The 48,619-nt window shown below is 51.2% G+C and carries 44 protein-coding genes (1 of these 44 running past the window's edge); 11 read left to right on the top strand and 33 right to left on the bottom strand.

Going from position 1 to position 48,619, the window contains the following annotated elements:
• Positions 1 to 1,061: 1,061 nt before the first annotated feature.
• The 4 genes from EKN00_RS02040 to EKN00_RS02025 form a co-directional block, all read right to left on the bottom strand.
• Positions 1,062 to 2,372 (bottom strand): pyrimidine-nucleoside phosphorylase, encoded by a 1,311-nt coding sequence (locus EKN00_RS02040; protein ID WP_127848479.1) that lies wholly within the window; start codon positions 2,370 to 2,372, stop codon positions 1,062 to 1,064.
• Between the two features lie 235 nt (positions 2,373 to 2,607).
• The gene (locus tag EKN00_RS02035; RefSeq protein WP_127848478.1) at positions 2,608 to 3,102 is read right to left on the bottom strand and encodes a hypothetical protein; all 495 of its coding nucleotides are present in this window, start codon (positions 3,100 to 3,102) and stop codon (positions 2,608 to 2,610) included.
• A gap of 154 nt (positions 3,103 to 3,256) precedes the next feature.
• Positions 3,257 to 3,820, bottom strand: coding sequence for a DNA-3-methyladenine glycosylase I (locus tag EKN00_RS02030; RefSeq protein WP_127848477.1), 564 nt, complete (start codon positions 3,818 to 3,820; stop codon positions 3,257 to 3,259).
• Between the two features lie 124 nt (positions 3,821 to 3,944).
• A complete protein-coding gene (locus EKN00_RS02025; protein ID WP_127848476.1) occupies positions 3,945 to 4,391 on the bottom strand; it encodes a universal stress protein in 447 nt (148 codons plus the stop codon).
• A gap of 329 nt (positions 4,392 to 4,720) precedes the next feature.
• Between EKN00_RS02025 and EKN00_RS02020 the strand changes: the two genes are divergently transcribed.
• The 4 genes from EKN00_RS02020 to EKN00_RS02005 all read left to right on the top strand — a co-directional run bounded on the left by EKN00_RS02020 (position 4,721) and on the right by EKN00_RS02005 (position 7,069).
• Positions 4,721 to 5,110 (top strand): helix-turn-helix domain-containing protein, encoded by a 390-nt coding sequence (locus EKN00_RS02020; RefSeq protein ID WP_127848475.1) that lies wholly within the window; start codon positions 4,721 to 4,723, stop codon positions 5,108 to 5,110.
• Positions 5,111 to 5,319: 209 nt separating this feature from the next.
• A complete protein-coding gene (locus tag EKN00_RS02015; RefSeq protein WP_127848474.1) occupies positions 5,320 to 6,108 on the top strand; it encodes a tyrosine-protein phosphatase in 789 nt (262 codons plus the stop codon).
• 22 nt (positions 6,109 to 6,130) lie between these two features.
• Positions 6,131 to 6,496, top strand: a complete 366-nt coding sequence (locus tag EKN00_RS02010) for a hypothetical protein (RefSeq protein ID WP_127848473.1) — start codon at positions 6,131 to 6,133, stop codon at positions 6,494 to 6,496.
• An 18-nt stretch (positions 6,497 to 6,514) separates the two neighbouring features.
• Complete coding sequence (locus tag EKN00_RS02005) at positions 6,515 to 7,069, top strand: class I SAM-dependent methyltransferase (protein ID WP_127848472.1); 555 nt, start codon at positions 6,515 to 6,517, stop codon at positions 7,067 to 7,069.
• 919 nt (positions 7,070 to 7,988) lie between these two features.
• On the opposite strand, the gene EKN00_RS02000 is transcribed toward EKN00_RS02005, so the two are convergent.
• On the bottom strand, positions 7,989 to 8,612 hold the full coding sequence (locus tag EKN00_RS02000; protein WP_127848471.1) for a type 1 glutamine amidotransferase: 624 nt from the start codon (positions 8,610 to 8,612) through the stop codon (positions 7,989 to 7,991).
• A 200-nt stretch (positions 8,613 to 8,812) separates the two neighbouring features.
• On the opposite strand from EKN00_RS02000, the gene EKN00_RS01995 reads away from it, so the two are divergent.
• A complete protein-coding gene (locus tag EKN00_RS01995; RefSeq protein ID WP_127848470.1) occupies positions 8,813 to 10,180 on the top strand; it encodes a hemolysin family protein in 1,368 nt (455 codons plus the stop codon).
• Between the two features lie 80 nt (positions 10,181 to 10,260).
• Here the strand turns inward: EKN00_RS01995 and EKN00_RS01990 are convergent, their stop codons facing one another.
• Positions 10,261 to 11,127, bottom strand: a complete 867-nt coding sequence (locus tag EKN00_RS01990; protein ID WP_127848469.1) for a DegV family protein — start codon at positions 11,125 to 11,127, stop codon at positions 10,261 to 10,263.
• Positions 11,128 to 12,324: 1,197 nt separating this feature from the next.
• Positions 12,325 to 13,266, bottom strand: coding sequence for an alpha/beta hydrolase (locus EKN00_RS01985; protein WP_127848468.1), 942 nt, complete (start codon positions 13,264 to 13,266; stop codon positions 12,325 to 12,327).
• Positions 13,267 to 13,396: 130 nt separating this feature from the next.
• Here EKN00_RS01985 and EKN00_RS01980 point away from each other — a divergent pair, with 130 nt between their 5' ends.
• The gene (locus EKN00_RS01980) at positions 13,397 to 13,855 is read left to right on the top strand and encodes a MarR family winged helix-turn-helix transcriptional regulator (RefSeq protein ID WP_127848467.1); all 459 of its coding nucleotides are present in this window, start codon (positions 13,397 to 13,399) and stop codon (positions 13,853 to 13,855) included.
• 160 nt (positions 13,856 to 14,015) lie between these two features.
• Here the strand turns inward: EKN00_RS01980 and EKN00_RS01975 are convergent, their stop codons facing one another.
• On the bottom strand, positions 14,016 to 14,534 hold the full coding sequence (locus tag EKN00_RS01975; RefSeq protein WP_127848466.1) for a GNAT family N-acetyltransferase: 519 nt from the start codon (positions 14,532 to 14,534) through the stop codon (positions 14,016 to 14,018).
• A gap of 13 nt (positions 14,535 to 14,547) precedes the next feature.
• A complete protein-coding gene (locus tag EKN00_RS01970) occupies positions 14,548 to 15,462 on the bottom strand; it encodes a proline iminopeptidase-family hydrolase (RefSeq protein WP_127848465.1) in 915 nt (304 codons plus the stop codon).
• A gap of 184 nt (positions 15,463 to 15,646) precedes the next feature.
• On the opposite strand from EKN00_RS01970, the gene EKN00_RS01965 reads away from it, so the two are divergent.
• The gene (locus EKN00_RS01965; RefSeq protein WP_421825367.1) at positions 15,647 to 17,989 is read left to right on the top strand and encodes a cation-translocating P-type ATPase; all 2,343 of its coding nucleotides are present in this window, start codon (positions 15,647 to 15,649) and stop codon (positions 17,987 to 17,989) included.
• 94 nt (positions 17,990 to 18,083) lie between these two features.
• On the opposite strand, the gene EKN00_RS01960 is transcribed toward EKN00_RS01965, so the two are convergent.
• The 10 genes from EKN00_RS01960 to EKN00_RS01910 all read right to left on the bottom strand — a co-directional run bounded on the left by EKN00_RS01960 (position 18,084) and on the right by EKN00_RS01910 (position 30,497).
• Positions 18,084 to 18,437, bottom strand: a complete 354-nt coding sequence (locus EKN00_RS01960) for a hypothetical protein (RefSeq protein ID WP_127848463.1) — start codon at positions 18,435 to 18,437, stop codon at positions 18,084 to 18,086.
• A gap of 457 nt (positions 18,438 to 18,894) precedes the next feature.
• On the bottom strand, positions 18,895 to 20,454 hold the full coding sequence (cshA, locus tag EKN00_RS01955; protein WP_127848462.1) for a degradosome RNA helicase CshA: 1,560 nt from the start codon (positions 20,452 to 20,454) through the stop codon (positions 18,895 to 18,897).
• A gap of 1,236 nt (positions 20,455 to 21,690) precedes the next feature.
• Positions 21,691 to 23,076 (bottom strand): UDP-N-acetylmuramoyl-tripeptide--D-alanyl-D-alanine ligase, encoded by a 1,386-nt coding sequence (locus EKN00_RS01945; RefSeq protein ID WP_127848460.1) that lies wholly within the window; start codon positions 23,074 to 23,076, stop codon positions 21,691 to 21,693.
• Between the two features lie 77 nt (positions 23,077 to 23,153).
• Positions 23,154 to 23,900 carry a hypothetical protein gene (locus EKN00_RS01940; protein ID WP_127848459.1) on the bottom strand — a complete coding sequence of 249 codons (747 nt, stop codon included), beginning with the start codon at positions 23,898 to 23,900 and terminating at the stop codon, positions 23,154 to 23,156.
• A 115-nt stretch (positions 23,901 to 24,015) separates the two neighbouring features.
• Positions 24,016 to 24,675, bottom strand: coding sequence for a DUF2238 domain-containing protein (locus EKN00_RS01935; RefSeq protein ID WP_241559440.1), 660 nt, complete (start codon positions 24,673 to 24,675; stop codon positions 24,016 to 24,018).
• A gap of 910 nt (positions 24,676 to 25,585) precedes the next feature.
• Positions 25,586 to 25,834, bottom strand: coding sequence for a type B 50S ribosomal protein L31 (locus EKN00_RS01930; protein ID WP_127848458.1), 249 nt, complete (start codon positions 25,832 to 25,834; stop codon positions 25,586 to 25,588).
• Positions 25,835 to 26,055: 221 nt separating this feature from the next.
• Entirely contained in the window at positions 26,056 to 27,321 is a 1,266-nt protein-coding gene (locus EKN00_RS01925) for a UDP-N-acetylglucosamine 1-carboxyvinyltransferase (protein ID WP_127848457.1), read from the bottom strand.
• Positions 27,322 to 27,452: 131 nt separating this feature from the next.
• Complete coding sequence (locus EKN00_RS01920; RefSeq protein ID WP_127848456.1) at positions 27,453 to 29,054, bottom strand: CTP synthase; 1,602 nt, start codon at positions 29,052 to 29,054, stop codon at positions 27,453 to 27,455.
• 396 nt (positions 29,055 to 29,450) lie between these two features.
• Positions 29,451 to 30,008: a DNA-directed RNA polymerase subunit delta gene (rpoE, locus tag EKN00_RS01915; protein ID WP_127848455.1), complete on the bottom strand. Its 558-nt coding sequence runs from the start codon at positions 30,006 to 30,008 to the stop codon at positions 29,451 to 29,453.
• A 51-nt stretch (positions 30,009 to 30,059) separates the two neighbouring features.
• Complete coding sequence (locus tag EKN00_RS01910; protein ID WP_127848454.1) at positions 30,060 to 30,497, bottom strand: YwiB family protein; 438 nt, start codon at positions 30,495 to 30,497, stop codon at positions 30,060 to 30,062.
• A 216-nt stretch (positions 30,498 to 30,713) separates the two neighbouring features.
• On the opposite strand from EKN00_RS01910, the gene EKN00_RS01905 reads away from it, so the two are divergent.
• A complete protein-coding gene (locus EKN00_RS01905) occupies positions 30,714 to 32,072 on the top strand; it encodes an HD domain-containing protein (RefSeq protein WP_127848453.1) in 1,359 nt (452 codons plus the stop codon).
• Positions 32,073 to 32,116: 44 nt separating this feature from the next.
• On the top strand, positions 32,117 to 32,929 hold the full coding sequence (gene yidA, locus EKN00_RS01900) for a sugar-phosphatase (RefSeq protein ID WP_127848452.1): 813 nt from the start codon (positions 32,117 to 32,119) through the stop codon (positions 32,927 to 32,929).
• Positions 32,930 to 32,973: 44 nt separating this feature from the next.
• On the opposite strand, the gene EKN00_RS01895 is transcribed toward yidA, so the two are convergent.
• The gene (locus tag EKN00_RS01895) at positions 32,974 to 33,423 is read right to left on the bottom strand and encodes an NUDIX hydrolase (RefSeq protein ID WP_127848451.1); all 450 of its coding nucleotides are present in this window, start codon (positions 33,421 to 33,423) and stop codon (positions 32,974 to 32,976) included.
• Between the two features lie 322 nt (positions 33,424 to 33,745).
• Here EKN00_RS01895 and EKN00_RS01890 point away from each other — a divergent pair, with 322 nt between their 5' ends.
• On the top strand, positions 33,746 to 34,801 hold the full coding sequence (locus EKN00_RS01890) for a YdcF family protein (protein WP_127848450.1): 1,056 nt from the start codon (positions 33,746 to 33,748) through the stop codon (positions 34,799 to 34,801).
• A gap of 78 nt (positions 34,802 to 34,879) precedes the next feature.
• Entirely contained in the window at positions 34,880 to 35,251 is a 372-nt protein-coding gene (mscL, locus tag EKN00_RS01885) for a large-conductance mechanosensitive channel protein MscL (RefSeq protein WP_127848449.1), read from the top strand.
• 47 nt (positions 35,252 to 35,298) lie between these two features.
• Here the strand turns inward: mscL and EKN00_RS01880 are convergent, their stop codons facing one another.
• The 13 genes from EKN00_RS01880 to metG all read right to left on the bottom strand — a co-directional run.
• Positions 35,299 to 36,282 carry a ribose-phosphate diphosphokinase gene (locus EKN00_RS01880; RefSeq protein ID WP_127848448.1) on the bottom strand — a complete coding sequence of 328 codons (984 nt, stop codon included), beginning with the start codon at positions 36,280 to 36,282 and terminating at the stop codon, positions 35,299 to 35,301.
• A gap of 380 nt (positions 36,283 to 36,662) precedes the next feature.
• The gene (glmU, locus tag EKN00_RS01875) at positions 36,663 to 38,054 is read right to left on the bottom strand and encodes a bifunctional UDP-N-acetylglucosamine diphosphorylase/glucosamine-1-phosphate N-acetyltransferase GlmU (RefSeq protein WP_127848447.1); all 1,392 of its coding nucleotides are present in this window, start codon (positions 38,052 to 38,054) and stop codon (positions 36,663 to 36,665) included.
• Between the two features lie 212 nt (positions 38,055 to 38,266).
• Positions 38,267 to 38,974 carry a LysM peptidoglycan-binding domain-containing protein gene (locus EKN00_RS01870; protein WP_127848446.1) on the bottom strand — a complete coding sequence of 236 codons (708 nt, stop codon included), beginning with the start codon at positions 38,972 to 38,974 and terminating at the stop codon, positions 38,267 to 38,269.
• A 964-nt stretch (positions 38,975 to 39,938) separates the two neighbouring features.
• The gene (locus EKN00_RS01865; protein WP_127848445.1) at positions 39,939 to 41,114 is read right to left on the bottom strand and encodes a VanZ family protein; all 1,176 of its coding nucleotides are present in this window, start codon (positions 41,112 to 41,114) and stop codon (positions 39,939 to 39,941) included.
• The gene (gene purR, locus EKN00_RS01860; protein WP_127848444.1) at positions 41,114 to 41,962 is read right to left on the bottom strand and encodes a pur operon repressor; all 849 of its coding nucleotides are present in this window, start codon (positions 41,960 to 41,962) and stop codon (positions 41,114 to 41,116) included. Before purR ends, EKN00_RS01865 begins: the two co-directional genes overlap by 1 nt.
• Positions 41,963 to 42,186: 224 nt before the next feature.
• Positions 42,187 to 43,056 carry a cation diffusion facilitator family transporter gene (locus EKN00_RS01855; protein ID WP_127848443.1) on the bottom strand — a complete coding sequence of 290 codons (870 nt, stop codon included), beginning with the start codon at positions 43,054 to 43,056 and terminating at the stop codon, positions 42,187 to 42,189.
• A gap of 187 nt (positions 43,057 to 43,243) precedes the next feature.
• Positions 43,244 to 44,089 carry a 4-(cytidine 5'-diphospho)-2-C-methyl-D-erythritol kinase gene (ispE, locus tag EKN00_RS01850; protein ID WP_127848442.1) on the bottom strand — a complete coding sequence of 282 codons (846 nt, stop codon included), beginning with the start codon at positions 44,087 to 44,089 and terminating at the stop codon, positions 43,244 to 43,246.
• Positions 44,090 to 44,262: 173 nt separating this feature from the next.
• Positions 44,263 to 44,982 carry an alpha/beta hydrolase gene (locus EKN00_RS01845; RefSeq protein WP_127848441.1) on the bottom strand — a complete coding sequence of 240 codons (720 nt, stop codon included), beginning with the start codon at positions 44,980 to 44,982 and terminating at the stop codon, positions 44,263 to 44,265.
• An 87-nt stretch (positions 44,983 to 45,069) separates the two neighbouring features.
• The gene (locus tag EKN00_RS01840) at positions 45,070 to 45,324 is read right to left on the bottom strand and encodes a Veg family protein (protein ID WP_127848440.1); all 255 of its coding nucleotides are present in this window, start codon (positions 45,322 to 45,324) and stop codon (positions 45,070 to 45,072) included.
• A gap of 134 nt (positions 45,325 to 45,458) precedes the next feature.
• On the bottom strand, positions 45,459 to 46,349 hold the full coding sequence (gene rsmA / locus EKN00_RS01835; protein ID WP_127848439.1) for a 16S rRNA (adenine(1518)-N(6)/adenine(1519)-N(6))-dimethyltransferase RsmA: 891 nt from the start codon (positions 46,347 to 46,349) through the stop codon (positions 45,459 to 45,461).
• Between the two features lie 21 nt (positions 46,350 to 46,370).
• On the bottom strand, positions 46,371 to 46,955 hold the full coding sequence (gene rnmV / locus EKN00_RS01830) for a ribonuclease M5 (RefSeq protein ID WP_127848438.1): 585 nt from the start codon (positions 46,953 to 46,955) through the stop codon (positions 46,371 to 46,373).
• A complete protein-coding gene (locus tag EKN00_RS01825; RefSeq protein ID WP_127848437.1) occupies positions 46,955 to 47,734 on the bottom strand; it encodes a TatD family hydrolase in 780 nt (259 codons plus the stop codon). Before EKN00_RS01825 ends, rnmV begins: the two co-directional genes overlap by 1 nt.
• Before the next feature lie 106 nt (positions 47,735 to 47,840).
• Positions 47,841 to 48,619, bottom strand: partial view of a methionine--tRNA ligase gene (metG, locus tag EKN00_RS01820; protein ID WP_127848436.1) — the 3' portion only. Its footprint extends 1,252 nt past the window's final position; 779 of the gene's 2,031 nt are visible here — the last part of the coding sequence; the start codon falls outside the window, past its right edge; its stop codon occupies positions 47,841 to 47,843.

Below are 48,619 nucleotides of genomic sequence, written 5' to 3'. Positions count from 1 at the left end.
TTAAGTTACACTATGCGCTAAAGCGCTTTGGGTGGAAGCAGCTGCGGGCTCCGCCCTACGCGTTAAGTTACACTATGCGCTAAAGCGCTTTGGGTGGAAGCAGCTGCGGGCTCCGCCCTACGCGTTAAGTTACACTATGTGCTAAAGCGCTTTGGGTGGAAGCAGCTGCGGGCTCCGCCCTACGCGTTAAGTTACACTATGCGCTAAAGCGCTTAGTGTAACTAAAAAGAATCCAGGCCTCTCAATTCCTGGATTCTACGGTAAAGTCGCTTGCGTGATGGCTGGCACTATCTTTAGTAGCTTAATGCTTACACCTCTAACTCAACATATTCAACTGTGTGTTTCTAAACTCCGACCGTGACTACCATTACCATATAACATGGTCATGTTTGACTACCATTGGGTTTAGTCCTAAAAATTGGTTACCTCACTGCGGAGCAATCTTCGTGCTCCCTCTGTGATGCAATGGAGGGATTTACGCGTTACGTTAACGGCAATCTGCTCCTTTCAAGCGTGTTCATCAGGTTCTGAACAATTTATCTTGTGGCACCGGAATCAAATCCCTTCTGTTTCGAATTCGTTTCTATGCACTCGATACGCTTTTACACTCCGTCCTGCTACTCACACTCAGGACGGGCTTATTCGTTGCAATTACCTTCTCACTGACCACACATCGTAATTCTTGCCTACTCACGGTGAAACTGTTCGAACTTACGTGAACTCTGTCGGTAATTACGGTGCTCTATTAACTCGTACTAAATCATCTAAAACCAAATCATCTGGTACCTGCTACTAGAAACTTGTGGCTATGCTTACTGTAATGCTAAATGCAACTAACAACTGTCGACTATCACCGGTGATAACACACACAAGCATCTCCGGAAACGCTTGTGGTGCGGTTTGAGAGGACCCGCCGCCATCTCGCTGGTAGCGCTTCCTTTACCTTGTCTAAAGCATATCACGGAACCGTTTTCTGTGCAACCGCCTTTATCCTTTTTTTAATATTTCACGCGGAAAAAGTTCGATTAAATCACACTGACTGACGTGATTGTTGCAGGCTTTTATTTATCAGGTTCGAGCACATCAATAATTAACGGCTTCTTTTCGGGCGCCTCCGCACCAATCGCAAACGCGTTGCGCGCGTCCCGTACTAGCGCGTCGATTTGCTTGGTATTGCTGTGAATGGTCGCAAGCGTATCACCGCTCGTTACTGGGGTCCCAACTTTTTTGTGGAGAACAAGCCCCACTGAATGATCCAGCGCGTCACCCGCCTGCTTACGGCCGCCGCCAAGTTGCATGCTAACAAGCCCCAGTTCCTTGGCGTTAATCGCCGTGACGTACCCGCCTGCTTCTGCTTTAACGTGAATGCGATACTTTGCGCGCGGCAGCTTTTGTGGCTGGTCAACAACGCTAGCATCCCCGCCCTGATCGGCAATTAGTTGCTTGAATGCGCGTTTTGCCCGGCCGTCACGCAGAACATCACTGGCCAAACTTGCGGCCGCCTCGATACTATCCGTCTTACCGGCCATCACCAACATGTGACTCGCCAAGATGACGGTCAAATCGTGAACATCTTTCGGCCCACGATTGTTCAACACCGCGATGGTTTCTGCCACTTCCAGACTATTACCAATTGTGACCCCAAGCGGCTGGCTCATGTCAGTAATCAGTGCTCTAGTCTTCACCCCGTGCGCACTACCAATTGCGACTAACGCCTTCGCCAGGGCGCGGGCGTCTTCTTCCTTCTGCATGAACGCCCCGGAACCCGTCTTCACGTCAAGAACCAGTGCATTGATGCCTGAGCTGATTTTTTTGCTCATGATTGAGCTGGCGATAAGCGGAATGGATTCAACTGTTGCCGTCACATCCCGCAACGCGTACAGTTTGCAATCGGCCGGCGCCACTTCTTTATTCGCCGCAATGATTGCGATGTGGTGTTCCTTCACCTGCTTGATAAAATTGTCCGTCGTCATTTCAACGTTGAATCCAGGAATGGCTTCCAGCTTATCTAGCGTGCCACCGGTAAATCCGAGCCCCCGGCCACTAATCATCGGCACGCTCACCCCAAGTGCACCCATCACCGGCGCCAAAATCAGGCTGATTTTATCGCCAATGCCACCGGTACTATGCTTGTCAATCTTCACCCCATCAATTGCGCTTAAATCTAGGACTGCCCCCGAATGCAGCATTGCATCGGCAAAAGCCGCCATCTCCGTGTTGGTCATTCCATTAAAGTAGATTGCCATCAGGAGTGCGCTCATCTGGTAGTCCGGAATCCGCTCGGCAACGTATTCCCCAATCATCCAGTTAATTTCCTCTTTGGTCAGCTCGCCCCGGTCTCGTTTCCGTGCAATTAAATCCACCATCCGCATGGCAATTTCCCCCTCTTCAATATTGAACGCTTTTAATCAATAATGTAATTGTAACAGCTTACATTACCTTCATGTGCGCTTTCTAGCTATTTTTTAAATCTTCTCAATGAACATGTCCTCTGCAGCTAAGCCAAAGCACTTCACCTTCAGCGATGCAATGATAGCTAACAAAAAACAGGCAACGCAAGCCAGACCAAGTTTGGGTCTGCTTTGCGTTACCTGCACATTAATATTCCTACTTAAGCTGCCAGTCATAGAAGGCGTTTGCTGCCAGTACCAAACTCAAAACGGCATCACTCGATAATGCTTCACGAATGGTACCATCGTGACCAGTCGTGCTAACTGCACCAATCACTTCAAGGCCAAACTTCAGGATTTCAAGGTCCTTACGCGCGTGGTACTCACCATCAACGACGGGGGTATCGTGGTTGTACTTGAAATTGATTTCATCATTTGTCACGGAGCCGTCGACATGGTTGACCATAATCCGGTCATCGAGCTCACTGAGGCGCTTCTTCTCGTCTAGCAAACTCAACTTCTTATCTGATTCTGAGCGCAGGTATGTTTCCTGACCCATTTCTGGGTAGGAAGCAGCCGGGTTCTTCAAGACGCCAAGGTAATCAATTGCCGCATAAACTGGTTTAAGGTCTAGCAGTTCCGTCTTGTCAAGCAAAGCACTTGTGTGTTCTTCAAGCCAATCGGCCAAAGTGCTGACACTGAATTCGTCCATTATATCCTCCCGCTTATCGCTGGCGTCAGCAAAGGACGCCGTATCTTATCGCTAATTATTGTAACACGCGCACTGTTAATGACAAATAGAGCGTTACACGACCAGAGTTAATCAGTCTCGCTCGGCCAAATTGACGGAAGAGTTGCGAAGTAAATTACTGTGCTGCCACAATGTGGTCGTCAATAACACCAACCGCCTGCAGAAAATTATAAACGATTACGGGGCCAACGAACCGAAAGCCACGCTTTTTCATATCTTTTGCAACCGTGGCCGATAATTCGGTTTGCGTCGGAATGTCAGCTTCATTCGTTGGCGCGTTGACCAACTGTTCACCATTCGTAAATGACCATACGTATGCGGCAAAAGAGCCAAACTCATCTTGAACTTGCAAAACCGCCTGTGCATTGGTAATCGCCGCCATTATCTTGCTCTTATTCCGCACGATAGTTGTATCTCCCAGTAATCGTGCAATATCATCATCATTCATCGCTGCGATTTTGGTGATGTCGTAATCTGCAAACGCCCGCGCAAAATTGGCACGCTTATTCAGCATCATTAACCAATTGAGCCCTGATGAAAAGATTTCCAACACCAGCAGTTCAAAAATCTCCCGGTCATCGTGTTTTGCCTTGCCCCAGTCATCACAATAATAGTTGCGTAACGTCTCGTTTTGATTCGCCCAATAGGCCGCGGTCGTACCCGGAATTGTGTCGTTCATGTCGCACCCCCAACAATTTTAGTCCTACATTATACATTACGCACAAAAGACCCGTTTTACCGCTCAAGACAAAAAAGCGGACAAATGCACCGGCTTACTCCGCCACACTTGTCCGCTTTAGCTTCTATTTGGTTTTAACAATCAACACATCACACGGCGCCGTGCGGTTAACGTACTCAGTTACGCTACCGACAAGCAACCGTTCCACCGCATTGAGCCCCGTGGACCCAATCATAATCAGATCTGTGTGGTATTCGTGCGGGAAGTCGGTTGCGATGACGTTCTTCGGATTCCCAAAACGTACATGGATTGCTACCTCGGAAACTCCTGCATCCTTTGCTTCCTGCTGCAAGCGTTCCAGATATTCCTGGGAGTCCTGGGTCAACTGGTAGATTGCATCTCCAGAAATCATGCCCCCATAACTGCCGATAAACTGCTTCGTGTCGAGCACGTTCAGAATATCAAGGCGTGCGTGGTTCGCAATTGCGACCTTGATGGCCTTCTTAAAAGCAAGCTCTGCTTCTTCGGAACCATCAACAGGGACTAGCAAACGTTCGTATTCTTGTTCCATACCAGGTCAACTCCCTTACATCTGTTTTAACTGGGGCGGCTAATCTGCCAATATTTTACGGCAATCAGTTCGTCCTGTTTATTTAAGGATACGTCCCTCGGCCCCAAAAAACAAGTGTAAGCGGTGTCGATTGCTTGGAAAACGCAATATCGTCACATCCCCAACTGATTGTATACATTCGCATAACTGCTTGCACCCTATAATACCGCCTGTTCGATAAAAAACTTCCTAATCAATGAACTTTTTTGCAGTTATTGTTTGCATTTTAGAGTGCAAGTGGGTACATTATAGATAAACAAAAATAATAAGAAATGTGGTGCATCATGAACATGGAAAACACTATTGGTTCAGCTCTCCGTCGTATTCGCAAGAACCGTGGCGAATCAATCGTTGAAGTTGCTAAGGCAACGCACACTTCACCAGCAAGTTTTACCAAATGGGAAAACGAACAGAACGTTCCATCCGAACGCTCCGTTCGCAAGCTCGCTGAGTACTACGACATGGACCCACTAGAACTTCTGGCATTGGCCTACCCAGATAAGTACGCTTCTAAGGAAGCACCCGCAGAAGCAAGCACCGCTAACGCCATTCGCGTTGAAGACATTATTGCACCTGAAACAGAACTGAGCTACAACGGTAAGCTCATTCCCGCAAGCGATAAGAACTTGTTTGCTGCATTCATCTCCGGAATTCTCCTTTCCAAGAAGGATGTTGAATAGTCATCAAAGTAAATATGTGATTTAGAGTAGGGCGGACGGACCCTACTCTTTTTTACACCTCTATTTTCACACGCCACCTACCGCTTGCGCGCCTCAACCAATCGGCTTAATCAGTATTCCCAATTTTTGTGCATCTTTTCACCAGCGGCTACTTGTATGTGTCTGTGCTATTATTAAGAAAGAATCCTTAACAAAGTGAGGTCAACAATTTGGAGCCAACGCTATTAAACATTCACCACGGGTTTAACTTCCGCGACTTAGGTGGTTACCAGACCAAATCTGGGCAAACAATTAAGCGTCACCGCCTTATTCGGTCGGGTAAACTTGATTTGCTTTCAGACCGCGATGTGCAGTTTCTAAGCGATTACGGTGTGCGGTACGACGTTGATTTTCGCTCGCCCGACGAACAACACGAGGCACCTGATCGTGTTCCGACGGGCGCAAGTTACCATTTCTTGCCCATTTTTCCCTACGACGAAACGCAAGTCAGTCGTAGCTGGGAGGAACGCCAGCAAGACTTTGCCGCTGACCCACTGAGCGGGTACAAGAACATGGTCCACACGTACGCGGATATCGTCCTGCTGCCAACCGCGCAGAAATCCTACCGCAAATTTTTCGACCTACTCCTCAGTAATAATGGCAATCACTCCGCACTTCTCTTCCACTGCTCTGCGGGTAAGGACCGGACCGGCATGGGCGCAGTGTACCTCCTGTCGGCACTTGGGGTCGATAAAGACATCATCAGGAATGATTATCTGACCACCAATAATTATATTAAAACGCCACTTGCCGAAGTCATGGCCAGCATCCCGGCAAGCAACGCAAGTGAGAACATCGAGAGCAGCGTGCACGACTTGTGGACGGTTAAGGCGGACTACTTGGATAGTGCCCTCGCCACCATTAATAAGCACTACGGATCAATGACCAACTATTTAAGTGAAGCACTAGATTTGACTGACGCCCAAGTCGCAGACCTAAAGCGCCTTTATCTGGCTTGATTTACGAAAGGAAGCCTGTTTCATGAAACTTTATCAAGCACTAACTCAAGTAACCATCAATAGCTCAATGGTTGATGATGCACCGAGTTTTACCATCAAAACCTTCTTAAACCAGCCTCTACACTTCACGCCCAGTGAGTTATACCACTACATCGACAGCGTGCTTAAGCCGGGCAGCCGCCACGACCAGAATAATTTAAAGTATGTTGCTGACGCGGCCTTTATCACCGAAAACTACAATTTCAAATTATTCGCGGCCAAGAACCAAATGTACACTTTCGAGGCCAAGATGGAAGCCGCACGCGATTTGGTCACCGATCTCAACCGGCACGTTAGCGTCAACCTTGATTTAAGCAAGCAAGAATACCAACTGCTTTTTGTTGATTAATTAGAAAGTGTGCAATCCATGGCCAACAATATTTATCCGACTATGGCTGGTGCTGACATGCGCCAGGCTAGAGGTGAAACAGCTAGTCCGCAGTGGCAACAATTCATGCACCTTTTACCCGATTTCGCCGGAAAAAATGTCCTCGTACTCAACTGCGGCAACGGTTGGCTCTGCCGCCAAGTACTAGCCAAGGGCGCAATCGGTGCCACCGGGATTGACGCCGATGCCGAGCTCATTACTCAGGCGCGTAAACAAGCCGGCTCCGCACGGCTGCGGTACCGCCTGATGCCAAGCGACTATTGGAACGACATTGGGGGCCAGTTCGACATCATTGTGGCCGCCAACGTCTCACCTAGCGACGCAATGCACCTCGCAACCATTCCGCGGCTACTGCGGCGCGGACATGGTACACTCGCTATCAGCGGTCAACCCGAGGCACTATCCGTCCTGCAGCAGGCCGTGCACGTCACCGACCTCAAGCCAGGTAGCTGGCACGCTAGCCCCGCAACCGTCCTGGCTAGCGGCAACGTCGCAATCGTCATGTACCGGCGCCGGCTGTACAAGCGCCAATAACATTCGCTGTCCGGCAGCATCAGTCCTTTTGGTGGTAGTAGTTACGCAGTGGTATAGGGGCCGCGCCTGGGCGGGGCCGGTGCGCGTTCCGTGCGGCTGGGATTTTCCGTGCGGCCGGTTGAAGCCCCAAAAACCGGGTCTTCAACCTAAAAATTGAGCCCCGCATGCCCGCTCTTCGGATTACAAACTTAATACGTATTGCTAAGACCTGCTGGGAAACCTTGTTCTCCTAGCGGGTCTTAATTTTTGCCGGCTATGGTGTGGAGAAGCCCGATGCAAAGCCCGCATCGGGCTTCTCTCACCATAGCTTTCACAGGAAAATCCCAGCCGCACTACACGCGCACCGACCCCGCTCAGTCGCTACAGCGTTGGTTAAAATATAAATCTTACGATGGCACCACATAAAACAAAGATAACTGTCGTACCAGAATCCGTCACGCTCCATGGATGTTATGTCGTCTAGTAACACGGGGGTAACTGAAATGCCGCATACTACCAAGCGGAGCGTTGTGGGGTTTGGCCGGAGGGTCCGGGCTGGGCCTCGGGTGTGCCGCCCAGCTGTGGCAACAAGAATAGAGGTTGTGACGACCGCGGTTTTTGCGGTTGGCACAGCCTCTATTCTTGTGGGAAAAATTTAGATTTGTGTGAGGAGCTGTCAGGTCTAGGTTACAGGAGGAAACGAGCGTCAACATGCTAAGTATCATACACACCTAATACTAACTGCGACGATGCAAAGCTAAATTTTTAGTCTGGAGACGGGGCTTTTCCGGCTCCAGACGACCGCCACAGCGACCACGGCGAAGCACACCCGAGGCCCAGCCCGGACCCGGAGGCCAAACCCCGCAACGCGGAGCCCCCACTGGTCTACCTCAGCAACCACGCTGACGCTGCCGGACAGCGTGAGCCTGAGAATGGAATGCTATGCCAGAAATGTTGATGTGAGCATCCCCGCGAGACGTTCATGCATTGACTCGTAATCGACACCTGAATCATTAACTTGAACGCCTCTTTCAGCTGCCACAGCCTGCACCTCATCTGGCTGTACTTCCAGGTGGAACTGCACCCCCATAATGTGTGCGTGATACCGAAAGCCTTGATTTTGCGTCTGTGCATTGGTAAACAACGTGGTTGCCCCTGGCAGTTCGGACATGTATTCATCGTGGCAGTGAAGTGCGGTGAACTCAGTATCGTCTTCAATCGACTTCACCTTGCCAAAACCGATTTCTGCTTTACCGGCAAAGACTGGTGAGCCAAATGCGCGAACAATTTGCTCGGCCCCTAAGCCAATCCCAAACACGGGCCGCCCCAACTTATCCAGACTGCGGATAAAAATGCGTTCTGCCGCAAGCCATGTTTCTTCGTCGTTTACGCTGGCAAATCCGCCGAGCAATACAAGTCCATCCATGTCGGCTGGATTTAGTGCCCTGATATCTTCGTCTTGATCCAAACGGTGAACACGCAACTCAATGTCACGTTCTTCTGCCCACTGGCTGATAGAACTAAGCCCAAACTCCGCGTTGTGTTGCATCACATCAATAATCATACATAGTCTCCGTCTCTATAGTTTGCTGCTCTTAGAATACCACGAATCAGTGCCCCGTCGACAACACGACAACTTGATGAAAATTTAAGCGCCTTGATTTACTGGATATATGGCCAAAACGTATTTGCATTTTGTGTTTACCCATCATTGATGATAAAATTGAGGCATTCTAGTAAAAAGTGAAATGGGGAATAAATACTATGGATAGTGGCCAAGTCGCCTCTAGTCTTTTGGTGATGGTCGTTACCTTCCTTTTTGCCGCATTCTTTGTGGCAAGTGAGTTCGCGCTGGTGCAAAGTCGCCCAAGCGCGCTCGAGGAACTGTTAGACACCTCTTCTGGCCGGAAGCGGGGCAAAATTAAAACTGCTCTGAAAATGGTGCATAACCTAAATGAATATCTATCAACTACTCAAATTGGGGTTTCCGTTGCGGGGCTGATTATTGGGTGGATTGGTGAGGAAGTTGTCGAATACCTGCTCGTTGAAATGCTCGGGTTAGTGCACCTACAACTTCCCGGTGGCGGTCTGCACATGATTGGTGCCGTTCTTGGGATTATCATCCTGACTTACATCGAAGTGGTACTGACGGAAATTGTACCAAAGAACATTGCCATTGATTACTCAACCAAGGTATTGCTCTTTGTTGTGACCCCGCTACATTACTTCCACGTCATCTTTTATCCATTTGTTTGGTTCCTAAACGTTTCTTCAGTCGGCTTCCTGCGTCTCATTGGCATTAAACCTGCTGACGAGGGTAATGAAGCATTTTCTCAGGCCGAAATTCTTAACCTGAGTAAAACCGCGGTAACAACCGGGGACATGGAAGAAAACGACGTGGTCTACATGGAGCGCGCATTTGACCTCAACGATAAGACTGCCCGCGACGTAATGGTCGATCGGACCCGTCTTGATGTAGTGGACATCACCGCTACCGTCAAGGACGTCCTGCGCATGTACCTTGAAGAAGGTTACAGCCGTTTTCCAGTTGTCGCTAATGGGGATAAGGACAAAATTCTCGGCTACGTGTATGTGTACGACCTTGTCCGCCAGTCTCGCGTCGACGATTCCATCCGGGTCTCCAAGATTATTCGTTCCATTGTCACGGTACCCGAAAGCACACCAATCCACGATATTCTCCAACAAATGATTAAGAGCCAAGCCCCAATGGTCGTTGTTTCCGATGAATACGGTGGGACATCCGGCATTGTCACCGATAAGGATATTTACGAAGAACTATTCGGGACCGTCAAGGATGAAATCGATGATGTCTCAGACGAATACATTATCGGCACCAAGGACAAGAATGTTTACAAGGTCAGTGGGAAAACTACCCTGTATGATTTCGAACGTTTCTTCCACACCGACTGGGAGGACTTTGACGACGCCGATATCATTACCGTGGGTGGTGCAATTCTCGAAGACCATCCCGACCTCAAGGAACACGATGTCGTTCACCTCGGCCGCTATATTTTCGAAGCGGACACGGTTGAACGCGGATTCGTAACGTGGTTCAAGGTCACGGTTGGTCCAGAAGTACCGACCGTCGATGAAGACGAAGAAGACGAATAGTTACTAAAAAGATCAATTGGGTCCAGAACGATGGACTCAATTGATCTTTTTGTTGTTTCGTGAATACATTAAGCTGCGCGTTAAAGGGTGTACGTCTGCCAGTCTGGTGCAACAAAGGCGCCCACTACCCCTTCGCCGGTGTGTACGCCAACCGCTGGGCCAATTGTGCCACGGTCCATTGGTGACTCGGGCATCGCCTTTTGAATTTGCGTTTGCAGCGCGCGAACCGCTTCGGGCGCATTAGCGTCGATTACACCAAACCGAACTGGCCCTTCAATCTTTTCGGCCGCCGCAATTACGTTATTGCCTATCTTGCCAATTGCCCGCCGCGCTGTCCGCTCTTTACCAACAGGCTCTATTTTCCCCTCGCTCAGGCTCAAAATTGGCTTGATGGCGAGCAGATTACCGAGAAAAGCAGTTGAACCACTGATTCGACCCGTCCGCAGCAAATGCTTCAAATCGTCAACAACGAACCAGACATACACGTCACGGTTGAACCGTTCAAGCACGGGGATGATTTCGCTGGGGGTCAACCCGGCCTCGAGCAGGCGACGCGCCAACTTCACCTGATAACCAAGGCCGGCCGAAATTGATTGTGAATCAACCACAATCACCTTAATTGGCTCGTAATCCGCCACAAACCCACGTAAACTATCGACCATCCCGCTTAACGCGGCACTAAGATGGATTGAAAGCACCACATCGTAACCTTCCGCAGCCAGCCGCCGATACTCCTCATCTAGGCGGAACAATGGCGCTTGTGCTGTCGTCGGTAAGATTGTCTCGGTTCGCATACGCGTGTAGAAATCGTCACTGGTAATCGTTTCGTTTTCGAATTGTTCTTCATCGCCAAAAATAACGGTCAGCGGCACCACCGTCACATCCAATGCTTTTGCCTCTTCGGGACTAAGGTACGCGGAACTGTCGGTAACAATTGCAGTTTTCATCCATATCCTCCATCTCTTTCGTGACGCGTGCCGTCACAACTTCTTAGCGACATTGTATGTGGCAAATCCGCACGCCACAAGGTTCCAGATGTCACTTATCGTTGTCCGGCAGCGTGAGTCCTTTCGGTGGTCGTAGTTACGCAGTGGTATAGGGGCCGCGACTGGGCGGGGCCGGTGCGCGTTCCGTGCGGCTGGGATTTTCCGTGCGGCCGGTTGAAGCCCCAAAAGCGGGGTCTTCAACCTAAAAATTCAGCCCCGCATCTGCTTTTTGGGGTTACGAGCCTAATACGTGTTGTTATGATCTGCTGGAGAAGCTTTGTTCTTCCTGACGGGTCTTAATTTTTGCCGGCTATGGTGTGGAGAAGCCCGATGCAAAACCCGCATCGGTCTTCTCTCACCATAGCTTTCACAGGAAAATCCCAGCCGCACTACACACGCACCGACCCCACCCAGTCGCTACATCGTGGTAAAAAGAAAATTTCACCGGGGCTTTTACATAGGGAAAAACACAGCACATTCGAGCGGCTAGTCTAACACTGTTCAGCATCCGGAAATGACCGAACTGTTGACTACTTATGCAGCGGAGCGTTGTGGGGTTTGGCCGGAGGGTCCGGGCTGGGCCTCGGGTGTGCCGCCCAGCCGTGGCAACAAAGAAAAGAGGTGTGACGACCGCGGTTTTTGCGGTTGGCACACTCCTTTTCTTTGTGGGAAAAATTTAGATTTGCATTGAGGAGCATTCAGGATTTTGGGTACGAGATAGAACATGCGATTACATGCCAAGCATCGTACGAGTTAGGTTCAGGCCGCGACGATGCAAAGCTAAATTTTTAGTCTGGAGACGGCGCTTTTCCGGCTCCAGACGACCGCCACAGCGACCACGGCGAAGCGCACCCGAGGCCCAGCCCGGAACCGGAGGCCAAACCCCACAACGCGGAGCCTCCCCCTACTGGTACACCTTCACCAAGAGCTCACGCTGCCGGACAGCGTAAGTACCCTGCAATTGTTGAATAATATTGTTACTTAAAGTAAAACACCATTCACGCAACTACCGAATTCTGCGCGAAATTATTTAATTTTTTCCAAACCGTCGTAATATCTGTCATGATTTTTGCTCAAATATTATGATTTTATTTCGATAGAGATAATTTAGCCAATCAGTTAGGATGATTTTCTAAACTTTAGTTGCGTGCGAAGAGTTTATAGGTGCTGGCCCATAAACTTAAGCACCCGTTGCCGATATGCTTTTGGGTATTTACCGTAACTAGCTGCATGGCCGGCGCCGGGAACAATCCAAAGCTGCTTTACCCCTGCACTCGCCTTGTAGTTTTGCCGCACCATCTTGGTTGGGACGAACTTGTCAGCCGCGCCATGAATAAACAAGGTCGGTAGCTTATTTTTGGCCAGGGACTGTGTGCTGCTAGCGGCCGCATAGTTCACACCCGTATGGAATTTAGCCAGGGCCAAAACCCCCGGCACAAGTGGCCAACGGGGCAGGTTGTACATGCTGCTAGCTTGGTAGGACAGTTCATCATCGACGCTGGTGTACCCACAATCTTCAATAATCGAACGAACTTGTTTCGGTAAATCCATCCCCGATAGGTACATGACCGTCGCACCACCCATCGACACACCAAATAGCCCTATCTTACTGTTTTGTCCGTTTTGCCGTACCACTTGCTTAATCCACTGCAGGTAATCGCGCCTATCAGCCCAACCATAGCCCACGTAATTCCCGGCAGAAGCACCGTGTCCCCGATCATCTGGAGCCAGAACGTTGTAACCCGCTTCATGAAACATCCGGATATATTCGGCCATGTCTTCGTGAGTATTCATGTAGCCGTGCGCCACAACAATCGTTTTATCTGTGGCCTTGGCCGCTGGCACATACCAGGCCTTTAATTGCCACGACGGCTTGCCCACAGCGCGTTCGTGCCACACGCTGTGGTTTACCCGCTTCAACCAGGCACGCGCAGCTTTTTCGCTGGCACTTTGCTTTGTACTAAGAAAACTCTTTTCACTAGGAATGAAGGCGACGCGGTAGAAATACTCACATGCACCCACGTACGCTACACTTAGAATAACCACGAAAGAAGCAACAACGGCAACTAATCCGCGGTGTTTATGGAACCATAATTTCAAAATAAAATTACCTCACTTGCTCAATATTTAATTTATTTGCACAACTGTGGGCGAAAACCAACATTTTTCGTTCTAGCTATTGTACAATTAGAAGCATAATGTTCGATTACCAGACTAGGAGGCCTTAAAAATGGAAACCAACGAGCTGATGAATGCATTCATCGATGTGTACTTCAAGACAATGAAGGACCTCAACCTGACCCTTCAGGCATCCATGGCCACGTATCAAGTATCCTTTGAGCAGTACCAAATACTCCGCGACATCGCCACTAACCGGGTCAGCAATTTGACTGACATCGTGCGACTGCGCGGCGTGACTAAGCCCGCAATCGCACGTCAATTACGGACGCTACGTAACTTAGATTACATCAGCCAAACCACTGCTGAAAATGATCGACGCCGGCACATTTTAAAATTGACGACTGTGGGCGCTCGCATTGAACGCGAAATCACCGCAACCGTTAGCGAATTTTTTGAACAGTTTGTTGATGCTGTTGGTGCGGACAAAGTCGAAACGTTGCGTCAGCTGCTAGCAACAATTGATGCCGATTACCTAGAACCGGCAAAGCTCAATGATCAGCAAAAGTAATCACCAATAAAGCCATGTTATACTTTGCAACTTGTTGATGCTAGTTAATCACAGGAAGAAAACTATCTAATTGAATATCGCCAGCTTTAACTTTACACAAAAAATCCCGCGCAATGTCGAATTACGCGGGATTTTTGTCTAAACACATGTCACTTCTGGTTTAGTTTAAGGGCAACTCGTACGCAAAACGTTCCGGTACGGGTTCGTCTAGATAAACCACACCAGCGTATTCAAAGCCATTGCTCGTGACCACGTGCTGCATGATTTTATTGTCTGGATGTGTATCAACGCGGACGTTACGGACGTTGCGCCCATACAGCTCACTGAGCAGCGCCGTCAGGAACGGTCGACTCAGGTGCAATCCGCGACCCGCATCACCAATGGCAAAACGGTGAATCGCATAATAATCGACATCTGCCGACCAACCGTCACCCTCAATGAACCCATAAAAGGGATCCGGTCCCGCAATCAAGCTGGCAATGCCGACGACCTTTTTATCCAGAATTAAGACGCGGTTTGTGCCCGCCTCAATATCCGCTCGCACGGCAGCCTCGTCTGGATAAGCCCCCTGCCACTGATCAATTTTCTGGCTAGCAAGAAACGCCCTTGCTTCAGCGATGATTTGCATAATTGCCGGGACGTCGGCTGGCGTCCCCGGTCTGGTGAATGTTACTGGCATAAACTACTTCCTCCTACAGCGGGTTACCGTTCGTCACATCAGTCAAAAATGCACCCAAGTTGGCAAAATAATCATCCGGATTATCAAGCATCTGCCCATGACCAGCATTTGGCGTGATGTGCAAGCGGCTGTTAGGCAACTCGCTTGCCATGCGCCGTGCGGCCGTTAGCGGCATTGTCTCGTGGCCGCCAAAGGTCAAGTAGGTTGGCACCGTGATGTTCTTAAGGTCGCCGCGTCGATCCCAATCCTTCAAGGCCCCAACCATCACGAACTCGTTGTCACCCTGAAAATAATTGTATACGGGTGTGGCCATGGTTGAAATTAAGTGTTTTGGCTGCGGGTCACTGGCATGGTGCAGGTAATTTTCACCCAGTTGTGCGACTAGTTCAACGTAATGCGGGTCACTGAAGTTGTGCTCAGCTTCACATTGCTGCATGAACGCTACCTCTTCAGCGCTAAACATCGATTCACGAATTGCGTTGATGTTGTCGATATATTCATCGAGGTTATCAATCATCGAGCTTAATATCAGGCCGCGCAGATGCTGGCCATACTTCAGCGCGTATTCGATTGCCAAAACCCCGCCCCACGACTGACCGAGCAGGAAGAAATTGTCTAGGCCAAGTTGTTGCCGGACTTCTTCAACCTCATCCAGATAGTAATCGATGTTAAGGAATTTTTTCCGGTTTTCTGGGTCCGTGAAATCCGGTTGATCGGAGAACCAAGAACCGAGCTGATCGTAGCGACTAACGCTGACCCCGTATTGCGCGAGCTTCTCGCCAAAGTTCTCGAACACCTCATTCGTGCCACCGGGGCCACCGTGCAGCGTCAACAACTGAATGTCACCACTGCCAGTTGTCTGCGTCCATATGTGATATCCGTTGCTGAGGGTCACGAAGCGGGTGCCGTTTTTCTTTGTTTTGGGCAAAAAATCATCTCCAAATTATGTATTGTTCCCATTATTGCGCAGCACCGTACGCCAGACAAGTTGCTTTGATCCCAGTACCCTTAAGATTTAGCCTAAAATATTGTCCCTGCCACCCATTTACCCCGCCAAACCAGTAAAATGAAGGTAACAACAATCATCTCAGATTACACTTAGTTAAGGAGGTATGCACATGGCGACCACAAAAAATCAGGGCTTAACCGCCGCGGCAGTCACTCAGCGTGTTCAAGCCGGAGCGGTTAACACAACCATGACCCCACTGACACGCTCAGTTAGCCAGATTATCGCCGGCAATACCTTCACCCTCTTCAACCTCGTTAATGTGGTGTTAGGTGCCCTTATTTTCACGACCGGCAGCTACACCAACCTGCTTTTCCTTGGCGTGGCCATCGTCAACACCGCAATTGGGACCTTCCAAGAAATCCGCGCAAAACGCCAGCTTGATTCCCTCACAATCTTAAATCAGGCAAAAGCACGTGTGCGCCGAGATGGCAAAGAAGCCACAATTCCCCAAGACCAGATTGTGGTCGATGATGTTGTCCTCATTCGCCGCGGTGACCAAATCAGCGTCGACGGGACAGTAATCGTAGACACACACGTTGAAATCGACGAAAGCCCGTTAACTGGTGAACCGAACGCGATTACTAAGGCCCCCGGCGACCAATTGCTTTCCGGTAGCTTCGTCGTCGCCGGTAACTCAGAGATGCGCGTCACCCACGTCGGTAACCAAACCTTCGCCGCCAAACTGGCGCTGGAGGCAAAATCCGAAAGGGAAAGCACTAGCCAGCTTCTCGCCACGATTAACCGGATAATTCAGGTACTCACATGGATTCTCATCCCCCTTGGTGTTGCCCTGTTTGCCGTCTCCATGTTCCGCCGCGGTGACTACAACCGCGCCATTCTCACCACCAGCGCCGCGGTCATTGGGATGATTCCAGAAGGGCTGGTGCTGCTGACAAACGTCGCCCTCGCAGTTTCTAGCCTGCACCTTGCTAAGAAGCGCGTGCTCGTGCGCTCCCTCACCGCCATCGAGGCACTTGCTCGAGTTGACACGATTTGCCTCGATAAAACTGGTACCATCACGAGTGGCAAGCTCAAGCTCATCGACACAATCGCAACCAGTACGCACACAAAAGCGGAGGTTGACCAGGTTGCCGCAGCGATTATCTACGCGCTGAACGATGACAATGAGACCGCACTCGCAATTAAGGCCGCCATGCCACAACCCAAATTTTGGACAACGACCGAAACCGTACCGTTTAGCTCGGCGCGCAAATGGTCTGGGGCCAGTTTCAGCGACGGCAACAGCTACTTCATCGGGGCACCAGAATTCACTTTTCCAAACGGTCTGCCCACCGCCGCGGCGGCAATCGTCAAGAACGCTGCGCAAAAGGGGCTGCGCGTGCTTGTGGTCGGCAAGTCTGCCGGCCTTACCAACCCGCTGCCAGACCCCGAACTGTTTGGCCTAATTACCATTGCTGATGAATTACGGCCAACAGCAATCGAAACGCTGGGCTTTTTTGCCAAGCAGGATGTTGATCTCAAGGTGATTTCCGGGGATAACCCCGTCACCGTCGCCAACGTTGCGCGCCAGGCCCAGATTGCCGGTGCGGACCGGTACGTGAACATGGCCACAATCCCTGCAAACGCCGATTTCCACGCCCTCATGCGCGATTACACCGTCTTCGGGCGCGTGACCCCCGAGCAGAAGCGCTCGCTAATTGCCGCGTACCAGGAAGATAACCACACCGTCGCGATGACTGGGGATGGGGTTAATGATGTGCTCGCAATGCGCCAAGCCGACTGCTCCATCGCAATGGCCAGCGGGGCGGACGCGGCAAGTGCCATCGCCGATTTTGTTCTACTCGATTCGAATTTCGACGCAATGACCGGTGTCCTCAATGAGGGACGGCGGGTCATTAACAACATCGAATCCGTGGCGTCACTCTACTTAATTAAGACCATGTACTCCGCTGCGCTGGCTGCCATCTTCATCTTCTTGAACATGGACTACCCAATTGTGCCAATTTATTTGACCCCCGTGTCAGCCGTGGCCGTTGCAATTCCATCGTTTTTCCTGACACTTGAACCCAACTTCGCCCGGGTTACCGGCCAATTCCTGCAAAAGGTTATGACTTACGCCGCACCGGCATCACTGGCCATTGTGCTCTACACACTTGGCCTGACCTGGCTCGAATATCTATGGCACATTCCGTTCAACACGACGGGCACACTCGTTGTGTTCATGATTGGGTGCGTCTCGTACAACGTTCTGTTCCGCGTATCCCGGCCATTTAACCGCTACAAATTCGGAATGGTCGTCATTGTCGGTGTCGCCCTCTTTGGCGTGTTTTTCGTCGTCAACCCGCTGTTCTCCCTGGTTAACCTATGGGATTGGCGTTGGTTCCTCCTGTACGCCCCGCTGGCGGTATCGACGGTCCCAGTGTACCTCCTGCTCCAAGAGTTCCTGGGCCGCCGCATTTTAGCCAAAATTAACTGGCGCCATTAGCCGGTTCGTCCAGCAATTCAACCGCTGAACGCGAAAAAACAGCATTTCCGCAATAAATCGGAAATGCTGTTTTTTGTTAGCTGCAACTATCTATTTAGATGTACCGTGCACGGTTTTCAAAGTTCAGCTTGCCAATAACAATATCGCGGGCCGCATGATTACCTTCGATCAGAATTCCCAGGTTATCAAGCACTTTGTAAATGTAGTTTTGCGTTGCGAGCGTTGCGTTGATGTTGAGTGGCAACTTTTCGCCCTTCGCTTCAGCGTACTCAATGGCATCCATAATGGACAAGCTGACGGTGTCTTGGAAACTAGTTTCAAGGTGCTTGTATAGTTTGCCAATCTGAATATCAATGTATTCCTTAACGGCCAAGAAGTATGGACGGTGAGCCGCCTGCAACTTCATGTAACGTTGTACGAGCTGGTTATTATCAATTTCTGCTGGCACGAGAGTTCTCCTTTGCTGGTGCAAAATATATTTCAACTGCGCCACAAACCGACGCCTTTAAAAACACTATCCTGTATAGTGTAGCTAATCCTAGGGTGTTTGCAAAGTGAAATAACGTATTTTCAGCGATATTTCATGATGATGCAAGCATTGGTGTGTCTAGAGCAACCACTAAAAAAGCCCCATAACGTCCATTGACGTCATGGGGTCCGCGTCACTTCTCCCCAGAAGCACGCTTACCACGCTGGAAAAAACGACTGAGGCTTAATCTACCTACACTCCCATGTGGTTCAGTCTGTAATTCCTACACCAACAGAATAGTCGCTTTTCCCCTAAACGTCAATTATTTGTTCCTACATACTGCAAATGTGCATCCCCACCAGGCTGCCGCAGGCCAAAAAAAACCAGGCACAACAGACGAAAATCATGTCTGTCCTGTCTGGTCCTTATTTAATGGCTAGTGCTTAGAGCCGCGGTAGCCACCCTTGTTCCCATCGCGGGAATCCCGGTTGTCGTAGCGCTTGCCGCCACGGTGATCGCGGTCATCAAAACGACGCTTGCCTTCGCCGCCTTCACGCCGATTACCGTTGCCGTGCCCGTTGTAACCACCGTTACTACGGCCGCTGCTAAAGCGACGGTTACCGCCGCCATTGCGGTTGCCGCCACGGTAGCCGTTACCACCGCCACGACGATGGCTTGGCAGAGGACGTTCTGGCGTAATCTTAACTGGGACGCTGGACGCGTCATCAGGTGCGACTGCCTTGAGGTATGCCATCACGAGCTGTTCTGGGGTGTATTCGGTCAGAAGCTGTGCGGCTTCATCAGAAAAGCGGTCCAGATCATCAGCTGCGAGCTGTTCCTTCACCGTTGCCAGAGCGGTCGCCATTTGGCCCTTAAAGGCTTCAGCTTCCGTTGGTGGCTTGAGGGGAAGCATCCGCTTCTTCGTCAGATCCTCAATGGTGTGCAGGTAATCGATTTCGTTAGGAGCAACGAAGGTTACGGCAATCCCGGACTTCCCGGCACGGCCCGTCCGCCCGATACGGTGAACGTAACTGTCTGGGTCCTGAGGAATGTCGTAGTTGTAAACGTGGGTGACGTTGGAAATATCGAGCCCACGAGCAGCGACGTCCGTTGCAACAAGGAAGTCAAGCTGACCACTCTTGAACTGACGCAAAACTTGCATCCGCTTCTGCTGAGTAAGATCACCATGAATACCTTCAGCACGGTAACCGCGAGCCTGTAAGCCCTTGGTCAGTTCGTCAACACGACGCTTGGTCCGGCCGAAGATAAGTGCGAGTTCAGGAGCCTGCACGTCAAAGATGCGGGTCATAACATCGAACTTTTCGTAGTCCTTGGCACGAACATAGTACTGTTCAATGCTGTCAGCGGTCAGTTCCTTGCTCTTAATCTTGACGGTAACTGGTTCGTGCATGAACTTCTTCGTGATGTTCATGATTGGTGCTGGCATCGTTGCGGAGAACAGCAGTGTCTGCCGGTCTGCAGGTGCCTGAGAAGCGATGCTTTCGATGTCTTCAACAAAGCCCATGTCGAGCATTTCGTCGGCTTCATCAAGAACCAAGGTCTTCAACTGGCCGAGCTTAACCGTGTGGCGGTTAATGTGGTCAAGCAAACGACCGGGTGTCCCCACGAGAATCTGGGGGTGGTCAGACAAAGCACGAATCTGGCGGCGAATATCAGCACCACCATAAACTGCCTGAACCTTGGCGTGCTTGTCACGGCCAAGACGGTAAAGTTCTTCCTGGGTCTGAATTGCAAGTTCACGCGTTGGGGAAATTACGAGCGCCTGAATGGAACGGTCTTCTGGGTCAATGTGGTTAAGCAATGGCAAACCAAAAGCAGCGGTCTTACCGGTACCGGTCTGTGCTTGGCCGATAACGTCTTTACCGCTAAGTACGAGCGGAATGGTCTCTGCCTGGATTGGTGTTGCTTCTTCAAAACCGGAACGTTCAACGGCGTTCAGCAACTCCTGGTCAAGACCAAGTTCAGCAAATTTCAAAAATGATTCCTCCTGTTTGCAAGCGTATCATCTAAAATAACACTTACATATATCCTATGGGTCGCAGTTTAGCGACCAACTGACGACAACGGCACCTCACAAAACAGGATGGAAACACATTTGAAAATGCTGTTTTGAAAAGTGCTCACGTGATGCTTTCGTAAAAAGCATTCCAATTAGTTTACCATTGATTAGCTTCTATTGCAAAAGCAGTTTTCTGAAAGTGTGATAAGATTTGTGAGAGATTTCAGCTATCATTGCAAATTATGCAACAGATTATTTCGCCGTCCGTCCAGACTCCAATTTCATTTAAACAACTTCCAGCCACAATGAAAGCAAACGCTGTCCGGCAGTGTGAGTGGTTTTGCGGAGGTAGACCAGTGGAGGCTCCGCGTTGTGGGGTTTGGCCTCCGGGTCCGGGCTGGGCCTCGGGTGTGCTTCGCCGTGGTCGCTGTGGCGGTCGTCTGGAGCCGGAAAACCGCCGTCTCCAGACTAAAAATTTAGCTTTGCATCGTCGCAGCCCAAATCTAACTCGTACCATGCTTGGCATGTTGACGCTCGTTTCATCTTGTAACTAAGACCTGACAGCTCCTCACACAAATCTAAATTTTTCCCACAAGAATAGAGGGTGTGCCAACCGCAAAAACCGCGGTCGTCACACCTTCTATTCTTGTTGCCACGGCTGGGCGGCACACCCGAGGCCCAGCCCGGACCCTCCGGCCAAACCCCACAACGCTCCGCTGGATAGCGGTATAAATCCAGACTCGGCACCAGCTTCAAAGAGGAAAACTGAACGGGTCTGAGGTAATTACCTTGGTTGTGAATTTCTCAGTTGTACTTAGAAATCGCGAGCGAGGACTTTAACCACGATGTAGCGACGGGGCGGGGGCGGTGCGTGTGTAGTGCGGCTGGGATTTTCCTGTGAAAGCTATGGTGAGAGAAGACCAATGCGTTTTTTACATTGGGCTTCTCCACACCATAGCCGGCAAAAATTAAGACCCGCTAGGAAGAGCATAACTTCCCCACAGGTCCTAACAATACGTATTAAGTTCGTAGCTCCCAAAAGCAGATACGGGGCTCAATTTTTAGGTTGAAGACCCCGCTTTTGGGGCTTCAACTGGCCGCACGGAAAATCCCAGCCGCACGGAACGCGCACCGGCCCCGCCCAGTCGCGGCCCTATACCACTCCGTAACGGGACCTTCACCAAAACCACTTACGCTGCCGGACAGCGAAAGTTATCCGCGTTCCGCCTCAAGCAGTGCTGTCAATACGTTCTCGAGGTGCATCCCATGGCTACCCTTAAGCATGACGAGGTCGACTGACTTCACGTTATCAAGCAAGTTGATAATCATTCGTTTCTGCTCGCCCTCTGGGTAGTAGTGAATAGCTTCTTCAGGGTACTTATCCGCAAGTGCATCACGTAGAGCAACCATCTCGTTGCCGTACAGGTATACTTCATTAATTTTGTCCGGGTCGAGAACATCCGCTAATCCCGCATGCAAATCGTGACTAGCCTCACCAAGTTCGAGCATGTCACCGAGGACGGCAATCCGCCGCCCCTTCGTTGGGAAACCAGCAAAGTTGGTTAGTACTGCCGCCATGGCCGTTGGGTTCGCGTTGTAGACATCGCTCAGGATGGACTCACCGGCATCCCCAACCAGCCACTGTGTGCGGTTGCTCGTGACCTTGAACGTGGCCAAAGCGCGCTGGATGGCTTCGGGCTTAACGTGGAAACGGCGGCCAACAAGAATCGCAGCCAGCGCGTTAGTGACGTTGTATTCACCCATGATGGGAATGTCAAAGTGTAAGTCAGGCCAGCGGGACAAATCAAACTCCGTGTGTGTCTGGTGCGCAACAATGTTCTTGGCGTACAAATCATTCGTCGGATCGAGCCCAAACGTCTTTTTGTCTTGGTCCACATCAGTAGCACGTTCGCGGAGCAATGGTTCGTCACCGTTATAAATGAACAAGCCATCTTCCTTGAGCCCGTGCGTGATTTCCATCTTCGCATCGGCTATCCGGTCCCGGGTTTTGAAGAACTCGATGTGGGCCTCACCAATCATGGTAACCACGGCCACGTCTGGTTCTGCCATCCGGCTCAGAAAATCAAGTTCACCAGGGTGATCCATGCCCATTTCGACGACCAAAACCTCAGTGTTAGTTTCCATGCTGAGAATCGTCATCGGCACACCGATATTGTTGTTGTAATTATCCCTAGTCTTCACCACGTGGTACTGAGTGGAAAGCACAGCAGCAGTCATGTCCTTGGTTGTTGTCTTACCGTTGCTTCCGGTAATGGCGACCACCTTGGGGTTCACCTTAATCATTAAGTAGTACTGTGCCAGTTCCTGCAGGGCCTTGAGCGGGTCTGCCACCATTATTAGCGGAATCGGTGCCGTAATATCGTCGTGGTCTTCGGCACACAGACTTGCCACCGCGCCACCTTTTGCTGCGGCCGCGATGAAATCATGGCCGTCCCGAACACCTTGCAATGGAATAAACAAATCTCCAGGCTTAATTTCCCGGGTATCGAAACAAACCCCAGTCACGGAGTACTGTCCAACATTTTTTGCTACAGTTGTGTTCAGAACCCCTGCAATTTCCTGAAGGGTCATTTTCATGATTAACTTCTCCAATTCAAAGGTGGCGAAATCACGTAACGTAACTTCTGCCACCCAGCTTTAAATTATTTACTTGATTACGAAAACATTGAATGCCAGGTCCCAGTTGCTCGGTTAAGCACCAGCTGGCCAACTTGAGAACTCGGCACGTCCGCAATATCGACGCCAACGTACAACCGGCGCTCCGATATCTGGACTAGTGGAATAATTACCGTCTGTGCACTGACTTTGGCTTTACTCCAATCAAAACCAAGCCCGTCTGGCAACTTGTCCTGCCACGTCTTCTGCACCGATGAAGGTAACTGTGGTAGTTTTTCATGTCGCCGCAACCGTAGCCAGAACGCCTGCTGGTTAAGTAGTTCCCGTAGATGCCGGTCAATCGCCGCACTAAACACCGCCTCGAACATCTCTGGGTGGCGCCAATATGAATTCACCAATCCCGAATTCATCGGGACGCGCGCATATTGATTCTGCAATTTATAGTAAAAAGGCAACGACATGTGGGTTTTACGGTGCCCCAAATAGAGCAGTTCCGCAATCTCTTGTGGAAGAAGGTCATCAACAAACCCCTCATCGCGGTAATCCAGCCAAGCAGCATTGCGGCCGGGAACACTCTCCAGGAATTGGCGAACGGCCACACCACCGTCCACTACATTGAAGCCGGTGTGGGCATTAATTGTTAGGTCGTCCGTAACCGGCGGCAACACCAAGATGTGCTGCGGGTTTGCGTTGGCCGTATTCAACATATCAACGGGATCAATTCCCATCGTCACGAACGCGGTTGAGATTGGCTCAAATCGCACGTACATCATCGAATTACGCAAGGCTTTTCGTCACTTTCTGCATGGTCATGAACATTGTACACCGGTATTTTCATCCGGGCTATATACGTAAGTAAATCAAGTAAATCGCATTAAGGTTCCCTAATTTTAGAAAACCTTAATTCAATTTTCGAAGCTTAAACGTGTCGAGCCAGCGCCGGTTTTTTCTGATTGCAAAAAAGCCGTATATGCCAAGTAGCACGCTCCCCACTACGTCCATTAGCAGGTCACCCATTGTGTCATATAGGGCAGCTTGACCCACCAGCGCCTGACCGTGTGCCATGTATCGTTGCATGTTCATCCCCAGCAAGGAGTCACCCGTAAACTCATAGAATTCCCAGAAAACGCCAATGCTAATCCCGAAAACTGCAGCAAATAACCCAATTAATGCTGGGGAAATGTGGTCCAGGTACTTTTGCGGCGTTAATCCCGCAAAGACCATGTACCCTGTTCCCGCCAAGATTCCCGCGGAAAATAGGTGTTCAACCTTATCCCAATAGTGAATCGAGTATGCCTGCATCCCGGTACCAAGTAAAATCGCCATCAAAATGAAAATCTCGTATAGCGCCACGAGTACGTCTGGCAACTGCCGTTTCATTAGTCGTTCGAGAATTAGGGGCAATGATGCAATTACCAATCCCGACGCCACCTGCACGATCAGTTGCAACTGATCATGGTACAAGGGATGTCCGGCAGAAAGACGCTGGCCGCAAATCAGAATATAAGCGACGGCCCCAATCATGTTAATCCAGTAAAGAACTCTGCGAATCATATGCATGCGCACACCTCCTGTGACCAGTCTAGCATGTTTAGCGCAAATGCCGCCGGTCGCAGGTCTGAGATTTCAAAATAGCCGACTTTTATTTGTGCATTATGCATATGTAATAAGAGGAAAATTATCATTGTTTAAAAATGATTCACATTATTTTGGGACATAAAAAAACCACCGCATTGCGGTGGAAAGTTTGGGGGAACTTTTTTGGGGAGTGTAAGTTTAGGTTTGTATCGGGCTCTTTCGCCCTTGCAGGAACTATATTACCGCATTTAGTGAACAATGCAAACAGTTGACATCCAAAAATGGGTTCATTTTTGAACCTGTCATCACGGTAAAATTGAGCGTATACATAAGTTTTTTGTTTAGCATTGTTCATTTGCGCTGAACACACCAAGAAATTAGTTCGAACGAACATCGCCACTGCTGTTTTGTAAGCGTGGCTAACCGGCAACGTAGCAGCTTTTGTCACTAATCTTAATCTCATTTGCCGTTTTGCCTTAAGGTTTGCCTTTAATTTAGATAGCTTTGGCTAATGCTTACGATAAAGCCGCATTATAAAAGATTGAACTTTTTGGTCAAAAAATTTTTTGTATTCTTTATCGCTTTTTGCCCGCAAATGCACGTTTAAGCCCGATTAACAAAATTAGCGAGTCGCCTGCACTTATTGATCGACCGCCCGCCCCGAGCACCGGTACTTACAACTATAAATAAGGGACCAGGTCCGGTGCGCCACGCCGTTCACCACTAGTGGCGATTCGTGCAATTGGTGGTTAGCGGTTGTTGTAACATCAACTTGCCGACTAGTGGCTTGCCGGTTACGCACCGTGATGCGGTAATTACCACTTGCAAGCGGCCGTGCAAGACATAAAAAAACTCGCTCCGCGCATGCGCGAAACGAGTCCAAAAGCTAGATTTACTTGTTGAGACCGTACTTCTTGTTGAAGCGGTCAACCCGACCATCAGCCTTAGCAAACTTCTGCTTGCCGGTGTAGAATGGGTGGGAATCGGAAGTAACTTCGACACGAACAACTGGGTATTCGTTGCCGTCGTCCATAGTAATGGTTTCAGAACTCTTCTTCGTGGAACCAGCGATGAACTTGTAGCCGGTTGCGGAGTCGAGGAAAACTACCTTGTGGTAATCTGGGTGGATGCCTTGCTTCATTGTAATTACTCCTTTGCCCTGAGATATTGCCTACCTCAGAGATATTTATTTAACCTAGGTAGTTTACCACAACAAGACACGGTAAACAAATCCAAAACCCCGATTTACGCATAAAATGCCAACCAGTTATCGCTGTAATAATACCCTTCGCTGGATGGCCAACAACCCTTAATGGCAATGAAAAAGGGGCGCACATTAAGTGCGGCCCTTTTTGTAAACACTTATGGTAAATCCAGTAACTCGACGTCAGCACCCAGTGCCTTAAGCTTCATTACCACCCGGTCGTAACCGCGTAAGATGTTGTCGACCTTGGAGATAACGGTGTCCCCGCTGGCCATCAGCCCCGCCACCATGAGGCACGCACCACCGCGAATTTCACCGGCAACGACCTCGGCGCCGTGCAGGTTAGGACTGTGACGAATGACGATTTGGTCATTTTCCACGTGAATGTCCGCCCCCATTTTGGCTAGTTCGGGCACATGTCCGGTCCGCTTCGGGTAAATGGTGTCGATTACGCGGCTTTCACCCTGCGCTGTGAGGAGAAGCGGGGTGAGTGGCTGCTGCAAATCGGTTGCAAGACCCGGATACGTGTTGGTCTTAACGAGAACCTTCTTGAGTTCGCCTGAAGGGTACACAAAGATAGAGTCTTCGCCCACTTCCATGGTTACGCCCATCTCTTCCAACTTGGCCAAAAAAGCATCCAAGTGTTCCGTGATGACGTTACGCACCATAATACCTTCACCCATTGCCGCCGCAAGTGACAGGTAAGTACCAGCTTCGATGCGGTCCGGAATGATTGTGTGGGCATTGTGTGCGGCCAGTTCAGGGACACCGCTAATGCGGATTGTCTCCGTCCCCGCGCCCCGAATGGTGGCGCCCATGTTGTTTAAGTAGGTTGCAAGATCAATGATTTCGGGCTCTTTCGCCACGTTTTCAATGACAGTTTTCCCCTTCGCCGTAACGGCTGCAAGGATAATGTTAATGGTTGCGCCAACGGATGCCATATCAAGGAAGATACGGGCGCCGTGCAGTCCCTCTTTTGGTGCATCAATCTGAATAATTCCGTTGTGGTCAATAACGTGCGCGCCCAAAGCTTCGAAGCCGTTCACGTGCTGATCAATGGGCCGCGGACCAATATCGTCCCCACCAGGCATGCCAATGACGGCGTGGCCAAAGCGGCCGAGCATCGCACCCATGAAGTAATACGAGGCACGCAATGATTTTATTTTTCCATCAGGTAAATCGGTTTTGACAATTGCGGTCGGGTCTATCTTCAGTACGTTCCCGGTGAAATCGGACTTAACGTTCATTTCGCCCAAAATGCTCATCAGGTTATACACATCCTGAATGTGCGGAACACCATCCAGGATCACCGGCGTCCGGGACAGGATTGCGGCTGGGATAAGAGCCACAGTGCTATTCTTTGCGCCGCCGATGACGACCTCCCCGGCGAGCCGTTTGCCGCCGTGAATCAGCATTTTTTCCATTAAAACGATTCCTCACTACTCGTAATCGATCGTGTTACGAACTTGTAATTCGCACTCATTATTCCAGTGTATAGAAGCGCCCCTCAAAAAACAAGGGGCGCCTCCGTAACTAGATATGAAGTTAAATTGTTCTAATTAAAGTTTCCCGCAGCCTTAATGAATGCTTCGAACAAACCTTCTGGCTTAGTTGGGCGGGACTGGAATTCTGGGTGGTACTGGGAAGCAACGAAGAACTTGTTTGCAGGCAGTTCGATGATTTCCATCAACCGGTTGTCAGGTGATGTTCCGGAGAAGACCAGGCCCTTAGCTTCCATTGCCGCACGGTACTTCGTGTTGAATTCGTAACGGTGACGGTGACGTTTCTGGACTTCCTTGACGTTGCCGTATGCAGCAGCGGCAACCGTGCCGGGCTTAAGGTCACATGGGTACAGGCCAAGACGGAGTGTTCCACCAAGGTCGCCTTCCTTATCTTGGTCAGGGAGAATGTCGATGATTGGGTCGGCACAGTCTGGCTGGGTTTCGGTTGAACCGGCACCCTGCAGGCCAAGAACGTTCCGGGCGAATTCAACGGAAGCCATCTGCATACCAAGACAGATGCCGAGGAATGGCACGTTGTTTTCACGGGCGTAACGAATTGCGGCAATCTTGCCTTCGAGACCGCGGTCACCGAAACCACCAGGAACCAAAATCCCATCGGCGTTACCCAGAATCTCGGCTGCGTTGTCGTCGGTCACATCTTCAGCCTGGATCATGTCAATGTCCATACCCGTGTTGAAGTGGTAGCCGGCAGACTTCAGTGCTTCGGCAACGGAAATGTAGGCGTCCTGCAGGGAAACGTACTTACCAACAAGCGCAATCTTAACCTTGCCGTGCAGGTGCTGAACGCGCTGCTCGAGGTCGGTCAGGTCCTTGATGTCCGCTTCATCGGCCTTGATGTTCAGGTACTTGCAGATGTATTCGTCCATGCCCTGTTCGTGCAGCACACGAATAATGGAGTAGATGGTTGGTACGTCTGGTGATTCGATGACGGCTTCGGTTGGCACGTCGGTAAAGAGCGCAATCTTTTCCTTCATGCTGTCGGTGACGGGCTTTTCGGTCCGCAGCACCAGCATGTTAGGCTGAATCCCCAGCCCGCGCAGTTCCTTAACGGAGTGCTGGGTTGGCTTCGTCTTGAGTTCACCGGCTGCACGCAGGTAAGGAACAAGCGTGGCGTGAATGTAAAAGACGTTCCCGGCACCGACCTCGGACTTCATTTCCCGAATTGCTTCGAGGAATGGCAGGCTTTCGATGTCCCCAACGGTCCCACCGATTTCGGTGATAATCACGTCGGAGTCACTGTGCTTAGCCGCACGCATAATCTTTTCCTTAATCATCCCCGTGATGTGGGGGATAACCTGGACAGTCGCACCGTTGTAATCCCCGTGGCGTTCCTTGGCGAGTACTTCAGAGTAAATCTTCCCAGTTGTGACGTTGCTGTATTTGTTCAGGTTGATATCGATGAACCGTTCGTAGTGTCCAAGGTCCAGATCGGTTTCAGCGCCATCGTCGGTCACGAATACTTCACCGTGCTGGTAAGGATTCATGGTGCCGGGGTCCACGTTGATGTACGGATCGAACTTCTGAATGGTCACCTTCAGGCCACGACTCTTAAGCAGACGGGCAAGGGATGCGGCAACAATCCCCTTCCCGAGCGAGCTGACAACCCCACCAGTGACAAAAATATACTTGGTCATTAGTATCTCCTTCTGCAAGCAAGACAAAGTGCCAACCATGGCACAACGTCCCGCTTGTAAGCTATAGTCTACAACGCAACATCTTGGCGCAATGCATGCAATCACATTAACACTCAGCCAAATAATCGGGGTGAAACAACAAAAATAAAACAAGCCCCCCATTTCTTACGGAACGGGGAGCTTGTAACTGAATGACTCCATCTTCTGGAGTGCCCAAAAAGTATGGTATCTAAAACGGGGCGGTAAGTCAACCAATTCTGGCGACTTACTGCCCCGTTTGTGTGATTTGTTTCATTCTGAATGTGAAACATTTACAGAAAATCAGGCACATCGCGTTTCAAAATTAAAAAACAAAAAAGCAACCGAACACAATCCGGTTGCTTAATTAAGTGTCACTTATTCTTCGTCATCATCGTCGTCGGTGAATTCGTTGAGCTGACCTTCAATCCCATCTGGGAGGTCGTCTTCTTCATCATCGCCGTCGTCAGGGTCATCAGCGGCTGCATCATCGTAGCCGGCCCCGGATTCATCGTAATCTTCATCGGTGTCCAAATCATCGTCTTCTGGGTCGTCATCGTTGTAGTCGATAACGTCATCATCATCCCCAGCATCGGCGAGGAAGGCGTTAACCTTCTTGCGCTTCTTGCGGCGGTTTGCACCCTCTTCTTCATCGAGGTGGTTAACCTCTTCGTCGACAGATTCGTATGGGTACCAGGAGCGCAGTCCCCAGACGTTGTCGCCGAGGGAAATGAAACTCCCATCAACGTTCAAATCCGTGTAGAACTGCGGCAAGCGTTCGCGAATTTCTTCATCGCTCTTGCCCAAATAGGTCTGAATCTCATTGGCGAGATCGACGAAGGCCATCGTGTCGCCCTTTTCCTCCAAGATTGCGTGAGCAACCTCAATCATGGATAACTCAGTTTTATCGGCGTCTTTGAATACGTCAAGTTTCAAACTAGTCGCGCCCCTTTCAACATTTTCACAGATACATCTAAATATACTTGATTAAGCAGTAAAAAGCAATCGCATGCGGTAATCACCCAAATGCTCGCCGTTTGCCTTCAGCCGGTACTCCAGGTAAACCTGTCCGGACAAAGGTTCCGTCGTGAACAACACGTCGAGTCTTGGCGTCACCGTACTTACCGGAATGATACCATACGGCGTGCGGTATTGCGCCTGAATTTCCTTTTCCGCCATGAAATCCATGTGCATGTGCGTGGTCCCGTCGCTACTGCCGCGGGTCAGGCCCACCTGGTTATCGCCCTTAATTTTAATCGTCACCGGCAATTTGTCACCAGTTGGTTCAGTGTACCGTACATAAATTGTGTCGCCAATCTGAACCATCTGTCCGGCTTCATCAAACTGATGGTGCTCAGCCTGCCCATCTTGGGTCACCCACGTTTCGAGTTGCACGCGGACGGGAATTCCCTTCGTCATATCCATCAGTATCACCTCTACACTTTCCAATTGAATCCAAATCTGCACTTTTTAAGCTCCAGCCAACATTATAACGCGAAAAGCACGTTAAGCCGAACGAAAATGACTGTTTAGTCGCAAAAGCCAATTAGCTTGCCTATAATAGTAGATAACAGATTAGGTGCATGACGAAAGACCGCTGTGAGTCTTCCCGCCGTGCCCCACACAAAGGATGGTGTGCTTATGAACAGCCCAATGCTTCCCCGGGAAAAGGTCTTTCGTGATCCCGTGCACAATTACATTCACGTTCAGCACCAAGTGATTCTCGATTTAATCAATACTCCGGAAATGCAACGTCTGCGCCGAATCCACCAGCTCGGCGTCTCCAACCTGGTGTTCCAGGGCGCCGAACACACGCGTTTCACCCACTCACTCGGCGTCTACGAAATCGCCCGGAAAATTTGCGATAATTTCCAGCAAAATTACCCAACCAAAAATGGCGGCGCCGATGGACTGTGGGACGACAACGAGCGCCTCATTGCGCTGTGTGCCGCGCTGCTCCACGATATTGGCCACGGTGCTTACTCGCACACCTTCGAGCATATTTTCGGTACCGATCATGAGGCCATCACCCGCCAAATTCTCACCGACCCAGACACGGGCGTGGGCAAGGTGCTGCGCGGCGTCAGTCCGAAATTCCCGGAACAGGTCGCCAGCGTCATCGATCATTCATACCCGAACCAGCAAGTGGTCCAAATGATTAGCAGCCAGATTGACGCCGACCGGATGGATTACCTGCTGCGCGATGCCTATAACACGGGCACCAATTATGGCCTGTTCGATTTGACCCGGATTTTGCGCGTGATGCGGCCATATGCTGGCGGTATTGCCTTTGAGCCCAGCGGCATGCACGCCGTCGAGGATTACATTGTCAGCCGCTTCCAGATGTACCAGCAGATTTACTTCCACCCCGTTTCCCGCAGCATGGAGGTCATCTTGACCAATTTGCTCGGCCGGGCCAAGGAACTGTTCGAGGCCGGCGACTTTGATGACCATTACAATCCGCGCCTGCTCGACCCGTTCTTCAACCACAATTTCACCCTGCGCGACTACCTGATGCTCGATGATGGTGTGCTGAACACCTACTTCCATTACTGGCTCGATTATCCCGACCCAATCCTCAGTGACCTAGCCGACCGCTTCCTGAACCGGCGTCCATTCAAGTCCGCCACATTCACCACGGCGTCTAAAGATTTGCTCCCGAAAATGGCCGCACTAGTTGAGCAATCCGGCTTTGACAGCCGCTATTACACCGCCACCGACTCCAGTTTTGACCTGCCGTACGACCAGTACGATCCCACCAGCGCGACACCAAAAACGCAAATCGAAATCATGCAACTCGACGACACGCTCGAGGAACTATCAACGCTGAGTCCACTGGTCGGTGCCATCACCGGGAAGGTCACCGGCGACAACCGGTTTTACTTTCCCAAGCAGATGCTGGCCAAACCAGATGCACCAGAATACACCCCGGTAATTGCAGAGTTCCAGCGCTACATCTTGAACGACGAGATAATCGACCCACAAATTTTGTCCCGCTGAAGCACCTAATGTAAGTTGGGTTAATTCAATTTTGGAGGTAAATCATGACCATCAAGTTAGTTGCAATCGACATGGACGGAACGTTGCTGAACCCAGATCAGAAGTTAACGCCGGAAGTTGCCGAAACCATCCGGCAAGTCCGCGCCCAGGGAACCCGGGTCGTTTTGTGCTCTGGCCGACCGCTGCCTGGTGTCATGTCGTTTCTCCCCGAGCTGAATCTCATCAGCAAGGACGATTACGCCATTCCGTACAACGGTGCACTGGTGCAAAACACGGCGACGGGTGAAGTGCTAATTCGCCACACCCTTAGCTTTGCTGATTACCTGCGCCTGCACTACGAAGGCATTCGCCTGAACGTGACGGTTGCTGCAGAGGATGAAGAGGCAATGTACACCGACGCACCGGAACTGGGCCACGACATTATGTACGAGGCCGTCGCCACCAGCATGCCGCTGCGCTTCTGCAACCCGGCACAAATGGAGCGGAACCATGAATTCTCCAAGGTGTTTTTCACGGGTGACAAGGCAGCACTTGATGCAGCGGAAACAAACATGGATCCCGCTTTGCGCAACCAGTTTTACGTGGTGCGCAGTGAGGATTACCTGCTTGAATTCATGAATCGCTTTGTCTCCAAGGGGGCGGCTCTGCGCGAATTGGCCGGAAAACTCGGAATTGACGCCAGCGAGGTCTTGGCCCTAGGCGATTCGCACAACGACATCTCCATGTTCGAGTTTGCCGGCACGGGTATTGCAATGGGCAACGCCATCTCCGAGGTGAAACAAATCGCGTCCGGCGTGACCGGAACCAACGCTGAGGACGGCGTGGCCCAGGCGCTCAAGAAGTACGTACTCAAATAAAAAAGGACGACACCTAGCAGTGCGTCCCTCATGTTTTAGTGAAATTAAGATTGGTTCAGCTTGAGCCACTCCGCAACCGCGTAACGGTGCGTTGGCCGCTTCAATTGCGCAAGCGCGAGGTCAATCGGCATCATCATCAGGGTGTTGAAATCCTCTAACGGATTGGCTACCTGCTTAATGTCACTTGCTGCGTAAAAAGTTGCGGGATGGTAGTACGCAGTTTCGCGATGATGTGAATAGAAGTACTCGGCCGCTTTCCCAAGCTTCGGGCCGATGGTAACCGCAACGCCGAACTCCTCAAGCAATTCGCGCTTCAGCGTCTCCTCGTCGGTTTCACCAGGCTCCACCCCACCCCCGGGCAGAAAGATTGCATTATTGGGCGCCGCCAGCGTTAAGATGCGCCGACCAGATGCATCCGGAATCACTGCGTAAACACCAATACGTTCAACATAATCATAATCAGGATTTTTGGTACCAAATACTGGATTAGTCATTTTTCCTCCCGAGGGACGCTAACGTTTAGTCGAGCTCCGTGAGGCAGAAGTTTGCGGCTACCTGGACATAAGCACTGATGGAAAAACGCCATCACTGCTTATGTCCCTGTAGTCCTCAACTTCTGAACGCCTCACTCCGCTCTGTGTTTTAGTCGAGCTCCGCGCCCCAGAAGTCTGCGGCTACCTGGACATAAGCACTGATGGGAAAACCGCCCATCACTGCTTATGTCCCTGTAGTCCTCAACTTCTGAACAGGGCGCTCCGCTCTGTGTTTTCTAATTATATCCTAACACCACCCAAATCGAAAGGACACTTTTGCGTTTTGGATAATTTCGTTATATTTATCTCCGCCGTCGCCGTTATTGTTACGCTCGTTGCCGGAATCAGTTTTGCCGTTGAACCGCGGCAATTGCTCAACGGTCTGCTGATCAACATTGCCATTACCGTGGACATCCTCGCAATCGGCGGCTTAGTGATTGCCAGCCAGATTCAGTGGCTGATTGCCCCCGCCGTTGTCGCGTTCATCGTCGTGGTTGGGGTCATCGTCCTGTTCTTTGCGCTGCACTTAGTCTGGCTGATCTGGAATGCCATTGTCGTTTGGCGACGCGAACGTCACACCGTCGGCAACATGCTCACCCTGCTCCTGGCGCTGCTCATCATCGCCATCGACATTTTTGGCGTATTCGGCCAGCGTTTTCTGCCCGACTACATGTATGAAGCCATTAGCGGCATGATTGTTCTGCTCGTTGCCTATGTCGGGCTGACCCTTTTGAATTTCCTCACCGCACTTGTTGCCTACAACCTGCACCGACCGCTGCATAATCAGGATTACCTGATTGTGCTTGGCGCTGGACTACTCGGCGGTGAACGGGTCGGGCGGCTGCTCGGTGCGCGCATCGACGTGGCCATTAAGTATTACAACCGCCAAAAAGCGCGTGGCCGCAAGCTGCCCACCATCATCTTTTCCGGCGGCCAGGGTCCCGATGAAAAAATCAGTGAGGCGGAAGCCATGCGTAACTACGCTATTGACCACGGCATTCCCGCCAGCGACACCTTGCTGGAAGACAAAAGCCGCACCACCTTCGAAAACATGATGTTCTCCGCCCAAATCATTCACAAGGTCACTGGCGACAAACCGTATCGCGCCCAGTTCTGTACAAATAACTACCACCTTCTGCGTGCCGGTTTGTTCGCTAGAGCGGCCGGCATCAAGGCCAATGGACTCGGCGCCAAAACCGCGTTCTATTATTTACCGAACGCCACGATTCGCGAATATGCTGCCATACTGATGATTAATAAAAAGCGCCACCTAATCACCGTCGCGTTGTTATGCTTCTTCCCCATCATTGCGATTATTGTCGGTCTGCTCACCCATTAATGCTGACACACACTCGGGCTAAACGTTATAATTAAGTTAGATAAATCACGAAGACTAATCTAAAACGGAGGTACCATCATGCTGAAAGAATTCCGGGATTTCATCGCCCGTGGTAATATGCTCGATTTAGCCGTTGGGGTCATCATTGGGGGCGCGTTTACCGCCCTGGTCGGCTCGCTGACCAAGAACCTGATTGGCCCGCTCATTGGGATGTTCACCAAAACTAGCAGCCTCGCCAGTTTGAGTTTCACCATCATGAACGCCAAATTCACTTACGGAGCCTTTCTGAACGACATCATTAATTTCCTCATTACCGCCTTTGTCGTTTTCCTGCTCGTCAAGTTCATCAACAAGCTGGTCCGCAAACCAAAACCTGAAGAGGCTGCCCCAGCAGGCCCAACTCAAGAAGAATTACTGACCGAGATTCGCGATTTGCTCAAGGAAAAATAGTCACAAAAAGACCCCAGACATTTGCCTGGGGTCTTTTTGTGCAGAAATTATTCTGCGTCTTTACGGAAACGATTTTCGAATAATGGTGATACTGGCCGGTTTTCGTGAATGTGCTTAATTGCACGGCCAATCAGTGGACCAACGGAAACGGTGACGAGCTTGTCCATCTTGTTGGCTTCAGGCTGCTGAATTGAGTCGGTGACAACAACCTGTTCGATGACAGAGTTGGTCAGGCGTTCAATTGCAGGACCGGAGAACACGGCGTGCGTTGCGGCAACCATGACGGACTTGGCCCCAGCATTTTTTAGTGCTGCTGCGGCGAGCGTGATGGTCCCGGCAGTGTCAATCATGTCATCAATGATGATGGCGTGCTTGCCTTCAACGGACCCAACAATGTTCATCACTTCGGCAACGTTTGGCCGTGGCCGACGCTTATCGATAATAGCGATTGGGGACTTGAGGAATTCCGCGAGCTTCCGGGCACGCGTAACCCCACCATGGTCTGGTGAAACGACAACGGTGTCGTCACCGACAAAGTTGTTGCTCAGGAAATAGTCGGCGAGCAGTGGCGCACCCATCAAGTGATCGACAGGAATGTCGAAGAATCCCTGAATCTGGGCAGCGTGCAGGTCGAGAACGAGCGCACGGTCGGCACCAGCACGTTCAAGCATGTTGGCAACCAGCTTGGCAGTAATTGGTTCGCGGCTGCGAGCTTTGCGGTCCTGCCGAGCGTAACCGTAGTATGGAATCACAACGTTGATGGTGTGTGCTGATGCACGCCTAAGCGCGTCAATCATAATCAGCAATTCCATCAGGTTGTCGTTTACAGGAGCTGAGGTGGACTGAATCAAATAGATATCATCCCCCCGAATACTCTCTTCGATGTTGATTTGAATTTCGCCATCGGAGAAGCGACGTACAGACGACTTACCCAGTTCAACACCAACTTCAGCGGCAATTTTTTCAGCCAGTGGCTTGTTGGAGTTTAGGGCAAAAATCTTGAGTTTCGGGTCAGCGTAATGCGCAGACATGGTGGCCTCCATTAATTATCTTGTATTTTACTTCCGTATTAAAGTCTAACGGAAGTTATGAAAAATGCAAGCGTAAACCGTGAACACTTTTCATGAAAAGGTTTTCTACGTTCGTTATCTCGTCAATATCTAATTTGCCAAAAAATGCGATTATGCCACTCACATTTTAATCTCCACGCCCATATACGGGCATTTTCATTATTGTACCCAACGTTATTCTTTTCGTTGAAAACACCCGCAGATTTTGGCAAATAAAAATATCACGAAAGTTTAGGTGTGGAACTCATTCCTGCTTTTTAGCAAAATGGCTTGCCGGTTCTAAGCACAACTGCAAGAAAGCGGGCACCACAGCGCTTTCGCTACGGTGTCCGCTCGATTAATTAATTCCACTCCTTGGAGTCAGACAGTGGCAGTCTGCCCCAGAAGTCGTCCTTGTTCGTCTGCCGTTCACGCGCAATACCCATTGCGTGGAATGGTACGTCCTTTGTAATGGTGGAACCAGCCGCAACGAAACTGTGGTCAGCAATGTCCACTGGCGCAACAATGTTCGCGTTGCTGCCGATGAAGGCCTTGTCGCCAACGTTCGTGTGGAACTTGTGCACGCCATCGTAGTTAACGAACACAACCCCACAACCAATGTTAATGTCAGAACCGAGTGTGGCGTCCCCAACATAAGACAGGTGACCAACCTTGGTCCGGGCACCCAGCTTGGCGTTCTTCACTTCACAGAAGTTACCAATGTGGACATCCTCGCCAATATCACTCTTTGGCCGCAGGTGGCTGTTCGGGCCGATGTTGCTGCCCTTGTGCATGATGCTGTCTTCAATCGTGGAGCTGAGCGTGTGCACACCATCCTCAATGGTTGAATTGTCGATGACGGTGTTGCTGCCAATCACGCAGTCGCTGCCAATGACCGTGTTCCCCTTGAGGTAGACACCCGGTTCAATGATGGTGTCGTTACCAATCTTCACGTCAACGTCAATGTACGTGTTCTCGGGGTCAATGATGGTCACACCGTTACGCATGTGTTCCTCATTGATCCGCTTGCGCATCACCTTAGTGGCACTGGCAAGCGCAACACGGTCGTTAACACCTTGGCTTTCGTCAAAGTTGGCCATCTTGTATGCAGCAATGACGTCGCCGCGACGCTTCAGGATTTCGATGACATCGGTCAGGTAGTACTCACCCTGCGCGTTGTCATTTGTGATTTCGTGCAAAGCCGAGAACAATGCCTGGTTGTCGAAGCAAAAGACACCCGTGTTGATTTCGTCAATCTTAGCCTCTTCGGGGGTTGCATCCTTTTGTTCAACAATCTTCTGCACGGTCCCGAGATCGCCACGAACAATGCGGCCGTAGCCGGTTGGATCTGGTGCCTTGGCGGTCAAGATTGTGGCCTTGGCCCCCTTATCGCGGTGGTAGGCAAACAGCTTTTCAAAAGTCTTCGCGGTGAGCAGCGGGGTGTCACCGTTAGCAATCAGTGTCATCCCCTCTTTGTCCCCGAGAATTGGTTCGGCCTGTAAAACTGCGTGGCCAGTCCCCAATTGCTCTTCCTGGACTGCAAACTGGGTGCGGTCGCCGAGTTCTGCCTCAACCGCCTCAGCGCCGTGGCCAACAACCGTGACAACGGTGTCTGGGTGCACCTGTTCCACCTGGGTGAGCACGTGGTCAACCATTGGTTTGCCGGCAACCTCGTGCAAGACCTTGTACAACTTGCTCTTCATGCGCGTACCCTTACCAGCTGCAAGGATAATCGTGTACTTCTTTTCTGCCATCGATTCGGCTCCTATTCATTGTGGACTTAATTCGTCCGTAATCTACCTAACAATCATAGCCCAGCGCAGTCACACGTGCAACTGAATTCAGTAAGTGGAACACCCTACAAAAGCGGCGAAAAATCAGATAAAAAGGCCGCACGTCTGATTTTGACGTGCGGCCTTCTCTGAATTGGTATAGGTCATTTTTGAGATTAAATTAATCATTCAAACTAGCGAATGCGAAGTTTTTGTCCCGGCTGCAAGTCCGCATTGTCATCCAAACCATTCAGTGATTCTAGTTTCTTGAGGGGCATGTTGTTATCCGCCGCAATCCGGTACAAATTATCACCGCTTTTGATGGTATAGGTGTTTGACCTGCTGGACGAGCTAGCCGCAGTGACCCGCCGCCTACTACTACTGCGGGAAGATGAAGAACTGCGCCGCACGGATGAAGAGCTTACCGCCCTAGATGAGGATGACGATGTTACTCGACTGCTAGAGGAAGATAAAACAGATGAAGATCTCGATGATGACTTAGACGAGGAGCTGGAACTGGTCGAACTAACTGAACTCGACTTGCTGGATGAACTCTTCTTAGCCTGTTTGTGCTTCTTCTTGTGCTTACTGCTGCTGTTGTTCATAACCACGCGGGTGGTGCTACTGGAGCTGGACTTACTGCCACTGTGATTGCCAAATTTGGCCATTACAAAAATGGAACCGCCAGCCAGCACGAAGAACAAGACAAACCACGCGAGCACCTTGCGCGCATGTCGCGACTGTTCAAGGTGAATCATGCGGTCAATCCGGCGTTTGACCCCTCGGTTGGGCGCACTTGCTGCGGCCGACTTCATGATCTGCACACGGTCACGGTAACTCTTCCCGGCAACGCGACTGCGCGTTTGGGCAATATAATGTAAATCGTCGTTATCAACCGGCATAGTACACCCTCTTTTCTGCTACTTCTTCCATGTGAAAATTATAAGCTTTAGTTAAGGCGCCGGCAACGGTTAATAGTCAAAGAAAAGTCCTAAGTGGTTTTGGAGTTGGTGGGTACTGCGCGGTATAGGTGCCGCGCCTGGGCGGGGCCGGTGCGCGTTCCGTGCGGCTGGGATTTTCCGTGCGGCCGGTTGAAGCCCCCAAAACCGGGTCTTCAACCTAAAAATTTAGCCCCGCATCTGCTTCTTGGGGTTACGAGACTAATACGTGTTGTTAAGATTCGCTGGGAAAGCTTTAGTCCTCCTGACGGGTCTTAATTTTTGCCGGCTATGGTGTGGAGAAGCCCGATGCAAAGCCCGCATCGGTCTTCTCTCACCATAGCTTTCACAGGAAAATTCCAGCCGCACTACACGCGCACCGTCCCCACCCAATCGCTACATCGTGGTTAAAATATAAATCATACGACGACACCATATAAAACAGAAACAACTGTTGTACCGGGATCCGTCATGTTTCATGACGTTATGCCGTCTACCGATATGAGGCAACTGGATGTCACTGTCTATCCAGCGGAGCGTTGTGGGGTTTGGCCGGAGGGTCCGGGCTGGGCCTCGGGTGTGCCGCCCAGCTGTGGCAACAGTAAAGCCTGGGATGACTGGCGGGTTTTGCCAGGCATCTCAGGCTTTACTGAGGGAAAAATTTAGATTTGTGTGAGGAGCATTCAGGATTTGCGCACGAGATAGAGACTTCAATTACATGCCAAGCGTCGTACGAGTTAGATCCAGACTGCGACGATGCAAAGCTAAATTTTTAGTCTGGAGACGGCGGTTTTCCGGCTCCAGACGACCGCCACAGCGACCACGGCGAAGTACACCCGAGGCCCAGCCCGGACCCAGAGGCCAAACCCCACAACGCGTAGCCCCCACTGCGCAAAACCTCTGACGCTGCCGGACAGTGACAGCGAATCTATTCTTGTTTACTGTTTTGGCTAGTCACAGTCGTGCGCTTGACGGTGCTAATCTGCTTGGTTTTGGCCCAGTCATCGTAGAACAGCCGACCATCGCGGCAAATTAACGTCCAAATGATGTCGGCGGTGAAAAACAGGACGCCAACGGTCAAAATCCCAAGTGCAATGAAGTTTAGTTGCGTCCGCGCCTCAATGTGGGTAAGTAGAAGTTGCGCTTCCTTACCAAAGCTTTGCCAAATTGGTAGGGCAACAAGATAGAGCAGCGCCTCCCGAATCGACAAACGCCGACGCCAATTACGTTCTTCTGGGTCAACCGGTACGATTTTAATCCGTACAATTGCTTTGCCGACCGTGCGTCCGTGCATCGCGTGCGGTATTCCAATGAAGACAACCAGCACGGCCAGTGTGTACGTGAGCGCGTTGTTATCAGCAAGTGACTGTGCGTGGGCTAGCGCAAACCCGGTGTGGAACAGGAATCTAACCGCGGGCAACAAAACACTTGCGTCAACGAACAGGGCAACTAGCCGGCGAATCCAGCCGACCTTTTCCCCCTTCGCGTAACTGACCTCGTCCATCTTTTCGCGGTTGGGGAAGGCCAACCGCAATAGCGGTGTAAGCCAGAAGCCAATCATGCCACCGAGCGAATTCACGATGAGATCATCCACATCAAACAGGCGATACGGGCGCGGATAGATGAAGTACAGGCCGCTGAGCTGCGTTAGTTCGTAAAAAAGACTCAGGCAAAAGGCTAGTCCCAGCGTTTGCTTCCATGAACGGCGGAAGTAATAGCGCAAGTAGAACCCGAACGGAACTGTGAGCAACGTGTTAAATGCCGGCTGCAAAAAATACGAGCTCTTGAGCGCCCGCACCCAAGTGCCCGGCGCCGTGACAACGAACCCGCTCTTGCCAAAAAAATCACTGATGGCCGTAAATGGCAACAGCTGCATTCTGGCCGTGGTCAGCTTCGCCACGGCGTCACGCGCGGGTAACGGCAAAATTACCATGAAGTACGCCGTCAGCATGTAGAAAATGAACGAATAAAGTACAAACGCACGACTAAACGTGAAACTGCCATACCGCCGATACTGCACAATCAAAAACGGTAGGGCAATGATTAGGGCCAGGATGGGAAAGGTAATTACTGCGGTCCTAATCGGAATCAGGTACGCGTTCATTACTTCGCCATGCCCGCCAGCAATTCAGCGTTGCGTTCAAGATAGTTACCGGGTGCAGCGGTAATGTTATTGCCCTTAGCATCAAGCGTATCGATGCGCAGCAATGATGTGTAGTCGTTAACCATGCGTTCGCCGCCAAATGAGCCTTCAGCAAACACCGAAACCCCAACGAGCTTGGCGTCGAATTCCTCAATCAGGCTCTTCATCCCGTTGACGGTACCGCCGCCCTTCATGAAGTCGTCGACAATCAGGACACCGGCCCCGCTCTTCAGACTCCGCTTGCTCAATTCCATTTTTTCCACACGATCGGATGATCCGGAGACATAGTTAACGGAAACGGTGGAGCCTTCAGTAATCTTGGAGTCACGCCGCACAATTACGAACGGCACGTTCAGGTACTGCGCAACGCTCTGAGCGATTGGAATTCCCTTGGTGGCCACGGTCATGACCGCATCAACACTGGAATCCAGGTACTGGGTTGCAATAAGCCGGCCGATTTGGCGCAAAACTTCGGGCGTCCCGAGCAGGTCGGTGAGGTAAACGTAACCCCCTGGTAGCAGCCGTTCTGAATCGGACAAGCGCTCCGCCATTTCGTTGATGAAGCTATCAGCCTCGGTCGCCCCAATGATTGGAATGTAGCGCACGCCACCAGCTGCACCCGGAACGGTTTCCAGAATCCCCGTCTGCCGCTGGGCAAACGTCCGGCGCACAATGGCTAAATCTTCACTGATGGAGGACTTGGCCGATTCGTAACGCTGGGAAAAGAAGGTCAGCGGCACCAATGTGTGGGGCCGTTCCAACAGATACCGGGTCATGTCGATGAGACGGTCACTACGACGAACTTTCATTTTTTACTCTCCTTCACGTAGGCGAAAAGCGAACTCCCAAATGGAGTTCGCCTCACCGCTTTATTTACGTATTATATTAACTGATTATACATAAGCATACGTGTTTTTGACACTATTTTTGCGAATTTTTTGGATTTAATTCGTAATTAGGCGCTAAATTTCCCCAAAATCTAATGAAATGGGCGGATTCCGCCGCGCATTATCCGAAAAACACGAAGAAGTGCTTAGTAATTGTTATCGGCTGACACCTGGCCACACTCAATCTGGATCGTGACGTGGTCAATAGCACAGGTCTTGCGCAGGGCCGCAGCTAGTCCGTCGAGAAATTCATCGTTACCCTCACGCGTGGTGCGTTCCAGGTGCACGGTCAGAGCCGTGTCGGTGGTGCTAATGCTCCAAATGTGCAAATCGTGGTATGACCGCACCGTTGGGTAACTGGCGATGACGCTGCGCACATGTTCTGGATCCAAATCCCGCGGAACGGCCGCAAGCGAAATGTTGACCGCATCCCGCAGCAGGCCCCACGTTGCCCACAAAACAACGAAGGCAACCATCAGTGACATGAGCGGGTCAAGCCAGTGCCACCCCGTGAGCTTCATGAGGAGTCCTGCAAGCACCACGCCCACAGAAACCCCGGCATCGGCGGCCATGTGCAGGAACGCACCCCGCACGTTGAGGTCACCGTGACGGCCAGACATGAAGAGCAGGGCCGTGCCACCATTAATCAGAATCCCAATTCCGGCGACGAGCATGACCGTGTTTGCCGGCACGGCTTCAGGATGCCGCAACCGCCCAATGGCTTCAATAATGATTGCCCCCATCGCCACGAGCAGCAGCATCGCGTTAATGAGCGCCGCCAGAATGGAACCACCCTTCATCCCGTAAGTACGCATTGCGGTTGGGTGCCGGTGCGTGAGCTTTTCGGCAACCCACGACACAAATAAGCTGAGCACGTCGGACAAATTGTGCAGTGCGTCAGCCACCAGGGCCATTGAACCAATTGCCAGGCCAAAGACCATTTCGATGATTGTGTACAGTGAATTAATGAGCATCCCCAGCGAAAAGGCACGCCCCTTGTTTTGATGATTATGCATAGCAATTCTTCTTCCTACTCAAGGCGCCGGCACGAAGCGGGCGCACCAAAGACGATTACCCCTCCAGTATACCCAGTTCCACCGAATTTTTCCGCTGACAGAAAATAAGCTTGATTTGTGGACAAAAAAACCGGCGCTACCGCAATGACGGCCGCTACCGGTGCTTCGAATCTATCTGCTAGGCATACTACAGGGTGTGCACCAGGTACACTTCCTTGCAAAAACCCTTCATGCTGTTGTACACGTGAACGGCGCGGCTCTTCTTGGCGCAGAGACCGAAAACGGTCGGTCCGCTCCCGCTCATTTGTGCAACCTGAGCGCCGTATTTTGTCAGCCGTTGCTTGAGCGCTGTGATTTCGGGGTATCGTGCGGCCGTGACGGCTTCAAGCACGTTGGCCATGCCTGCCACCATCTCCTCGAAATCAGTGTGTGCAATGCCGCTGAGGACGCGCTCCGTGTCTGGGGCCGCCCCCTTGTTCGTGTCATCTACCGCGCGCAGGATTGTTGGCGTTGAGACCGACACCTTGGGCTTGGCCAGAATGACCCAAAAGCTTGGCAATTCACCTAGTGGTTCGACCACCTCACCCCGACCGCGAACGAGCGCCGTCTCCGAATACACGCAAAATGGCACGTCTGAGTCGACGCGTAGCCCAATTTCGGCTAAATGTTTTTTACTGTAACCCAAATTCCACAACTCGTTGAGTCCGCGCAAAACTGCGGCTGCATCAGATGAGCCGCCACCAAGACCAGCAGCTACCGGAATATGTTTTTCGATGTGGATGTGTGCCCCGTCCGTAATTCCTGCCTCTTTTTGCAATATCCGTGCCGCTTGGTACGCCAAGTTGCGCGGGTCTTCAGGCAAGAAGCCGCTGTCGGTTGAGACACTGATGTGTGCGGCCGGCCGGATCCGCACGTAATCTGCCAGGTCAACGCTGGTCATCACCATTTCCCACTCATGTTCACCGTCACTATGCCGAAATAGCGAATCAAGACTCAGATTAATTTTGGCCGGTGCTTTCTGATTTATTTCCATAAGCAACCACCAGTCGTTCTATTTATTCCTAGTATACGCAAAACAGTGGTGGTGCACAAAATAAAAACGGCTTTATCGCCAAAACACTAGCGGTCGCCACCACAGCCTGCAAGATTGGGGCAAATTACCATCAACCGCGTCGACGTACCGCCGCGCACCTAAGCTAAACGGTATTACTTCAGCCCGGCCAACCAGCTGGCCAACTGTCTTGCAATCCAGTCTTGCTGAAGTCCGTTAGTCACCGTTGCTTCATTATCACCCTTCTGTGTCCCGTAGCTACCAAAACCGGCGTGGTTGCCACCTTTCAGCTGCCGATACTTCCTGTCCGCTGACAGATACTGCCGCGCCTTGCGCCACGACTGCCAGTTGAGTACACCGTCTCGACTGCCGGTCAGGTTGAGCACGGGCAGCTGCGTCTTCGCCAAACTGCCCTTAGCATCCGGGTAACTGGCCAGAAAGTACACACCACGAAGCTTGTTACTAATGTGGTCAGCTGCGTACCGGCTGGCCATCACGCCGCCCAGCGAATGACCACCGATGACGTACCCGCGTTTACCAACCGGAACGATGCCGGCTTTGTTGCTGCCGAGCACAGCTAAGTCAAGCGGCATGCGGACAATCGCGACGGGATACCCCGCTTGGGCAAGCTTCTTGGCCCAAACGCTGTAACTTGCCGGTTCAACCAAAGCCCCCGGGTAAAAAATGACGGTCGGGCCCGTCTGGTTGCTTGCCTTAAACAACAACCCATAATTCGTTTCGGTGGCGGTCTTTGCCGCCTGCTGCGCCGTTTCGCTGGGCTTATATTCAGCATGTTTGAGAAAGCCGATGCCGCCAGCAACCATTATCAAGGCCGCAATTATAATGCCGGCGAAAACCTTAGTCCGTTTCTTCATGGTCATAACCACCCTACGTCTAATCTTGGAACAACTGCCTCAAGAGCATACAAAAAACACGTCACCGGTAAAGGTAACGTGCTTCAATTACGAAACTTGAGCTGCATCATCATCAAACTCCACTTCAATGGACTTGGTGAGTAAATCCGCGTAACTGTAGGAAACCCGTTCAAATGCGTTCTCTTCCTGATCTAGGTCAACAACGAAAATGGCTGGGAACGTTTCGCGCAAAACGCCCCGACGCCGGGTGACTTTCTTACGGCCAGCTTGTGCTACGACCATAATCTTCTCCCCGATTTTGTCATCGAGTTTATGCTTGATACTTGCTAATGTAGTTGGCATCCACTTCACCCCTTTATATCAACATTTTATCACTTTCGGGCAAAAATTGCAATTATACCACGATGACCCAAGCTCGACAATACATAAACGCGTCTGATTGCGAAAGAAAACGCATTCAGACGTACTTTTGGTGATTATGCTAAACCATTTTTATGCAAATTTTGCTGTAATTCTGCGAACTTTTTAATGCTTAATTGTTCCGCCCGTGCTTGGGGGTCGACCTCGGTTTCTTCCAGTGCCGCTTTGATCTTGTCCTTGGCGTCACCGGTCTTGCCGTAAAGGTGCACCAGGTTGTTCCAGATGGTCTTCCGGCGCGCCGCAAACGCGCCCTTAACCAGCTTGTCAAACCCGGCCTGGTCATCAATCTGCGCTAGGGGTACGTCGCGCATGTGGAGGACAACAATTGAGGAATCGACGTTTGGCGCCGGCACGAAGGAATTGCGGTTAACCGTGAACGCAACCTCAACCTCCGCCACGTTTTGGACGGCGATGGACAGACTACCGTAATCCTTGCTGCTGGGCTCTGCGGTGAGGCGGCTCGCCACTTCCTTTTGCATCATAACGGTAATGCCGGCGATGTTCACGTCGGTGCCAAGCAGGTGCATCAAAATGGGCGTGGTGATGTAGTACGGCAGGTTGGCGACCACCTTGATTGCGTGTTTGCCGTCAAAATGCTTGGCAATCAACGCAGGCAGATCAGCCTTCAAAACGTCCTGGTTCTCCACCGCAACGTTGGGGTAAGGCGCCATCGTTTGGGCCAGCACGGGCAGCAGTGCCGCATCGATTTCAAGCGCCAAGACCTGGTGCGCGCTTGCGGCCAGGAATTCGGTGAGCGAACCAATCCCGGGGCCAATTTCGATGACATCATCCGCATCAGTAACGTCACCGGCCGCGACAATCCGCTTCAGGACGTCCGTGTTGGTCAAGAAGTTCTGGCCTAGGTGTTTCTTCGTGTGGAAGCCAAACTCTTCCATGATGGCCCGTGTGCGGGCAGGCGAAGCAATTGGAGGTAAATTGTTAGTCATTGATATTATCCTTTGTGTTTGTCATTCGTTGCCATCCGGTTTATTGCCGGCCTCAGCATCAATCATCCGGAGTGCCGCCGCAAAATCAGCTGGTGCCACGCGAAATTCCTGCAGTCGGCGCAGCAACTGTTTGCCGTTCGCATACCCAATCCCCAGCACATCGCCGAGCAGTTCTCGCCGCTTCTTTGCCGCAGCGCCGCCGACTAACCCGGCGACCATTAAGTCACTTTGGGTTATCAGCACCGGGGCGTCCTTTTCCGGCGTGGCCACCTGTGCCAAAGCGGCACGCAAAGCTTCCGCGTCCGCGTGTTCAACCCCAAGGGACCCGCCGCTACGATCCGGCACCGCTAGCTTACGCGGCAAAAACGCGTGCTGCGCTTCCGGCACCGCCTGACGGATGATGTTGCGGATGCGTTGCCCCTGGAAATCGGGGTCCGTCAGTACAATCACGCCCCGCCGCTTTTGTGCCAGCGCAATCTTGCGCAAGGTCGCCGCGTTAATGGCACTTCCACCAGTTTCGATGGTGTCCACGTCCCCGAGGGCTAAGCGTAAACGCTTGGTGTCATCCCGGCCTTCAACCACGATGATTTGTTTGAATGCCGTCATTAATCTTCCTCGCTAAGCCCGAAGATGCGATGCGCATTCGCCCAGGTCAAAGCCGCAACGTGCTCCGGCGTCTCCCCACGGAATTTGGCCACTGCATCCACCACATAGTGCGTGTATCCGGGCTCGTTTGGCCGACCGCGGTATGGCTCTGGCGTCAGGTACGGCGCGTCCGTTTCCACCAGCAGGCGGTCAGACGGAATCACAGCCACCGATTCGTGTTCCTCGGGTGCATTTTTGAAGCTGACAATACCCGAGTAGGACACGTACATGCCAAGATCCAGGAACTTGCGCGCCCACTTCGCATCCCCGGTGAAGCTGTGCATGATGCCACCAAAATCACGAATTTTGCTGGCCTGCAAAATCTTGTAGGTATCTTCAAAGGCATCGCGTGAGTGAATGGACACCGGGATGTGCAAGTCGGCGGCAATCTCCAGTTGCCGCGCGAACACCTTGCGCTGCACGTCACGGGGTGAGGTGTCCCAGTGGTAATCCAGCCCGATTTCACCAAGTGCCACCGTCTTTTGATCCGCCAGCTGCTCCAGCAGAAGCTTCTCCGCTTCCGGCGTGTAGTCCTTGGCCGATTCCGGGTGCCAGCCCACAATCGCATACAGATTAGCAAAGTCGTGGGCCAGGCGCATTGCCCCCGCGTTCAGGTTGTAATCCGAGCCAACAATTGCCATCTTCAGCACGCCCAAGTCGGCGGCATGACGCACGTAATCTGCCTCCTTGCCCGCGTATGGCTCATCATTCAGGTGCGTGTGCGAATCAAAAATCTTCATTGCTTGTATCCTTTCGTGGCGCTCACTGCGGCAAAACGGGGCACTGCCCATTCAGCTTAATAGGGGGCAGCACCTGGTCAAACTGCCAGTTACTGCCCCCTATTAATTAACCTAAGAGTGCCCCATTTTCGAGGCTTTCATCTACAAATGTCAGGCTAATCTTGCCCTTGCTATCCTCAGTTGACAGGAGCATCCCGTTACTTTCAATGCCCATCATCTTCCGTGGCTTAAGGTTGACCACCGCCATGACCTTCTTGCCGACCAGGTTTTCGTAGTCGGGGTGGAATTTCGCCATCCCGCTCAAAATGGTGCGCTCGCCCTCATCACCTGCATCCAGCGTGAATTGGAGCAGCTTGCTTGAGCCCTTCACCTTCTCGACGGCCAAAATCTCCGCAACGCGGACCTCAACCTTGTCGAAATCATCGAATTCAATCTGGTCTTTCCGAGTTGCTGGGTCAACAATCACCTTGGATGGCTTGGCGTTCACCGGACTCTTGGCGCGCTTGTTCTCGTGCTTTTTGTCCTTACTCTTCGCCATTTCGTCCTTGATGTAGGCCACTTCTTCATCGCGGTCAAGACGCGGGAAGATTGGCGTCCCCTTAGCCACCACGGTCGCACCTGCTTGCAGGTTACCAAATTCAGGGGTGATCTGTGCCTCATTCTCAATGTCTAGACCCAGCTGTTCAAAAATCTGCTTGGAGGAGGACACGAGTACTGGCCGTGCGAGCAAAGCAATGACGCGTAGACTCTCGGCCAGGTGGGCCATTACGGAATCAAGCGCCGGCTTTTTTGCCGGGTCCTTCGCGAGTGTCCAAGGTTCAGTTTCGTCAATGTACTTGTTGGCGCGGGACACAAGCCGCCACGTTGCATCAAGCGCATCGGAGA

The organism is Lacticaseibacillus hulanensis (assembly GCF_004010095.1).
In the GTDB taxonomy this organism is placed as follows: domain Bacteria; phylum Bacillota; class Bacilli; order Lactobacillales; family Lactobacillaceae; genus Lacticaseibacillus; species Lacticaseibacillus hulanensis.
The sequence above is the reverse complement of the archived record's forward strand: the minus strand, read 5'-3'. Positions and strand labels throughout refer to the sequence as shown.

What these genes read in the sequence shown, in the direction of transcription:
- mscL (WP_127848449.1), top strand. Translation starts at nt 34,880, where the DNA reads ATGCTGAAAGAATTCCGGGATTTCATCGCCCGTGGTAATATGCTCGAT.
- EKN00_RS01855 (WP_127848443.1), bottom strand. Translation starts at nt 43,056, where the DNA reads ATGCATAATCATCAAAACAAGGGGCGTGCCTTTTCGCTGGGGATGCTC.
- EKN00_RS02020 (WP_127848475.1), top strand. Translation starts at nt 4,721, where the DNA reads ATGGAAAACACTATTGGTTCAGCTCTCCGTCGTATTCGCAAGAACCGT.
- rnmV (WP_127848438.1), bottom strand. Translation starts at nt 46,955, where the DNA reads ATGACGGCATTCAAACAAATCATCGTGGTTGAAGGCCGGGATGACACC.
- EKN00_RS01905 (WP_127848453.1), top strand. Translation starts at nt 30,714, where the DNA reads ATGAACAGCCCAATGCTTCCCCGGGAAAAGGTCTTTCGTGATCCCGTG.
- EKN00_RS01990 (WP_127848469.1), bottom strand. Translation starts at nt 11,127, where the DNA reads ATGAAAACTGCAATTGTTACCGACAGTTCCGCGTACCTTAGTCCCGAA.
- EKN00_RS02025 (WP_127848476.1), bottom strand. Translation starts at nt 4,391, where the DNA reads ATGGAACAAGAATACGAACGTTTGCTAGTCCCTGTTGATGGTTCCGAA.
- glmU (WP_127848447.1), bottom strand. Translation starts at nt 38,054, where the DNA reads ATGGCAGAAAAGAAGTACACGATTATCCTTGCAGCTGGTAAGGGTACG.
- EKN00_RS01870 (WP_127848446.1), bottom strand. Translation starts at nt 38,974, where the DNA reads ATGCCGGTTGATAACGACGATTTACATTATATTGCCCAAACGCGCAGT.
- EKN00_RS01840 (WP_127848440.1), bottom strand. Translation starts at nt 45,324, where the DNA reads ATGCCAACTACATTAGCAAGTATCAAGCATAAACTCGATGACAAAATC.
- EKN00_RS01895 (WP_127848451.1), bottom strand. Translation starts at nt 33,423, where the DNA reads ATGACTAATCCAGTATTTGGTACCAAAAATCCTGATTATGATTATGTT.
- EKN00_RS01880 (WP_127848448.1), bottom strand. Translation starts at nt 36,282, where the DNA reads ATGTCTGCGCATTACGCTGACCCGAAACTCAAGATTTTTGCCCTAAAC.
- EKN00_RS01930 (WP_127848458.1), bottom strand. Translation starts at nt 25,834, where the DNA reads ATGAAGCAAGGCATCCACCCAGATTACCACAAGGTAGTTTTCCTCGAC.
- rsmA (WP_127848439.1), bottom strand. Translation starts at nt 46,349, where the DNA reads ATGACTAACAATTTACCTCCAATTGCTTCGCCTGCCCGCACACGGGCC.
- EKN00_RS01945 (WP_127848460.1), bottom strand. Translation starts at nt 23,076, where the DNA reads ATGAAAATGACCCTTCAGGAAATTGCAGGGGTTCTGAACACAACTGTA.
- EKN00_RS02010 (WP_127848473.1), top strand. Translation starts at nt 6,131, where the DNA reads ATGAAACTTTATCAAGCACTAACTCAAGTAACCATCAATAGCTCAATG.
- EKN00_RS01980 (WP_127848467.1), top strand. Translation starts at nt 13,397, where the DNA reads ATGGAAACCAACGAGCTGATGAATGCATTCATCGATGTGTACTTCAAG.
- EKN00_RS01910 (WP_127848454.1), bottom strand. Translation starts at nt 30,497, where the DNA reads ATGGATATGACGAAGGGAATTCCCGTCCGCGTGCAACTCGAAACGTGG.
- EKN00_RS02035 (WP_127848478.1), bottom strand. Translation starts at nt 3,102, where the DNA reads ATGGACGAATTCAGTGTCAGCACTTTGGCCGATTGGCTTGAAGAACAC.
- purR (WP_127848444.1), bottom strand. Translation starts at nt 41,962, where the DNA reads ATGAAAGTTCGTCGTAGTGACCGTCTCATCGACATGACCCGGTATCTG.
- yidA (WP_127848452.1), top strand. Translation starts at nt 32,117, where the DNA reads ATGACCATCAAGTTAGTTGCAATCGACATGGACGGAACGTTGCTGAAC.
- EKN00_RS01975 (WP_127848466.1), bottom strand. Translation starts at nt 14,534, where the DNA reads ATGCCAGTAACATTCACCAGACCGGGGACGCCAGCCGACGTCCCGGCA.
- EKN00_RS01825 (WP_127848437.1), bottom strand. Translation starts at nt 47,734, where the DNA reads ATGAAGATTTTTGATTCGCACACGCACCTGAATGATGAGCCATACGCG.
- EKN00_RS01995 (WP_127848470.1), top strand. Translation starts at nt 8,813, where the DNA reads ATGGATAGTGGCCAAGTCGCCTCTAGTCTTTTGGTGATGGTCGTTACC.
- EKN00_RS02030 (WP_127848477.1), bottom strand. Translation starts at nt 3,820, where the DNA reads ATGAACGACACAATTCCGGGTACGACCGCGGCCTATTGGGCGAATCAA.
- EKN00_RS01865 (WP_127848445.1), bottom strand. Translation starts at nt 41,114, where the DNA reads ATGAACGCGTACCTGATTCCGATTAGGACCGCAGTAATTACCTTTCCC.
- ispE (WP_127848442.1), bottom strand. Translation starts at nt 44,089, where the DNA reads ATGGAAATAAATCAGAAAGCACCGGCCAAAATTAATCTGAGTCTTGAT.
- EKN00_RS01965 (WP_421825367.1), top strand. Translation starts at nt 15,647, where the DNA reads ATGCACATGGCGACCACAAAAAATCAGGGCTTAACCGCCGCGGCAGTC.
- EKN00_RS02005 (WP_127848472.1), top strand. Translation starts at nt 6,515, where the DNA reads ATGGCCAACAATATTTATCCGACTATGGCTGGTGCTGACATGCGCCAG.
- EKN00_RS02040 (WP_127848479.1), bottom strand. Translation starts at nt 2,372, where the DNA reads ATGCGGATGGTGGATTTAATTGCACGGAAACGAGACCGGGGCGAGCTG.
- EKN00_RS01925 (WP_127848457.1), bottom strand. Translation starts at nt 27,321, where the DNA reads ATGGAAAAAATGCTGATTCACGGCGGCAAACGGCTCGCCGGGGAGGTC.
- EKN00_RS02000 (WP_127848471.1), bottom strand. Translation starts at nt 8,612, where the DNA reads ATGATTATTGATGTGATGCAACACAACGCGGAGTTTGGGCTTAGTTCT.
- EKN00_RS01845 (WP_127848441.1), bottom strand. Translation starts at nt 44,982, where the DNA reads ATGAAGAAACGGACTAAGGTTTTCGCCGGCATTATAATTGCGGCCTTG.
- EKN00_RS01920 (WP_127848456.1), bottom strand. Translation starts at nt 29,054, where the DNA reads ATGACCAAGTATATTTTTGTCACTGGTGGGGTTGTCAGCTCGCTCGGG.
- EKN00_RS01935 (WP_241559440.1), bottom strand. Translation starts at nt 24,675, where the DNA reads ATGCATATGATTCGCAGAGTTCTTTACTGGATTAACATGATTGGGGCC.